This is a genomic window from Viridibacillus arenosi, assembly GCF_001955655.1.
In the GTDB taxonomy this organism is placed as follows: Bacteria; Bacillota; Bacilli; order Bacillales_A; family Planococcaceae; genus Viridibacillus; species Viridibacillus arenosi.
This window is the reverse complement of the sequence record NZ_MSPW01000013.1, coordinates 57,672-115,342: the sequence shown is the minus strand read 5'-3', so window position 1 is coordinate 115,342 and position 57,671 is coordinate 57,672. Positions and strand designations below refer to the sequence as shown.

Sequence of the window (57,671 nt, the reverse complement as noted above, 5' to 3'; positions counted from 1 at the left end):
ATGTTGCTGAAGGTGGAGTAGCTGTTGCATTAGCAGAAAAAACATTCGGTACAAAATTCGGAGCAGAAATCATCTTAGAAGGTTCGGCAGTGACTGCTTTATTTAGTGAATCGCAATCACGTTTCTTAGTATCAGTTAAAGCTGAAAATGCACAAGCATTTGAAGTAGCTGTTAAAGATGCTCATAAAATTGGTGTTGTTTCAGCAGATGCCACATTGAGTGTTCGCGGTGAAGACGGTTCTACATTAATCGAAGGTCCAGTAGCAGAATTCCAAGATGCTTGGAAAGGGGCAATACCATGTTTGGTGAACTCAGAGGCTTAAATGAAGAATGTGGCGTGTTTGGGATTTGGGGTAATGAAAACCCAGCGCAGCTTAGTTATTACGGTTTACATGCATTACAACATCGTGGTCAAGAAGGTGCAGGGATTGTTGTCAAAGATGGCAAGCAATTTCGCGCTGTAAAAGGTGAAGGCCTTGTAAATGATGTATTTAGTGAAGGTAAATTAGAAGGCTTAAAAGGACAAGCAGCAATAGCTCATGCACGTTATACGACAGCAGGAGGCGGCGGAATTGAAAATGTTCAGCCGCTGCTGTTCCGCTCATCAACAGGCAGTTTATCAATCGCGCATAATGGTAATTTAGTTAATGCAAATCACTTAAAGCAACATTTAGAACGTCAAGGTAGTATTTTTAACTCAACTTCTGATACAGAAGTACTTGCTCATTTAATTAAAAAAAGTACGTATCCGACATTTCTTTCAAAAGTGAAAAATGCGCTTACTTTGTTAAAAGGTGCATTTTCAATCTTAATGTTATCTGAAGAAGGTTTAATCGTGGCTCGAGACCAGAACGGTTTACGTCCCTTAGCACTTGGTAAATTAGGTGACAGTTGGGTTGTTGCTTCTGAAACTTGTGCGTTCGATTTAATTGGCGCAGAATTCGTTCGTTCAGTCGAACCAGGAGAATTAATTGTTATTAATGATAGTGGTGTGAAAAGCGACCGTTTTGTAGAACCAGCTAAACGTGCAATGTGTGCAATGGAATATGTATATTTAGCAAGACCAGATTCAGAAATTGGTGGCATAAACGTGCATATGGCACGTAAACGTATGGGTAAAACACTTGCTAAAGAATGTGCTCATATTGAGGCAGATGTTGTAACAGGTGTTCCAGATTCAAGTATTTCCGCCGCGATTGGTTTTGCAGAAGAAAGTGGGATTCCTTACGAATTAGGCCTTATTAAAAACCGTTATGTTGGTCGTACTTTCATCCAACCGACACAAGAGTTACGTGAACGTGGTGTGAAAATGAAATTATCTCCAGTACGTCAAGTAGTTCAAGGAAAACGTGTTGTAATGGTAGATGATTCAATTGTTCGTGGTACAACCTCAAGACGTATAGTGAAAATGTTGAAGGAAGCTGGAGCAGCAGAAGTACATGTTGTCATCAGTTCTCCGCCAATGACAGATCCATGCTACTACGGTATTGATACATCTTCATCAGAAGAACTTATAGCTTCTAGTCATAGTGTTGAAGAAATTCGTGATGCAATTGGTGCTGATACGGTAACATTTTTATCTGTTGAAGGCATGGTAGAATCTATTGCTCGTCAACACGAAGGTCCGGAACGTGGTCTATGCTTAGCATGTTTTACCGGAAAATATCCAACTGAGATTTTCCCGGATACTATCTTGCCACATGAAAAAGAACTTATACGTTAAGGAGACGATCTACATGTCAAAAGCATATGAACAAGCAGGCGTTAATATTGAAGCAGGCTATGAAGCAGTCCAAAGAATGAAATCACATGTTGAACGTACAGCAAGAAAAGGCATCATGGGTTCATTTGGTGGCTTTGGCGGCATGTTCGATTTATCTGAATTAAACTTGAAGGAACCAGTTCTTATTTCTGGTACTGATGGTGTTGGGACAAAATTAAAACTAGCGTTTATGACTGATAAACACGATACAATCGGAGTAGACTGCGTAGCAATGTGTGTAAACGATATCGTTGCACAAGGTGCAGAGCCATTATACTTTTTAGATTACGTAGCAGTTGGTAAAGCTGAGCCTGCTAAAATCGAGCAAATTGTTAAAGGTGTTGCTGATGGTTGTGTCCAAGCTGGTGCTGCGTTAATCGGTGGCGAAACAGCTGAAATGCCTGGTCTGTATGAAGAGGACGAATATGATTTAGCGGGCTTTGCGGTTGGTGCTGCTGAAAAAGCAAACATCGTAACAGGCGAGAAAATTTCAGAAGGTGACGTACTTGTAGGCCTAGCTTCTAGTGGTATTCACTCAAATGGTTATTCACTTGTCCGTAAAGTCGTTTTTGCTGATAATGGCTTTACACCTGAAACAATTGTTGAAGGCTATGAGAACCTTGGCCCGATTGGTGAAGCTTTATTAGTACCAACAAAAATTTATGCAAAACCTGTTTTAGCAATGCTAAAAGAGTGTGAAGTGCATGGTATGGCACACGTTACAGGTGGTGGTTTCTACGAAAACCTACCTCGTATGATGCCGGAAGGACTAGCAACAGAAATTGATTTAGGCACTTGGCCAGTATTACCTGTCTTTGGATTCTTAAAAGAGAAAGGTAATCTACAAGAGCGTGATTTATATAATGTTTTCAATATGGGGATTGGATACGTACTTTCAGTACCAGCTTCTGAAGCAGCTCGAATTATAGAAATTGCTGAACAGCATGGTGAAAAAGCGTATGAAATTGGTCGCGTTGTGAAAGGTGAAGGGGTTCTTTTCAAAGGTAATCATGATGGGAGCCTAACTCATGAGTAATATCGTTTCCATCGCAGTTTTCGCATCAGGTAGCGGTTCTAACTTTCAAGCTATTCAAGAAGCAATTGAACGTGGTGAACTAAATGCGAAAATTGAGCTCGTTGTCACTGATAAGCCCGGTGCTTACGTTGTAGAACGTGCTAAAGCAAAGAGTATCCCTGTATTAGCTCTAAGTCCTAAGGATTTTGGTTCTAAGGAAGCTTATGAACAAGCTATTTTAGCTAAGCTACAAGAGTGTGAAGTGAAATGGATCGTTCTTGCGGGATATATGCGTTTAATCGGTGAAACATTATTAAATTCCTATACTTCTAAAATTGTTAATATTCACCCATCTCTATTACCTTCGTTTCCAGGGAAAGATGCCATTGGACAAGCAATGGAACATCGTGTGAAAGTAACGGGTGTAACAGTTCATTTTGTAGATGCGGGAATGGATACAGGTCCAATTATTGCGCAACGTGCTGTAGCAGTCACTGACGGTGATCGCGAGGCAACAGAACAAGCAATTCATGCAATTGAGCATGACCTTTATAAAGAAGCATTACAGGCAACTTTAAAATAAATAATTAATTGGAGCCAGAGCTTCGTGCTTTGGTTCTGATCATGTACTACATAAGAATTACAACTTGCTTTCAAATCTAAGGAGGAAATAATCGTGACGAAACGTGCGTTAATCAGTGTCTCTGATAAATCAGGTGTTTTAGAATTTGCTAAGGAATTAGAGGCATTAGGCTATGAAATTTTATCAACAGGCGGTACAAAAAAACATTTACAAGAAAATGGTGTAGCAGTAACTGCTGTTGACCAAGTAACAAACTTCCCAGAAATTTTAGGTGGACGTGTTAAAACATTGAACCCGCTTATTCATGGTGGATTACTTGCAAAACATGATGATCCTGAACACCAAGCGCAAATGGCCGAACATGGTATTCAACCGATCGAAATCGTTTGTGTAAATCTATATCCATTCGTTGAAACAATTTCAAAGCCTAATGTAACAATCGTTGATGCTATTGAAAATATTGATATTGGTGGTCCAACAATGCTTCGTTCAGCCGCTAAAAATCAAAAATATGTAACAGTTATCGTCGATTCAAATGATTATGCAATTGTATTAGCAGAGCTAAAAGCAGAAGGTCAAACAACACTTGAAACACGTCGTCGTTTAGGTGCAAAAGTATTCCGTCATACAGCGGCTTACGATTCTTATATTTCTAACTACTTGACAGAATACACTGGTGAAGAGTTCCCAGAACAAATGACTTTAACATACGAATTAAAACAACCACTTCGTTACGGTGAAAATCCACATCAAAAAGCAGCTTTCTATCAAAAGCACTTAGGCTCAGATTTCTCAATCGCATCAGCTGAACAATTACACGGTAAAGAACTTTCTTATAATAATATTCAAGATGCAAATGCTGCACTTCAAATTATCAAAGAATTTGACGCACCAGCTGCAGTAGCAGTAAAGCATATGAATCCTTGTGGCGTTGGTACAGCTGAAACAATATCTGAAGCATTCGCTAAAGCATATGAAGCAGATTCAACTTCAATCTTCGGCGGTATCATTGCGTTGAACCGTGAAGTAGATTTAGCAACAGCAGAACAACTTGCTGGAATCTTCCTAGAAATTATCATCGCTCCTGCATTCACTGCTGAAGCACTTGAAAAATTATCTGCGAAGAAAAATATTCGCTTACTAACAATTTCATTTGCACAAGAAAAACGTGATGCATTCAACATAGTATCTGTTGAGGGTGGCTTACTTGTTCAAGAGCCAGATCGTTTCGGCTTAAAAGACGGAGAAGTAAAAGTAGTAACAGACCGCGAACCAACTGAAGAAGAATGGGCAGCAATGAAACTTGGCTGGTCAGTAGTAAAACACGTTAAATCGAATGCCATCGTTGTTACAGATGACAAAATGACATTAGGTGTTGGTGCTGGTCAAATGAACCGTGTAGGCTCAGCAAAAATTGCATTAGAGCAAGCTGGTGAAAAAGCAAAAGGTGCAGCACTTGCATCAGATGCATTCTTCCCAATGAATGATACTGTAGAAACTGCTGCTAAAGCAGGCATCACAGCAATCATCCAAACAGGCGGCTCAATCAAAGACCAAGACTCAATCGACAAAGCAAACGAATACGGCATCACAATGGTATTCACAGGAGTAAGACACTTTAAACACTAAGTGTGGAAGGCGCTCGCTCATCGGCGACAAGCACTGGAAGGCTCGAATCAAAGGCGCATTTGCCTTTGACCGAGAGACTGAAGTGACCTCGAGCCGATAGCGCCTGGAACCGGATATGCTAGATAATGAAGGCAACCTAAAAGCGCGACGTCGTGTCGCAACGGTTGCATGACAGCATCCTGCTTGCCCAAGGCGCTCGTCCAGCTGCGAGGTCGTTGGAGGGTGGAAGCCAAAGTCGCTCTTAGACTTTGAGCGCCTGAAGCTGGATATGCTAAATAAGGAACACACCGATTAAACATCGGCGTGTTCCATTAATTTATAAGTAGGAGGAAACCTCAATGAAAGTACTAGTTATTGGTAGTGGCGGTCGCGAGCATGCAATTGCTAAACAATTTGCAAATGCAGCATCCGTTAAGAAAGTATTTGTAGCTCCAGGTAACGATGGTATGAAAAATGATGCAGAGTGTGTTGCAATTGACGTTTTCAACTTTGCGGAACTTATAGCATTTGCTAAAGAGCAGTCAATCGACTTAACATTTGTCGGACCTGAACAGCCTTTAGTAGCTGGTATCGTGGATGCTTTTCAAGAGGAAGGTTTGCGCATTTTTGGCCCAACTAAGGAAGCAGCTAAAATAGAAGGTAGTAAATCATTTGCAAAAGAACTAATGCAAAAATATAATATCCCAACAGCCGCTTCTGCAACATTTACTGAAGCAGAAGCGGCAATTGCATACGTGCAAAAAATGGGAGCACCAATTGTTGTAAAAGCAGATGGTCTAGCTGCCGGAAAAGGTGTAATCGTTGCATTAACTGAGGAGGAAGCGATTGAAGGTATCAAAGACATGATTGGTAATCAACGCTTTGGCGATTCTTCTTCTCGCGTAGTGATTGAAGATTTCCTTGATGGGGAAGAGTTCTCTTACATGTCATTTGTACATAATGGTCAAATTTATCCAATGGTTATTGCACAAGATCATAAACGTGCATATGACGGTGATAAAGGTCCAAATACAGGTGGAATGGGTGCTTACTCTCCAGTACCTCAAATTTCTGATGCGGTTGTTAAACGTGCATATGATGAAGTAGTCGTACCAACCGTTCAAGCGATGACAACTGAAGGTGCACCATTCACAGGGATTTTATATGCAGGACTTATTTTAACTGCTGAAGGTCCAAAGGTAATTGAATTTAATGCACGCTTTGGTGATCCTGAGACACAAGTTGTATTACCACGTATGGCTTCTGACTTTGGAGAATTCATGATGGCGTTAATGAATGAAGAACCTTATAAATTGGAATGGTCGAACGATGCAATGCTAGGTGTAGTAATTGCATCTGAAGGATATCCAGGCGATGTAAAAAAAGGTGCGAAATTACCGTCACTTGAAAAATTATCGGCAAACTTTGATGTATTTCATGCCGGAACAAAGTTAGTAGGAGAAGACTTTGTAGGTAATGGTGGACGTGTACTACTAGTTACTACAAAGGCTACATCTTTAAAAGACGCACAACAAAAAGTATACGAAGGTTTATCTAAAGAATCGTGGACAGGCTTTTTCCACCGTTCAGATATAGGTTGGCGTACAATGAAGTAAAACGAAAAGCTGCCCGATTGTAAGGTCGGACAGCTTTTTGTCTAGTATGGGGAATTATGAATTAGTTGAGTTAGATTGACTGTTATTATTGTTCTTTTTTTGATCATTAGACTGATTTTTTGAGTTGCTGTTTTGAGAGTTATTCTTTTCATTATTATTATTGGAGTTACTATTCGAATTACTATTGGAATTAGTATTCGTATCAGCATTCGAATTTCCACCAGCAAAATCTTTCATCAATTGATCAATATTCGGAATAATACTCGCAGCTTGGCCACCAAAAGCACTTGTCATAGAACTATCCACCACGGATTTCATAGTGGAGTTCATCATTGCTTTTGTTGGGCAATACTTTAAAATACCTTCCGCTGTTTTCATAGCACCGATAATAATCATCAATCGACCACCAGTACAATTAGAATCGCGCGAAATTCTACCGATACCAAATGCTGTCATAGTTATACCACATGTTAACCGCATAAAAGCATTCTTCGTACTTAAGTTTTCTGATTGTGTCAATTTAGTCAACCTCCTATACAAATTTTCCCACAAAATACTACTAAAAACTTTGCTTTCCTAAAGTGCTGTGATACGATAATTCAATAATGACAAAACAGTATTAAATCCTATTTTTGACATAAATTAAATAATCACATTAATGAGCATATAAATAATAAAGAAAAGCGAAAGGAGATGGATGTAATGCCAGAGCCTTCATGGAAAATCAGTCAAATCCGTCAACAAATAGCCATCATTGATGGTAAAGAAGCACCTAATTTAGTAATTAAAAACGCGCGTTATTTACATGGCATATATAAACAATGGATCCAGGGGAATATTTGGATTGATAAAGATCGTATTATATACGCAGGGTCTAAAATGCCTCCAAACACAGCGACAACAGAGATTGTTGATGCTGAGGGACAGACGATTGTTCCAGGTTACATTGAACCACATGTTCATCCATTTCAGCTTTATAATCCCCAATCCTTTGCGGATTATGCAGCGCAACGTGGAACGACGACGTTTCTATCCGACAACTTAATGCTATTTTTAGCAATTAAAAACAAGAAAGCGTTTTCAATTTTAGAACAATTAAAGCAGCTACCGTTCTCATTTTACTGGTGGGCGCGATTTGATTCGCAAACGGAGCTTGAAAATGAACATGATTTATTTACGACAAAAGCAATTAATGATTGGCTTGAACGAACAGATGTCATGCTAGGTGGGGAGTTAACAGGCTGGCCAAGATTACTTGCAGGCGATGACCAAATGCTGTATTGGCTAAAACTCGCAAAAGCACATGGCAAAAAAATTGAAGCACATTTACCGGGTGCATCTGAAAGAACATTGGCTCGTATGAAACTATTTGGTGCTGATGGGGACCATGAATCAATGACTTTAAAAGAAGTGGAAAATCGCATTTTACATGGATATGCAGTGACTTTACGTCATTCATCCATCCGTCCAGATTTACCAATACTTTTGAAAGATATTGTTGAGAAGAAATTGAATATTTTTGATCACTTAATGATGACAACAGATGGTGCTACACCTTCATTCCATAGAGATGGTGTGATGGACAAATGCATTCAAGTAGCCCTTGATGCGGGTGTGGCACCGATTGATGCCTATCAAATGGCATCTTACAATGTTGCGCGCTACTATAATATGAGTAATTTACACGGACTTATTGCAACAGGACGGTATGCTACTCTGAACTTTTTAGAAAATGAATTTAATCCAGTACCAGTCAGTGTATTATCAAAAGGTGTTTGGTTAAAACGAGACAATAAAAAGGAATTCACTCTACCAACTATCGATTGGACGGCAATGGGCACTCTCGACTTGAAATTTGACTTATCTGATGATGACTTCCAATTTTCGATGCCATTTGGAATTCAATTGGTAAATGATGTTATTACAAAACCATATAGCGTATCAGTTCATACGAATGAAGGTAAACTTCACACGGACCACGATGAATGCTATTTAATGCTAGTGGATAAAAATGGAAAATGGCGTGTAAATACTTTGATAAAAGGTTTCGCGACACATCTCCAAGGATTTGCATCCTCTTATTCAAGTACTGGCGATATAATTTTAATAGGAAAAGATACAAAAGATATGTTAATAGCCTTTAATGAAATGAAAAAAATGAAGGGCGGTATCGTAATTGTTGAAAATGGACGAGTTTTAGAAAGCTTACCACTTTCAATTGGAGGAGGATTATCCGCTGAGCCTGTTGAAGTATTAATAGAGCAAGAATTAGCTCTAAAGAAGGCATTACAAGAGCGAGGCTATCATCTTGGTGATGCTATTTATACTTTGCTATTTTTACAATCTACACATTTACCTTATATTCGGATTACTCAACGCGGTATTTTCGATGTGATGAAGAAAACCGTTCTATTCCCGTCCGTTATGAGATAGGAGGAAGTCTTTTGAAAAAGAAGTTGATGGTGGGATTACTAGTACTAGGCGTTTTATTGGTTGGATGTTCTAAAGAGAAAGAAGAAAAAGAAGTAAAGAAGGAACCAGAAAAAACAGAAGTACAAGCGGAAGTAGAAGTTGAGAAAAAGACTTATTTCACACCGTTTACTGGATTAGAAGTAGAGCAAAAACCAAAGATGCGTCCTGTGATGGTGACGATTAATAATCATCCGCAAGCACGTCCTCAATCTGGTCTAACATCGGCTGACCTAGTTTATGAGATGGTAGCTGAAGGGAATATTACACGTTTGCTTGCAGTATTCCAAAGTGAGTTGCCTGAGAATATGGGGCCGATAAGAAGTGCAAGAGATTATTTTGTGGATCTAGCAAAAGGTTTAGATGCATTTTATATTGCACATGGATATAGTCCAGAGGCGAGAAGGATGCTAAGTGCTGGTGTAGTAGATAATATTAATGGGATGCAATATGATGGTTCATTATTTAAACGTTCAACTGATCGAGTAGCACCACACAACTCCTATATTTCAGAAAAAAATGTAAAGTTAGGATTTGAAAAGGTAGGGGCTGCATTAAAAATGCACAAAAAAGTACCTTTCTCTTTTTATGAGTCTGCTGAAGATGTTAAAATAGAAAAGTATATTGCAAAAGTAGATATTCATTTTGGTGTTGATGAACAATTCCATAACACATATACTTTTAATGAAGACAGTAAATTATATGAACGTCAATCTGGCGGCGTTGTTACAAAGGATTTATTAAACGATGAATCTGTACAAGTTGCCAATGTATTATTCTTTGAAGTGAATCAAAGTACTGTTGATCAAAAGGGACGTCAAGCGCTAGATTTAACTTCAGGTGGAAATGGTTATGTCTTTCAAGCTGGGCAAAAGTTAGATATCGAATGGCGAAATGTAGATGGTGTATTAGCGCCATATGCAGATGATCAGCCTGTCAAATTAGTGCCTGGTAAGTCATGGATTCATCTCGTACCTTCCAATCCTGGATTAGCAAAAGCGGTCACATATGAACCTTAATGAGGAAAGGGGGAATGAAGCATGCAAATTGAAAAAATTAAAGGTCATCAAACAGAACAACTATTTAAAGCGGTTTTGGAGTTAAATGACATAGAAGAATGCTATAAATTCTTTGATGATTTATGTACAATAAGTGAAATCCAATCTCTAGCACAACGTTTTGAAGTAGCGCATTTATTACGCTTGAAAAAAACGTATGAAACAATCAAAAAGGAAACAGGTGCTTCTACAGCAACAATTTCTCGTGTACGTCGTTGTTTCGATTACGGAAATGATACATACGATGAAATGCTTGGTCGCCTTTATCCAGATGAAAAACCTTTTCTAGCTCCTAAAGACTGAGAAGTTGTTTAGCAAATATAATGAAACCGACTGAGCAGATGTCTGTTCAGTTTTTTTCTTGTGAAATAAATTCCAGATAAATTCTTTCTAGCCTTTACGAATATTCAATGGAGAGCACGTTTGACTAATGTATACTGGTAATTAGAGAAAAACTTGGTTGCTCTTTGATTAAATCAAATAGATATTAATATTACAGATAGGTGGGTTAAAATGGAGTTTCAAAATTGGCGTCATGTATTTAAAGTTGATCCGGCAAAACCAATGACAGATGAAGTGCTAGAGCAGATATGCGAATCAGGCACAGATGCAATAATTGTTGGTGGTACAGATAATGTGACAATCGATAATGTATTAGATTTATTGGTAAGAATACGTCGTTTTACAGTGCCAGTTGTTTTAGAAATTTCTAATTTAGAATCTGTTACACCAGGCTTTGATTATTACTTTATACCAACAGTATTAAATAGTAGTAACACCACATGGGTAAAAGATTTACATCATCAAGCGATTAAAGAATACGGCGATATCATGATGTGGGATGAGCTTTTTGCAGAAGGCTATTGCATATTAAATGCAGATTGTAAAGCTGCAAAAGTGACGGAGGCAAATACTGAGTTAGATGCAGAAGACGTAGTTGCTTATGCAAGAATGGCTGAAAATCTGTTCAATTTACCTATTTTTTATCTAGAATATAGTGGCATTTACGGGAATCCTAATATAGTAAAAGATGTTCAAGCAGTTCTAGAAAATACACGATTATTTTACGGTGGAGGGATTTCCAACGCTGAACAAGCAAAGGAAATGGCTCAATCAGCTAATACCGTCGTAATTGGCAATATTATTTATGAAGATTTAAAAGCGGCGCTTAGTACAGTAAAAGCCGTGAAAGAATTATAAAACTATAGTATAATCAAGAACAAATGTTTGTATTGTAAAAAGGTGGTGCGTTATGGAACAACTAACGAATAATTTATTAAAAGGAATGAACCCTGAACAGGCAGAAGCTGTGAAAACAACAGAAGGTCCATTGCTAATAATGGCCGGAGCTGGATCAGGGAAAACGCGAGTACTAACTCATCGTATTGCGTATTTAGTAATTGAAAAAAAGGTGTATCCTTCGAAAATATTAGCCATCACATTCACGAATAAAGCAGCTCGTGAAATGAGAGAACGTATCGATGGTTTACTAGGCAACGGCACGGGTGCTCAAATGTGGGTATCTACATTCCACTCAATGTGTGTTCGAATTTTGCGCCGTGATATCGATCGTATTGGCTACAACAAAAACTTCTCCATTCTAGATACAACGGATCAATTAACGGTAATTAAAAACGTTTTGAAAGAGTTAAACATAGATCCTAAACGTCATGATCCACGCTCTATGTTAAATGCGATTAGTTCTGCGAAAAACGAATGTATCGATGTTGAAACATATAAAGCGCAAGTGAGCTCAACAAACCCATATGAAAAAACTGTGGCAGATGTATATGAAAGTTATCAAAGACGCTTGCGAAAAAACCAATCGTTAGATTTTGATGATTTAATTATGATTACTATTCGTCTATTCCAACAGGTACCTGAAGTACTAGAATATTACCAAAATCGATTCCAATATATTCACGTGGATGAATATCAAGATACGAACCATTCTCAATATCAATTAGTTCAAATGCTAGCGAAGAAATTCCAAAACATTTGTGTTGTTGGTGACTCTGACCAATCCATTTATCGTTGGCGCGGAGCAGATATTCAAAATATTTTATCTTTTGAAAAGGACTACCCTAAAGCAAAAGCAATCATGTTAGAGCAGAATTACCGCTCATCTGCACGCATCCTTCAAGCGGCTAATGACGTCATAAAAAATAACTCAAGCCGCTATCCAAAAGAACTTCGTACGGAAAATGCTGAAGGTGAGAAAATTGCTATTTCTCGTTCTTATGACGAAAAACAAGAAGCACAATTTGTCGTGCAAACAATTCAAGAAATAATGTTAAAAGAGAATCGTTCACTCGATGATTTTGCAATTCTTTACCGCACAAATGCACAATCACGTGCAATGGAAGAAGTACTTGTGAAGTCGAACATGGCTTATACAATTGTTGGTGGTACGAAGTTCTATGATCGAAAAGAGATAAAGGATTTACTAGCATACTTACGTTTAATTGCTAATAATGATGATGATTTATCTTTAGCGCGAATTATTAACGAACCAAAGCGTAGTATTGGTGCGACTTCTTTTGATCGTATGGCACAATTTGCATTCGAACAAGATCGTTCTATTTTTGATGCATTAAGAGAAGTTGATTTTATGGGCTTGCCTGCAAGAGCAGCTAACGCAGCAGCAAAATTCCATGCTATGATTTCGGACTTTACGAGAATGCAGGAATTTTTGTCTGTGACAGAACTAGTTGAGCAAGTACTCGAAAAGTCAGGCTATCGTGAGATGCTCAAAACGGAAAAAACGATTGAAGCAGAAAGCCGCTTAGAGAATATCGATGAATTCTTAACAGTTACAAAAGCATTTGAAGCTCAAAGTGATGATAAAACGCTTGTTGCCTTTTTAACTGATTTAGCACTTATAGCAGACATTGATTCACTTGATAAAGAGGATGAGTCTAAAGGTAGCATCGTATTAATGACAATGCACTCTGCAAAAGGTTTAGAATTCCCAGTCGTGTTCATTATCGGAATGGAAGAAAATATTTTCCCACACTCACGTTCATTGCAAGATGAAGATGAAATGGAAGAGGAGCGTCGACTTGCTTATGTAGGTATCACACGTGCTGAGCAGAAACTATTCTTAACTTGTGCACAATCGCGTACTATTTTCGGACGTAGCAGCTATAACAATCCATCGCGATTCTTACAGGAAATTGATAATGGAATTATTGAAGATGTTTCTGCTAACAATAGCAATAGTAGTGCAAGTGCTGGACGTTCACCACGTCAGTCTGGATTTGTTACATCAACAGCACAGACAACTCGTACAGTAGTGACAAAACCTGCTTATACACAATCTGGTGGAGAAAAGCTTGGCTGGGCTTCTGGCGACAAAGCATCTCATAAAAAATGGGGTGTAGGTACAGTTGTTAGTGTCCGTGGTGAAGGAGAAAATGTTGAGTTAGATATTGCATTCCCAAGCCCAACAGGTATTAAACGATTATTAGCAAAATTTGCGCCTATCGAAAAAGTATAGGAGCAGTTGCGGAGGAGAATGAATGGACAAAATACAACTGGAAAAGCGTGTAGCTGAACTCAATGATCTTCTTCATGAATATGGACATGCCTATTATGTGCTGGATAAACCGGTTGTTCCAGATGCAATTTACGATCAATTATTAAATGAACTAATTGCAATTGAACAAGAAAATCCGGATTTAATCTATCCGGACTCACCTACACAACGAGTAGGAGGGGAAATATTACAAGGTTTCCGCAAGGTTACACATGACTATCCAATGCTTAGTCTTTCGAATGCTTTTAACGAAGCAGACTTGAATGACTTCGATCGTAGAGCTCGCACTATTATCGGTGACAATTTTAATTATATTTGTGAATTGAAAATCGATGGTTTAGCGATTTCGCTTCGGTACGAAAATGGCGTTTTTGTTGTAGGGTCAACACGTGGTGATGGTCAAATTGGTGAGGATATTACAGAAAACTTAAAAACGGTTCGTTCTATTCCGTTGCGTTTAAAAGAATCCGTTTCCATTGAAGCACGTGGAGAATGTTATATGCCAAAACGCTCTTTCACAAATTTAAATAAAGCACGTGCTGAAAAGGGCGAAGAATTATTTGCAAACCCTCGTAATGCAGCTGCTGGATCACTTCGTCAACTAGATCCTAAAATTGCAGCGAGTCGTAATTTATCGACCTTCATTTATGCTATTGGAGGTAGCGGTGAGGCTTACAATTTAGACAGTCATAGTGAAGCATTAGATTACATGGATACATTAGGATTCCATACAAATCATGAACGCAGAGCATGCAAGGATATTAAAGAAGTAATGGCTTATATCGAAGAGTGGACTGAAAAACGTCCAGAATTACCTTACGAAATTGATGGAATCGTTATTAAAGTAAACCGTTATGACCAGCAAGAGGAGTTAGGTTACACAGCGAAAAGTCCACGTTGGTCTATCGCATATAAATTCCCAGCTGAAGAGGTAGTCACTAAAGTTTTAGACGTAGATTTGACTATTGGTCGTACAGGTGTTGTTACCCCTACAGCTATACTAGAACCAGTTCTTGTAGCAGGGACAACTGTTGGGCGTGCAACATTGCATAATGAGGATATTATTCGCGAAAAGGATATCCGAATCGGAGATCAAGTTATTATCCGTAAAGCCGGTGATATCATCCCTGAGGTTGTATCCGTATTGTTTGATCAACGTAGTGAAGATTCGGTTCCTTATGAAATGCCAACACATTGCCCAGCTTGTGATAGTGAGCTTATACGTTTAGAAGGTGAAGTAGCACTTCGCTGTGTAAACCCACAATGTTTCGCTCAAATTTCAGAAGGTATGGCTCATTTTGTCTCACGAAATGCCATGAATATCGATGGTTGCGGTGAAAAAGTTGTAGAGCAATTATTAAAATCTGATCTCGTAAAAGATGTATCAGACCTATATAAATTAAAAGTAGAAGATTTAGTTCAATTAGAGCGTATGGGCGAAAAATCAGCAAATAATCTAGTGACAGCTATTGAAAACTCGAAAGAAAATTCAATGGAGCGCTTATTATTTGGCTTAGGTATTCGGCACGTTGGTGCAAAAGCAGCGCGCGTATTATCTGAAGAATTTGGTTCTATGCAGAATTTAATGAAAGCAACAACAAACGAACTTGTGAATGTAAATGATATTGGTGAGAAAATGGCCGAATCATTGCTTTCTTATTTTGAGAATGAAGAAGTTCAAGCATTGATACAAAGGCTTTCTGATGCAGGTGTGAACATGGACTTTAAAGGTAAAAAAGTAAATGTTACTGACATAGAGAGTATATTTTCAGGAAAAACAGTTGTTTTAACCGGTAAATTAGAACAATTGACACGACAAGATGCAAAAGAGAAAATAGAACAGTTAGGCGGTACAGTTACTGGAAGTGTAAGTAAAAAAACAGACCTAGTAATCGCCGGAGAAGAAGCAGGCTCCAAACTAGCAAAAGCCGAACAACTTGGCATTGAAGTTTGGGATGAAAACCGCCTTCTTCAAGAATTAACTGTGTAAAGGAGATCAAGATCATGAAACGACTTCGCTGGATACCGGCGATGATTGTTGTCACCATGCTTGCAGGTTGCGTTCCATCATTAAAGAATGACACGGAAGTAGTACAAAGCGATGCTAAAGACAAGGAAGAAGCAACGATCATTCCTAATATGCAAATTGATGACCAATACTATCGTACTCTTTTACCTTATAAAGCAAGTGCAAGTAGAGGTTTGATTGTTTCAAACATTTATTCAAAATATGATATTACTGAAGCAGAAAGTGGACTATTACGCTTATCTCAAAACGCATTTGACCCAGGAAAGTACTTTTTCCAAGAGGGGCAGTATATTGATAAGGAAACTGCCTCTTCATGGCTTGCGCGTAGTTCCCAAACAGATGATGGTTTAAACCCTGCTACTAACAAGAGTATGTCGCCAACAGAACGTGCTAAAAAGGCTCCTATCTATTTGGCGCATATCGTAGAACAAAACTATCTTGAAAAAGCAGGGAAAAATAAAGTGAAGCTTGCTGGTGTTTCAATCGGTTTGGCTCTTAACTCTATTTACTATTATCAAAAAGAAGATTATGGTGCAACATATGAAGAACAAATACCTGAACAGGCATTAACAAAACAGGGTGAAAAAATTGCTGCTCAAATCATCCAACGATTACGTCAAAAAGAGGGACTAGAAAATGTGCCAATGGTTGTTGGACTATTTAAACAGCAAAGTCGTAGCTCCATTGTTCCAGGTACATATATCTCTTACGGTATTGTAGATGAGGGATCTAATAAAATCTCAGAGTGGAAATCGATTAAAGAGGAATATGTGTTGTTCCCAACAAATGATAGTGAAGAAAATTACCGTGAAATGAATCAATATTTTAAATTCTTTAAACAAGATATTGAAAAGTACTTCTCTAACTATACAAATGTTATTGGAACAGGCTTCTATCAAGATAATAAAATTAAAAAGTTAAACATAGATATTCCAATTAAATTTTACGGTACTTCTGAAATTGTTGGTTTCACACAATTCATGGCTGGTGCAGTAATTGATCAATTCCCTAAAGGATTAAAGGTCGAAGTTAATGTAACTTCTGTCAACGGACCAGAGGCATTAGTAGTAAAAGAAGCTAATTCAAGTGAGCCATATGTTCATATATATAATGATTAGTTTTTAATAGAAAGAGTGCGACAAATCTGTCGCACTCTTTTACTTTAGTAGAAAGTATGAAAATCATACTTATTTGTGTCGATAAATTGTATAATCTGAAGGTAGTCAATTATCTCTATTCATTTTGCTATAATGAATTATGAGGATAGTAAGGTTGATAATAAAGGAAAGAAAAGCCTTTATTTTCAAGCGTTTGGCGTCACTTTAGCGAAAAGTATCGCCTTGCATAAATATTACTAAAAATGATATTATTATCGGTATGGTTATTGAATTCGGAGGTGTGAAGAATGGCGAATATTACAAAAGAAGAAGTTAAGCACGTTGCTAACTTAGCTCGTCTAGCTATTACAGAAGCTGAAGCTGAAAAGTTTGCACAACAATTAGGTGCGATTACTAAATTTGCAGAGCAACTTAATGAATTAGATACTACTAATGTTGAACCAACAACACATGTCTTACCACTTGTAAACGTTTTACGTGAAGACGTTGCAGTGAAAGGTTTAGATCGTGAAGTTATGATGTTAAACGTAAAAGAACATGTAGACGGTTTAGTTAAAGTACCACCAATCATTACAGAATAATAGTCAGTAAGGAGGGCCACATATGACATTGTTTACAAAATCAGCACAAGAGTTACAAGAACTTTTAAAAACAAAAGAAATCTCAATCGCTGACTTAACAGAAGAAGCTTACAAACGTGTAGCTGCACTAGATGGTGAAGTAGGCGCGTTTTTAGCATTAAATGAAGAAAAAGCAACAGCACAAGCAAAAGAAATGGATGTAGTTCCTTTGGAAGAAAGAGGACCACTATTCGGTCTACCTATCGGTGTTAAAGACAATATCGTTACTGAAGGCTTAGAAACAACTTGTGCAAGTAAAATTCTAGAAGGCTTCAACCCAATCTATGACGCAACGGTTGTCAATAAATTACGTGAAGCTGGAATGGTAACAATCGGTAAATTGAACATGGATGAATTTGCAATGGGTTCTTCAAATGAAAACTCAGGCATCAAACCAGTTCGTAACCCATGGAGTCTTGACCGCGTACCTGGTGGATCTTCAGGTGGTTCAGCAGCAGCTGTAGCAGCAGGAGAAGTACCATTTTCATTAGGTTCTGATACAGGTGGTTCAATTCGTCAACCAGCTTCATTCTGTGGTGTTGTTGGGATGAAACCAACTTATGGTCGTGTATCTCGTTACGGTTTAGTAGCATTCGCTTCTTCACTTGATCAAATCGGTCCAATTACTCGTAATGTACGAGACAATGCATTATTACTTGAAGCAATCTCAGGTGTGGATGCTAACGATTCAACTTCAGCAAACGTTGAAGTACCAAGCTTTGTAGAAGCTCTTACTGGTGATGTGAAAGGTCTTCGTATCGCTGTACCTAAAGAATATTTAGGTGAAGGTGTTGGAGAAGCGGCACGTCAATCAGTTCTTGATGCACTTAAAGTATTAGAAGCTCAAGGCGCAACTTGGGAAGAAGTATCACTTCCTCACTCAAAATATGCATTAGCAGCATATTACATCCTTTCTTCTTCTGAAGCATCTTCAAACTTATCACGTTTTGACGGTATCCGTTTCGGTTTCCGCGCTGAAAACGTTACAAACCTAGAAGAACTTTACAAAGAAACTCGTGCTCAAGGTTTCGGAGATGAAGTAAAACGTCGTATCATGCTTGGAACGTATTCATTAAGTGCAGGTACTTATGATGCTTACTACAAAAAAGCACAACAAGCTCGTACATTAATCAAAGAAGATTTCGATAAAGTTTTCGAAGAATTTGATGTAATTCTAGGGCCTACAACTCCAACTCCAGCATTCAAAATTGGAGAAAATGTTGAAGATCCTATGACAATGTACGCTAACGATATTTTAACGATTCCTATTAACTTAGCAGGTGTACCAGCTATCTCAATTCCATGTGGATTTGAAGATGGTCTACCACTTGGTTTACAAATTATTGGTAAATACTTCGACGAAGCTACAATTTACCGTGTGGCAGATGCTTTCGAAAAAGCAACTGAATTCCACAAAGAAACTCCTCAAATTTGGGAGGTAAAATAACATGAACTTTGAAACAGTCATTGGTTTAGAAGTACACGTAGAGTTAAAAACAAACTCTAAAATCTTTTCTGGTTCACCAAACCACTTTGGTGCTGAACCAAATACAAACACAACAGTAATTGACCTAGGTTACCCAGGTGTTTTACCAGTTGTAAACAAAAACGTTGTAGATTACGCAATTCGTGCATCTCTAGCACTTAATATGGAAATCGAACAACATACTAAATTCGACCGTAAAAACTATTTCTACCCTGATAATCCGAAAGCTTACCAAATTTCACAATTTGATAAACCAATCGGTAAAAACGGATGGGTTGATATTGAAGTAAACGGTGAGAAAAAACGTATTGGTATTACTCGTCTTCATATGGAAGAAGATGCGGGTAAACTTACTCATGGTAAAAACAGCTCTCTAGTTGACTTTAACCGTCAAGGTACACCACTTGTGGAAATCGTATCTGAACCAGATATCCGTACTCCAGAAGAGGCATACGCTTACCTTGAGCAAATCAAATCAATCATCCAATATACAGGTGTATCTGACTGTAAAATGGAAGAAGGCTCACTTCGTTGTGATGCCAATATCTCAATCCGTCCATACGGCCGAGATGAATTCGGTACAAAAACTGAATTGAAAAACTTAAATTCATTCAACTTCGTTCGCCGTGGTCTTGAGTTTGAAGAAAAACGCCAAGCAGCTGTATTAAATGCCGGCGGTGTCATCGAGCAAGAAACTCGTCGTTTCGATGAAAAAACAGGTAAAACAATCCTTATGCGTGTAAAAGAAGGCGCGGACGATTACCGTTACTTCCCAGAGCCAGACTTAGTTGATATCGTAATCGACGATGCATGGTTACAACGCGTAAAAGATGAAATCCCTGAATTACCAGCAGCTCGTAAAGTTCGATATGTTGAAGAACTAGGCTTAACAGCATATGATGCAGGCGTTTTAACATTGCAAAAAGACATCGCAGATTTCTTTGAAGCAACAGTAGCGGCTGGAGCAGACGCTAAACTTGCTTCTAACTGGTTAATGGGTGAAGTATCTGCTTACTTAAATGCAGAACAAAAAGAATTAAAAGATACTGCTTTAACACCAGAAGGACTAGCAGGTATGGTTATATTAATCTCTGCAGGTACAATTTCTTCTAAAATCGCTAAAAAAGTTTTCAAAGAGCTAGTTGAAAACGGTGGCGATGCAGAAAAAATCGTTAAAGATAAAGGTCTTGTTCAACTTTCTGATCCAACAGCTTTACTTAAAATTGTTACAGAAACTTTGGACAACAACCAACAATCAATTGAAGACTTCAAAAACGGTAAAGATCGTGCAATTGGCTTCTTAGTAGGTCAAATCATGAAAGCAACTAAAGGACAAGCTAACCCACCAATGGTTAACAAAATCCTTCTTGAAGAAATCAACAAACGCTAATTTAAAACTTTCAAAGACTGCTTGGGCATCCGTGCCTCAAGCAGTCTTTTTTTGCTATAGTAGAGAAAAAGTAAGGGGGCATTCATATGGAAACACTTAGTCGTTCTGAAAGCATCATTTATGCTTTTGATAAAAATCACGAGCCTATTAAAATGATTTCATCAGGTACAACAATTCGTATCGAAACTTTCGATTGCTTTCAAAATCAAGTGACATCTGAGGCGGATAAGATAGAACAATTAGCATGGGATCAAACGAATCCTGCAACTGGGCCTATTTATATTGAAGAAGCGATGCCTGGGGACATTTTAAAAGTCAAAATTGATAAAATTGAAATCGGCTCACAAGGTGTGATGATGACCTTGCCAAATGAAGGTACATTAGGACATCGTTTGACTGAATCGACGATCAAAATTTTGCCGATAAAAGATGACCATGTGTTCTTAAACGACATTAAATTACCTATTAATAAGATGATTGGCGTTATCGGTGTTGCACCTAAAGAAGAAGCAATTAATTGTGGCACACCTGGCCCACATGGGGGGGATATGGATAATAAAATGATTACAGAGGGCGCAATTTTATATCTCCCTGTTTTCGTTGAAGGTGCATTATTTGGTCTTGGTGATTTCCATGCTGCAATGGGTGATGGGGAAATTGGTGTTACGGGTGTTGAAGTAGAAGGAGCAGCGACAGTTACATTAGAGGTGTTAAAAGGAGAGACAATAGAACAACCTTTACTAGAAAATGAAGAAGTGTTTACACAAATTGCTTCTGCCAAAACATTAGATGAAGCAAGCAGACTTGCAACGGAGTTAATGGCTAATAGAATTGTACAAAAAACAGGACGATCACTAGCCGAAGTTACCATGTTATTAAGTGCGGCTGGTCAAATTGAAATTTGCCAGATAGTCGATCCACTCATGACAGTGCGCTTCGTTTTATCAAAATCAATACTAACTCAATATAATACAAAGTTAATTTAAAACGAGTAGTAGCGGAGTAACAACATCTTATTTGAGATATGCATGTTTAGAACTTTGCCAAAAATTCATAAAACATTTACACTATTTTCAAGGAGGTTTTACATATGAAAACTGAACAACAATATTTTGACGAAGCAATTTCAATTCAAGATTATATGGATAGTATGACAACGCATAAGGATAACAGCTTTAAAGTTTATAATAATTACCAACTGCCTGAGGATGAAGAGTTTATTTCATTACTTGCATCTAAAAAACCACATATTCTAACGATAACTGAAGACTGGTGTGGTGATGCGATGATGAACAATCCAATCATCCGTAAAATTGCAGAGGCAGCTAATTTAGAAATGCGTTGTGTTTACCGTGATCAAAATTTAGAGTTAATGGATCAATATTTAACAAATGGTGGTCGCTCTATTCCTGTTTATATTATTTTAAGTGAAGCAGGAGAAGTGATTGGAAAATGGGGACCTCGTGCACCACAATTACAAGAATATGTGTTAGCAAACAAAGCCAAACTACCTTCACAGGATGATCCAACATTTACAGAGAAACAAAAGGAATTATTCGCAGGTATTACTGAAGAGAATGCTTCAAATGAAGAGTTTTGGGGCTGGGTGTATGATGATTTCCGTAAAGTTATAACAGACACTTTAAAATAAAACCGTCATTTGCACAATAAGGATGATTCTGTATAATGGGATTGAAAGCTTTTCATATTTGGATGGCATCAAATTGGAATTTTGATATCACATTACAAAAAATAAAGGGCTGCCTAACGTATTTAATATAAACGTTGAGACAGCCTATTTTGAGCCTTAAGTACTTTTGGGAACATTCCACAGAATTTTTCCGTTAACATAATTAGAAAATTGTAGAGCAAAGAAGGTAATGATATGAAACGAGCACGAATCATTTATAATCCCACATCGGGTAGAGAAATTTTCAAAAAGCATCTACCTGAAGTATTAGAAAAATTAGAAGTCGCCGGCTATGAAGCCTCTTGTCATGCTACTACCTGTGCAGGCGATGCAACTACTGCTGCAAAGGCAGCGGTTGAGCGTAAATTTGATGTGATCATTGCTGTAGGTGGAGATGGGACATTAAACGAAGTTGTCGCCGGGGTTAGTGAGTTTGAAGAGAGACCTAAAATTGGGTTAATACCGATGGGGACAACAAATGACTTTGCACGTGCGGTACATATTCCACGAGATATAAAGCAAGCTGTAGATATTATTATTAAAGGTGATACTATTCCAGTGGATGTAGGATTAGTGAATGATCGTCATTTTATCAATATTGCTGGCGGCGGTCGTATTACTGAACTGACTTACGAAGTACCTAGTAAGCTAAAAACAATTATTGGACAACTGGCTTATTATTTAAAAGGAATAGAGATGCTACCGTCTATAAAAGCTTCTAAAATGCGTATTGAATACGATGGAGAAGTATTTGAAGATGAAGCAATGATGTTCTTAATCGGTTTAACAAACTCAGTAGGCGGATTTGAAAAATTATCACCAAACTCAAGTATTAATGATGGCTACTTCTCCATGTTTATTTTGAAAAAATGTAATATCGCTGATTTTATCAAACTTGTTTCACTTGCAGTTCGTGGGGAACATTTTAAAGACCCACATGTTATCCATGCAAAGGCTAGTCATGTGAAAGTGACTTCGGATGAAGTAGTACAGTTAAATTTAGATGGTGAATACGGTGGAGATATTCCTGCTGAATTTAGAAATTTAAAAAGACATATTGAAGTCTTTGTACCAATTGATGATATTAGAGAACAAGATAGACCATAATATAATGAATGTTTTAAGACTAGAAGCCATGCTGCTTTCTAGTCTTTTCTTTTATTTAAAACGTGAAATGCAAATTCTTTGCTCAAGATAAATATCAATTCACATTTTGAACATTCTTTTATCATATTTTGAACATGAATACGTGATAAATCTGTCACGTTCGGAAGTTAGAATACCGGTTGCTATGGGTATAATAATAAGTAAGGGAGAGTGCGCTATGTATAAAACACATGAGAAGAAACTAATCTGGTTAAGCTTTATCGTAGCAGGTATTATGCTGCTGTCACTCGTCGGACGTATTTTCGGAAGCTGAGGAGGAACAATCATGGAAAATGAAAGTGCTGTATTTTTTAGCCGTGTCTTAACGGAGCTTACATTATCTTTCCATATCATTTACGCTACGATTGGCGTAGGTGTCCCATTGATGATTATGATTGCACAATGGGTAGGGATTAAGAAGAATGATGAGCATTATATTTTACTGGCAAGGCGTTGGGCGCGTGGATTCGTTATTACCGTTGCAGTTGGTGTAGTAACAGGTACCGCTATCGGTTTGCAGTTATCGCTACTATGGCCTAACTTCATGCAGCTAGCAGGTAATGTTATTGCATTACCACTCTTTATGGAGACATTTGCGTTTTTCTTTGAAGCAATCTTCTTAGGTATTTATTTATACACTTGGGACCGTTTTGAAAATCAAAAGAAACATTTACTATTATTAATTCCTGTTGCAATTGGTGCATCGATGTCAGCAGTCTTTATAACAATTGTGAATGCATTTATGAACGCACCACAAGGCTTTGATGTCGTAGATGGTCAGCTCGTTAATATACAACCAATTTTAGCGATGTTAAACCCAGCAATGCCAACTAAAGTAGCACATGTTGTCGTAACAGCCTACATGACAGCAGCTTTTGTTTTAGCAGCTATTGCAGCATTTAAAATGCTTAAAGGTTCAACGCACGTTTATCACAAAAAAGCATTGTTCTTATTAATGAAAGTTGGTTTAGTATTTGCTGTTGCATCAGCAATCATTGGAGATTTCTCTGCAAAATACTTAGTAGAATATCAACCAGAAAAATTAGCAGCAGCAGAGTGGCATTTTGAAACTGAGAAAAATGCTCCACTTGTTCTATTTGGTGTAACCGATGGTGAAGAAGTGAAGTATGCCATTAAAGTGCCTTATGCTTTAAGCTTTTTAGCACATTCAAATCCTACAGCTGAGGTTATTGGGTTAAATGAATTTCCAGAAGATGAAACACCACCACTTTACATTCACTACTTGTTCGATACGATGGTCATGATCGGTATGTTCATGGTATTAGTGTCAGCAGCGTATGTATTAGGTAAAATTCGTGGCTGGTCATTTGTAAGTACTAAATGGTTCCGCTGGGTCATTGTTGCAGGTGGGCCGTTATCTATTATTGCCATTGAAGCTGGCTGGTGGCTTGCAGAAGTTGGTCGCCAACCATGGATTTTAAGAAAGTATATGAAGGTAGCAGAAGCTGCAACAACAAGTGATCATGTGGACATTATGTTGATATTATTCTGTGGCTTATATATTGTTTTAGGTGTTGGTAGCGTCGTTGTACTTCGTCGTATGTTCCGTCACAATCCAATTGAACAAGAAATTGAAGATCGCAAAGCTGAAAAAGGCGGTGACTTCTCATGACATTAGAAATTCTAGGGATTTCCGTATTGTGGCTGTTTTTATTAGGCTATTTAATAATCGGTTCGATTGACTTTGGTGCAGGATTTTTCAATGCTTATGGTGTATTAACAGGGCGACAACATATTTTAACGAATATTATTCAACGTTATTTGTCACCAGTCTGGGAAGTAACGAATGTATTCTTAGTATTCTTTTTCGTAGGAGTTGTTGGTTTCTTCCCGAAAACAGCTTTTTATTACGGAACAACATTACTCGTACCAGCAAGTATTGCGATTATTCTCCTTGCCATTCGTGGTAGTTATTACGCTTTTGAATCGTATGGGTCACGGGGACATAAAGGTTATTCGTTTATGTACGGAGCGGCAGGATTGTTAATCCCAGCTTCATTATCAGTAGTGTTAACGATTTCTGAAGGGGGCTTTGTATCGATGGTGAATGATAATCCAGTGCTAGATTATCATGCATTATTCACAAGCCCATTAACTTGGAGTATAGTCGTGTTGGCAATAGCGGCTGTTCTATATATATCAGCGGTATTTTTAACTTGGTATGCAGATAAAGCTGGAGATCGAAAAGCTACAAAGCTTCTAAGAAAATACGCGCTCATTTGGGCAGGTCCATTAGCAATTTCTGTTATTGGGATTATGTTTGAGTTAAGTAAACATAACGTCGAACATTTTAATCGCATGATTGATATTGGCTGGATGTTCGGCCTGTCAGCAATCATGTTTGTCATTACAGTATGGTTTATTTGGAAGAAACAGCATTATAGCTGGGCACTAGGCTTACTTATTGGTCAATTTGCTTTAGCATTTTTTGCATACGGTATCTCACATTACCCATATTTACTTTACCCATACTTGACTATATATGATAGCTTTACGAATCCAGCAATGGCAACCGCTTTAGTAGTTGCTTTCGTGCTAGGATTATTACTGTTAATCCCATCAATATATTTACTCATGAAGTTATTCTTATTCAACAAAGATTATATTCGAGGGAAAAAAGACCATCATGCATAAGGGAGGATTTTCAGAATGGTTAATTTTCTAATTTTCTATGCACCATTTATTGTTTTAGCAGCATCCATTGCCGTAGCCTTCTTTGTAGCATTAAAAGATGGGCCAGTTACGAAAGGTGAATAATTAACTTTTTAAATCCAAGTGTCGATTTTGGCATTTGGATTTTTTCTGCATCTAGCTTCGTGTACCACACCATCGAGGTCGCTTCGAACACTCATATGAAGTCAAAAAGCAACTTCATATGAGTGTCCTCCACCGCTTGACGGCACTCTGCGCTTTTGTTCCTTCTAAGAGGTCATGGTACAATAGAAGAACTGAAATGGAGGAAGTACGAAAATGACAGCACCAGTAAAGAAAAATGACCGTTTGACGGTTTATATAGAAGACTTAACACATGACGGAGCAGGCGTTGCGAAAATCGATGGTTACCCACTTTTTATACAAGGTGGGCTGCCTGATGAAACTGCTGAAGTCCATGTATTAAAAACATTAAAAAACTACGGCTTCGCAAAAATTATCAACATTACAGAACCTTCACCTGATCGCGTCGCAGCACCATGCCCTGTATTTGCACAATGTGGGGGTTGTCAGCTACAGCACTTATCATACGAAGGTCAATTGAAATGGAAAGAAAAAATGGTCCGTAATGTTATGATACGTATCGGTAAGATTGACGCACCAGTGTTATCTGTTAAAGGTATGGACAATCCATGGAATTATCGCAATAAAGCTCAGATTCCATTTGGCTTAAACGGCGAAGCACCGATTGCAGGTTTTTACAAAACAAAATCACATGATATCGTTGATACAGATCGTTGCCTAATCCAAACAGCAGAAGCAGACGCCATTTTAGAAGGCTTAAAACCACGCCTTTGGAAGTTAGGTATCAAACCATATGATGAGCACACAGGACAAGGTATGCTACGCCATGTAGTAGTACGCAAAGGCCGTGCAACAAATGAAGTAATGGTAGTACTTGTAACGAAAAAGCGCAAATTCCCGCAAGCTGAAGCAGCAGTGGAACTGATCAAGCAACTCGTACCAAATGTAACATCAATTATGCAAAATATTAATGGTGAAAAAACAAACGTTATCTTCGGTAATGAAACGTTGAAACTTTGGGGCAATGACACCATTGAAGATACAATTGGCGACGTACGCTTCGAAATTTCAGCGCGTTCATTCTATCAAGTAAACCCAGAGCAAACAGAAGTGCTTTATAAGCAAGCTTTAGATTACGCAGACCTAAAAGGGGACGAAACAGTGATCGATGCTTACTGTGGCATTGGTTCAATTTCATTATTCCTAGCACAAAAAGCGAAATCTGTAATGGGTGTGGAAATTGTACCGCAAGCAATTGAAGATGCGAAACGTAACGCTGAACTGAATGGCTTTACAAATACGTATTTCGAGGCAGGTCCAGCAGAAGAAGTCATTCCACGCTGGTACAAAGAAGGCAAAACAGCAGACGTTTTAGTAGTCGATCCACCACGCAAAGGTTGCGACGAAGCATTGTTAAATACAATTTTAGAGCAACGTCCAAAACGTGTTGTGTATGTATCTTGTAACCCAGCTACATTGGCAAGAGATTTAAGGATCTTAGAAGATGGTGGCTATAAAACACAGGAAGTGCAACCTGTGGATATGTTCCCACATACGGCTCATTGCGAAGCTGTTGCGTGGTTGGAATTAGTATAGTAAAGCAAAAATAGACTCTTGCTACATGAAATAAAGTTGTGCAAACCATGTGGATAAAGAATGGATAGAAAGGGGGTATCCCTATCTCTCCATCCTTTATCCACTTTTTTGTAAGTGAAGTGCAGATTGAGAAGAAGATGAGAAATATCATATATGAGACGTGATAAAATCCAAGATTCAAACTTTATATTGGATTTATTGAATAAAAAACCTCTAACCAAATTCAAATCATAAAACTATTCTGAAAAACAGGGTTTACCGTTACATGAAAATCATATACATAGAGTAAAAGCTAATAGGAGTAGAAATCATTGGAAAAACAAAATAGCAGATACAGATGGGTTGTATTTGTTGCTGTATTATTTACTTATTTGTTAATGGCAAGCCAACGAACTGCTCCAGGATTGATTACAGACCAATTAATGAGGGATTTTAATGTAACTGCATCAACGATTGGCTTATTGACGAGTATACAATTTTTTGTGTATACGAGTTTGCAAATTCCAATGGGGATTTTGGCTGATCGTTATGGTCCAAACTTTTTTCTAATTATCGGGGCCTTACTTACAGGTTTAGGTACAATCATTTATAGTCTTGGTACACATGAATTGGTCTTGTTTTTTTCTAGAATATTAACTGGGATAGGGGATGCGACCATATGGGTTAATATGGTGCTAATTTTGGCCCAATGGTTTCATACAAAGGAATTTGTTCGATTAATTGGCCTGGCGGGCATGACAGGAAGTCTGGGTTTCTTGTTGGCGACAGTCCCTTTCTCCGAATGGATAATTTTACTTGGTTGGAGGGCGGCATTTTTCTCAGCAGGACTACTATTATGTTTATGTGGCTTTCTCCTTTATTTTGTACTTGTAAAAAAACCTAAAAGAATTTTTTGGGATGAACCGGTAGTAGTAACAGTAGAAGTACAACGCGAAAAAACAGTAGTTTTATTACGAAGAATTTTTTCAAATCGTCAAGCATGGGCTCTATTCTTTTGTCATTTTGGAGTAGTCGGAGGTTATGTAGGGTTTATCAGTTCTTGGGCAGTACCATATGGAATGAATATGTATGAAATGACACGCTCAGATGCAAGCCAGCTGATTATGATTGGTCTCATCGGGGCACTTATTGGAGCTCCTCTAACTAGTTGGATTTCAAGCCGGTTAGAAACAATAAAACGGCCATATATTGTCGTTCATATCACTGTTTTATTGGGATGGTTTTCTTTCCTTTTATTTAATGGACATCCGTCATTTTTCTTGTTAATTATACTTTTCTTTATCATTGGTTTTGGATATGGGTCAAGTGCATTAACCTTTGCAGCTGTACGCCAATCTTTCCCTATAAAAGAATCTGGCATTGTTTCTGGAGTTGCGAATACGGGTGGCTTTCTAAGTGCTGTCTTGCTACCAATCATTTTTGGATTTATATTGGATTATTTTCAAGCTACTTCAGGTAATCAAGTTGATGGATACTACTATGGTTTCATCACGCCAGTGATATTCTCCATAATTGGCTTGATTGGAGTGATTTCATATAAGGAAAAGCGTCAGGTAACAGGAGATAAAACGAATATCCGCCTGTCTTAACCTAGCATAATATAAAATGCATGATTCTAAGTTGACCAATCCCTTTTGCATAAACTCACCAAAACCTCTTTGTTACGCCATACACGCCGTACATTGTGAAGCTGTGGAAAGCTAGTAATAAAAGATACAGGTAACCAAATTGCACTTTAATGTAGCACATTATTTTTCTATAATATGACATGGTAAAACAAATTATAGTTTGATAGAATAAGTAACAAGATAATTATCCTTTAATATAGCCCAGAGAGGCTAAAAAGGGCTACTTGATATTTTATACGTTATTATATCTTTGCTTTTTCATGCCCTTTTGTCCTCTCTGACGGAAGGGTATTTTATTTTGCTTTAATGTTGTGAGTAGACATAACTTTAGTACCTCTTTTAAAGTAAGTCCTGTGAGGCTTAAAAGGAAAATGGAAAAGTTTCATTTAATAGATTGATACATCCATTCCTCTTGAAATAAAAGAGATTATTTGCATTAAGAAAATATTGGAGGATCGTAAAATGGATTATCGAAAAAAAACGGTGGTAGCATCGGTAGCTGGTTTAACATTAGAGGGTATGGACATCATGTTTATTTCTTTTGCGATGACAATGATTATTTCGGAATTTAACATTGATTTAGCAACTGGTGGACTTATTTCTTCTATAACAAATATAGGTATGTTATTAGGTGGAATTATTTTTGGAATTCTAGCAGATAAGTATGGTCGAGTAAAAGTTTTTACCTATACTGTTTTGCTGTTTGCAATAGGCACAGCATTCACAGGATTAGCAACAAATATTGAGCAAGTATATATATATAGATTTATTGCAGGATTAGGTGCTGGTGGTGAATATGGAATCGGTATGGCGCTTGTTGCAGAAGCCTGGCCGAAGAATAAACAAGGGAGAGCATCTTCTTATGTAAGTGTAGGTGCTCAATACGGTGTCATTATCGCGGCGTTGCTTAGTGCAATTATTCTTCCTACTTTAGGGTGGAGAGCATTATTTTTCGTTGGTGTGGTGCCTGTTATTTTTGCCGTTATTGTACGTAAGAATCTAGACGAATCACCTGAGTGGCTAGCTGCTCAGAAGAATAAGAAAATCGGTAATAAAGATGAAAAGAGTAAGTTATTTCAATTGTTTGAAACCCCTCGAACTACAATGACGACAATCTCTTTAATCATAATGGCAACTGTTCAAATTGCTGGTTATAATGGCTTGATGATTTGGCTTCCATCTATGCTACAAAAATCACAAGGCTTATCTATTTCAAGCTCTGCACTTTGGACAATCAGTACAGCAGTAGGAATGATTATTGGTATGTTAACCTTCGGAAGATTCATGGATCGATTTGGAGCAAAGCGTACCTTTGGAATCTTTCTTCTTGCCTCTGCATGTGCTGTGTTTTTATACTCATATGCAACTGGAAGTGTGGGCGTATTATTAGGTGGTGCAATCGTTGGATTCTTCTCAAATGGAATGTTTGCCGGATATGGTGCATTAATTAGTAGCTTTTATCCCGTTCAGATTCGAAGTACGGCTACAAACACAATCTTTAACTTCGGTAGAGCTATTGGAGGATTTTCACCAATCCTTGTAGGATATATTCTACAGAGTTATGACATGACAGTTGCGATGGTCTATTTAGCTGTTCTATATTGCATTTCCTTTATTGTCATGCTTACTTTGAAAAAAAGTACATGGAAGCCTATGCAATCAATTGAAAAATACTAAATATTACTGATAAGAAAATGTTAATTTAACGATCAATTGAAATGAAATGTATTCCCGTTTTGATTGATGGATTATTAATCTTATGACTTTAGTCAGCTTGTCTTGAGTAAGTCTATATACAAAAACACATACAGTGCGATGCTAAAGAAGACCATGGATTTGAAAATATTCTATGGTCTTTTTTAAATTATTGTTCAATTATTAAAATCACTAAAGAGTAGTATAGATTAGTTAGTAAGCGAGAAAATAAAGATGTGTGAGTACTAAGTTATATTCCGTTTTATGGAAGTTTAAAAGAGAATGCGACATAACTTGAAAAAAACGTTAGTTCTTGTGAAAATGGAGATTGTAAGAGTGTTTACACATATTTGGAGAGTTATCGCCATTTGAATAATGTAGGTGATGTAAATATATAGATGTCGACTCCTAAAGCTAATTGATAGAAATAGAATTTTTTTAAGGTACTACTAACAACGTTGTGTATATACGTGTTAAGATTCTTAAAGGACAATCAAACTGCTGAAGCGACGAAGAAAATAAGCAATAGTATGAGGTGCATTATAAATGGATAACAATGATATTTTAATTAGAACAAGATACGCTCTAGATATAAAAAATAGAGATATGGTAGAGATATTTAAACTTGGTGGTATGGAAGTAACAAGAGAAGAAGTACCAAAAATATTGACAAAATCAAAAGATGAATTTGATGATGAAGCTAGCGTAGAAGAAAATGACGATCAGATAAAATGTGATTATAAAATGTTAGAGTCATTTTTAAATGGTTTCATTACTTTCAAAAGAGGAAAACAAGATACAAAACAAGGACAACCAAAAGCTCCTGAAACTACTAAGGACCATGTGAATAATATGCTTCTTAAGAAATTGAAAGTAGCACTACAACTAACAACGGAAGATATGTTGGATATCCTTGATGATGGCGGTATAGCCGTTTCAAAAGGTGAATTAGGCGCTATTTTAAGAAAGCCAGGGCATAGAAATTATAAAGATTGTGGCGATAATTTCGCACGTAAATTCTTAAAAGGTTTGGCTGTAAGATATAGAGCGTAAGGGAATAGTATACTTAATTTTCACAAAAGCCTCTTTCTTTGGAAAGGGGTTTTTCAAATGTATGGTTATTTATGTTTAGATAAATTTATTTCTTATGTAGTAAGTTCTCGCATGCGACACATTGCGAAGTGGTCGCGAGGTTGGAGATGGTATAGAAAAAATCTATACCATCTGCTTTTTTGTGTGTAAAATAATATTCAGGATCAATTTTGGTTAAAATAAATATTGCAGATTTTCACAATAGTTTTTCATAAATTATAAATGTCCAAATGTACTTGTGTTTGATAATAAGTTATTAAACATGATATAAGTGTAAAAGAAGTGGAACATTAGGCTTTATATTTTTTGACCGAGAGTTTGAAGTTGTATCCATAGTGAGAGGATTTGAGTTTGAAATGATAGATAATTTTTGGCGTGATTTACCACGACCATTTTTTGTACTTGCACCAATGGAAGATGTGACAGATGTTGTTTTTCGTCACGTTGTAAGTGAAGCCGGTCGACCGGATGTATTTTTCACAGAGTTTACAAACTCGGATAGCTATTGTCATCCAGAGGGCATGAAAAGTGTGCGTGGCCGTTTGACTTTTACAGAAGATGAACAGCCAATGGTGGCACATATTTGGGGGGATAATCCCGAATATTTCCGTCAAATGAGTATTGGCATGGCAGAGCTAGGATTTAAAGGCATCGATATTAATATGGGCTGCCCTGTACCGAATGTGGCATCGAGAGGGAAAGGTAGTGGTCTTATTCTGCGTCCAGATGTTGCGGCAGAACTTATTCAAGCAGCAAAAGAGGGCGGACTGCCTGTCAGCGTGAAAACACGAATTGGCTATAACGATATAAATGAGTGGGAGGAGTGGCTAACGCATATTTTAAAACAGGATATTGCGAACCTTTCTATTCATTTACGTACAAGAAAGGAAATGAGCCAAGTAGATGCGCATTGGGAGCTAATTCCGGAAATCAAAAAATTACGTGACCGTATCGCACCAAATACGCTACTAACAATCAATGGAGACATTCCTGACCGTCAAACTGGGCAGCAGCTTGCTGAACAATATGGTATTGATGGCGTTATGATCGGGCGAGGTATTTTTAAAAATCCTTTTGCTTTTGAAAAAGAGCCAAAAGAGCATAGCAGTAAAGAGTATCTTGATCTTTTAAGACTGCAGCTTGATCTTCAAGATCAATATGCGGAAGTACTACCACGATCAATGACAGGGCTTCATCGCTTTTTTAAAATTTATGTCAAAGGATTCCCTGGAGCTGCTGAATTAAGAAATCAATTGATGAACACGAAATCAACAGATGAAGTGCGTGCATTGCTTGATAACTTTGGAAAAGAATGTTGACGGGACAGTGAAATGATGAAACTCTTAAAAAGTTAGAGAAAAAATGAATCACATCAACTCATGTGTACTTATTTTATTTAGTTTCAAGTTCCTTTGCGGCCGCACCTTTTATTTTGATAAAGTCTGTTTTCTGAAAGAAAAAGGTCTTAAGAATGGAATAAACCTACCAGCACCCTTGTGTTGCCACATACACTCTGTACATTCTGAAGCAGTATGTGGTAGAAGTTACTATAATCATTTAAGAACGAATTCCAATTAGAAGAATTCGATTAGACTGTGATTATTTAAATTAAAGTTTTTAAATCCAAAGTAAAAAGGTAGAGCATAATAACTCTACCTTCTTACTTTGGATTTTTATTTCCCGGAATTTCCTTTTACTTGGTTTTCAGCCATTTGAACTAATCGTTTAGTAATTTCTCCACCAACTGAACCGTTTGCACGAGAAGAAGCCTCTCCTCCAAGTTGTACACCAAACTCTTGAGCAATTTCATATTTCATTTGATCAATCGCTTGTTGAACACCAGGTACTTCAAGTTTATTTGAACTTCGGTTATTTGAAGCCATAACTTTCACCTCCTTGTGATATTAGAATGGACAAAGATTTGTTTTTAATACATTTAGTTAAGAGGTGAAAAGTTCATCCTACAAATATTTTTAGGCTGCAATAGCGACAGAAAAGCCTCATTGGATTGTCTTAAAAAAAATTTTTTAATGTAGCTTTTAATGAAAGGGATTGTAAATAGTATTTTTGAAATAAAAATATAGTAATTACAAAAAGGTTATTCTGTGAAACAAACGGAGAAATAATAATGCAGGCAGAATAAGTGTGGGGAATTTAGTAGCTTAGAGTGTAGAATATCCAATTGAATTACAGATTAAAACTGATCTACATTTTAATTTATACTAATTTCAAATGCTTACTGTTTATGAATGAGGTTTATGAGGAAGTGAATCAGTAGTTATAAAGAAACGTATCCAAAATACTTTAGGATATATGGATACGTTCTTTTGTCTATCTTTTATTAACAAACCTTATTGATTCAGTTGTTTAATGAATTCCCTCATAAATCCGGGTAGATCAGGCCAAGCATGTCCGGAAATGAGGTTTCCTTGAACATGGAGAGGATCTTCAATATAAGTTGCACCCGCAGCTTCTACATCTGGTTTACATGCGATATAAGCCGTTAATTCGCGACCTATTAAGTATTGAGAAACAGTTGTTAAAATGAGACTAGCGTGGCAAATTGCTGCAACAGGTTTATTTGCCTCAAAGAAATGAGCAACGATTTTTGGAACATTTTCATTTAATCGAATGTATTCAGGAGCTCTACCTCCAGGGATAATCAATCCATCATACTCTTCAGGCTGTACATCCTCAAACGCCAAATGAGATTCAATTAAGTATCCTTTACTCTCTGTATAAGTATCCCAACCAATAAAATCATGAACGACCGTCTGTAAGTTTTTCTTCGATGGAGCAGCTATTTGCACATCATAGCCCTCTTCAAGACAACGATAATAAGGATAATAAATCTCCAAAGCCTCAACGGCATCTCCAGCTAACAATAATACTTTCTTTGACATTACTCATTTCCTCCTCTCAAAAATGGTCTTTCGCCTTCACTTGTATATTCTGAATATATTATCAATTCCCTCTATTACGATAGATTTTTTTAAAAAATCTAATTGTGCCAGTCACGGATACTATTTAAGTTATTAGTATTAAATTGGAAATATTGTTGATATTAAAAAATATAGCGGAATACTGGCGCCAAAAATTAAATTTGATATAATAAAGTATAGTATTTATTAGGAGGAAATGGATTGTCAGTAGAAATTGGTAGCAAGGTACAAGGTAAGGTTACAGGAATCACAAATTTTGGTGCGTTTGTTGAGTTGCCAGATAAGGTCACAGGACTTGTGCACATTAGTGAAGTTGCAGAAGCTTACGTAAAAGATATTAATGACCATCTGAAAGTTGGGGATCAAGTAGAAGTTAAGGTCCTAAGCGAAAAAGAAGGAAAAATTGCCTTATCCATTAAAAAAGCGATTGATAAACCTGTTGAAAATACGTCTTCATATACGAAGCGTCCATATCGCCAGAAAGATAGTCGTCCACGAGGCAATTTCCAACCGAAGGAAACCTTTGAAGATAAGATGGCTAAATTCTTAAAATCAAGTGAAGATAACTTATCTACTCTAAAACGCAGCACCGAGTCTAAACGTGGTGGAAGAGGCGGACGAAGAGGATAATTATAGATAGCAGAAGAAACGCACATCTTTTAAGATGTGCGTTTCTTTAATTTTATGGACCATAGTCACAGACACTACTTTAGTCATTAGAATTAAATAAAGTATATGATCGATATCAAATCTACGAATTAATAAATATTTAATAAGATAAAACTTGAATTGAACAGGTAAATAGTTCTGATTATTGACATTCTATGGATATACATGTAGATTGTTAACTAGTAATTAAATATGTAACTTTCTTATTTAGAGAGATGGAGGGACTGGCCCTTTGATATCTCAGCAACAGACTTTTTTTGCACTGTGCTAATTCCAGAAGCGTAACGCTTGAAGATAAGAAGAGTAAATAGCCATGAAGCCAATCTCTTCTTTCTTTTAAGAAGAGGTTTTTTTGTACCTCGAAAAGCTCAATAAAAAATACAAATTTAACTTCAGAGGGGTTGTCTAATTTGACTAATACAGTAACTAAAGCACCATTTCGAGCAGACCATGTAGGGAGCTTTCTTCGCCCACAAGTACTTAAAGATGCAAGAGCACAATATCAACAAGGTCAGATCACTAAAGAAGAATTACGATTAGTTGAGGATATAGAAATTGCTAAGCTTGTTGAAAAACAAAAAGAAGTTGGTCTATCTGCTGTAACAGATGGTGAATTTAGAAGAAGATGGTGGCATTTAGACTTTATCAGAGCGATTGAAGGGATTCGTGTTTATGAAATAGACCTTTCGGGTGCTTTTAATGGAGCGATGAAAAAAGCGGAGGCATACATGGTCGATTCGAAATTAAAGTTCCCTAAAGAACATCCATTTTTAGAAGACTTTAAGTATTTGAAAAGTATTGCCGGTGAGCATGTTGCTAAAATTACAATCCCAGGACCTAATATGATTTTTTACTCGGGTGTAGTTGGAAGCGAACCGTATTTAAGCAATCCTACATATGCTTCACTCGATGAGGTAGCTAAAGATATTAGTAAAGTATATCAAGATGCGATTCAAGCTTTTTATGAAGCAGGGTGCCGCTACTTACAATTAGATGATACAAGCTGGGGAGCTTTGTTCAGTGATGTTTTCCGAGATAAGATAAAAGAGCAGGGATTTGATCCAGATGAATTAGTAAAAAAGTTTGCTGATATTACTGTTGAAGCAGTAGCAAATAAACCGGAAGATATGACGGTTACGATCCATATTTGTCGAGGGAATTTTAAATCATCATGGTTATATCAAGGTGCGTATGAGCCGATCGCAAAAGAACTATTCTCACGTGTGAATGTGGATGCCTTTTTCTTAGAATTTGATAATGAACGATCAGGAGATTTTAATCCATTACGATTCATTAAAGATCAACATGTCGTTTTGGGATTGATTACTTCCAAGACTTCTGAACTCGAAGATGAAGATGAAATTAAAGGAAGAATCGAAGAAGCAACGAAATATGTGAATATCGATCAACTTTGTTTAAGTCCACAATGTGGTTTTGCCTCTACTGAAGAAGGCAATCTATTAACTGAAGAACAGCAATGGGAAAAATTACGTCATGTTGTACGTATCGCTAAAGACGTTTGGAATAAATAGATTTTAAAATAAGGACTATCTACAAAAGTCAGCTATCAGACTATTGTGGGTAGTCCTATTTACCATTATGGATGTATAAAAACCGGAGTTCCTATTGGAATAATACTTGCTAACTCTTCTACATCCTCATTATGCATACGAATACAGCCGTGAGATACGGCCTTACCGATTGAGCTTGGATCATTTGTGCCGTGAATTCCATACGTATCTTTTGATAAGCTCATCCACATTGTTCCAAATGGGCCTCCTGGGTTAGGTGCTTTATTAATGATAATAAAATTTCCTACAGGTGTATTGGTTAACATTTTTCCAACCGCAATAGGATATTGCTTTTGTAAAATACCATCTTTATATAATCTAAGCCAACGATTGTTGAGTGAAACATCAATTTGATATGGAATTGTATTAGGATCAGGAAAACCTGGAATAACAATAGGTTGGCCAATATAAAGTACATTTGGATTGATAGATGGGTTCGCGCTTATAATTGCGGATAGCGGTGTGCGATAATCTCTAGAAAGTTGAAACAGTGTTTCACCTGGTTTAACCGTATGAATCAGTGTAATCACCTCCGAAGTTGTTACAGTACATTATATGTTTGTTATATAGGGAGTTTCATAATGACATATTGACATTCACAATTTTTTTAGAAGGAATGGCAGAAAAGGTAAAACTGCTGACAACTATAAAATTGGTCTTTAGTAGGATTAATGACACTTTAACCAGTTGAATGCATGCTCCATGAGCTACTTCAAGATTTCCTCAAAGAAGAATCCTCAACAATGACTCATTATTGGGTATCATTATTTCTCTAATTTCATACTATGTTATAAATCAGGCTAAGAATGGAGGGAAGGCTATAGACATTTTAAGTAAGTTTAAAGTTTATCGTGAAGAAGAAAACAGACTGAAATGGGAAGGCTCGTTTGCGGATTACTTAAACATTGTAAAGGAAAGGCCGGAAGTTGCTCAAACAGCCCATTCACGTGTGTACAATATGATTAAAAGCTCTGGATTAGAAGAAAGAGATGGGCAAAAATTATTTAACTTTTTTGGACAAGAAATTTTCGGGCTCGAATCGGCAATTGAAAGATTGGTAGAGGAATACTTTCATCCTGCAGCAAGAAGATTAGATGTTCGCAAGCGGATTTTATTATTAATGGGACCCGTGAGTGGAGGGAAATCTACAATTGTGACATTGCTAAAACGAGGGCTTGAGCAATATTCACGAACAGATGAAGGAGCGGTATACGCAATAAAAGGATGTCCGATGCATGAAGACCCACTCCACCTTATTCCTCACCATTTGCGTAAAGATTTTTATGAAGAGTATGGTTTGCGCATAGAGGGTAATTTATCTCCTTTAAACACGATGAGACTCGAAAAAGAATATGATGGCCTTATTGAAAATGTCATGATTGAACGGATTACATTTTCAGAAGATAAACGTGTGGGGATTGGGACATTTACACCTTCTGATCCAAAATCACAGGACATTGCTGATTTAACTGGTAGTATTGATTTTTCAACGATTGCGGAATTTGGTTCTGAATCAGATCCACGTGCTTACCGTTTTGACGGAGAACTTAACAAAGCAAACCGTGGCATGATGGAGTTTCAGGAAATGCTTAAATTAGATGAAAAGTTTTTGTGGAACTTATTGTCATTAACACAAGAAGGCAATTTTAAAGCAGGCAGATTTGCATTAATAAGTGCTGACGAGTTAATTGTTGCTCATACGAACGAAACTGAATACCGATCTTTTATTTCAAATAAAAAGAACGAGGCACTTCACTCAAGAATTATTGTGATGCCTATTCCTTATAATTTAAAAGTAAGTCAGGAAGAGCGAATTTACGAGAAAATGATTAATGAAAGTGATATGGCGCATGTTCATATTGCCCCTCATGCATTAAAAGTAGCTGCAATCTTTTCTGTTTTAACTAGGTTAGAAACACCTAAAAAGCAAAGTATTGATCTTGTGAAAAAGATGCGTATGTACGATGGGGAAAGTGTAGAAGGATATAACTCAATTGATGTAGAGGAATTGAAAAAAGAATATCCAAATGAGGGCATGAATGGTATCGATCCTCGTTATATAATAAATCGAATTTCATCTGCCATTATTCGAAAAGAAGTGCCATCTATTAATGCATTAGATGTTTTACGCTCGCTTAAAGATGGGCTTGACCAACATGCCTCGATTTCCCAAGAAGATAGGGAAAAATTTATAAATTATATTGCAGTTGCAAGAAGAGAATACGATGATATTGCTAAGAATGAAGTTCAAAAAGCATTTGTTTATTCGTATGAAGAATCTGCAAAAACGCTAATGAACAATTACCTCGATAATGTTGAAGCATACTGTAATAAAAATAAAATTCGAGATTTCCTTACAGGAGAAGAAATGAATCCAGATGAAAAACTAATGCGATCCATAGAAGAACAAATAGGAATTTCGGAGAATGCGAAGAGGGGATTCCGAGAAGAAATTTTGATTCGTATTTCGGCTTATGCAAGAAATGGAAAGAGATTCGAATATCATTCTCATGAAAGATTACGTGAAGCAATTCAAAAGAAACTGTTTGCTGATTTAAAAGATGTTGTGAAAATTACAACGTCCTCAAAAATGCCTGACGAATCTCAGCTTAAAAAGATTAACGAAGTTGTTGCAAGGCTTATAGATGAACATGGATATAATTCAACTTCAGCAAATGAATTATTGCAATATGTAGGCAGCTTACTGAATCGTTAAAGTTAAGAAAAGCGTCTAGTTACCCCGAAAAGAGCTGGACGGATGCCCTTTAGCGATTTGAAGGGAGCATGGCGCATTCTTCTAGACAGCTATTACAAAACGTATATTATCTTTTCTTTTTAAATAAGGGGTGTCCAGATAAACTTTAGGGCACTCTTTTTTTTTTACAAAAAGAAGTTAAACAATTCTAAAAACTAACATATTATAAGAAAAGTGCCTTTCAATTTTAAGGGGTTTCATATAAGAAGTAAAACTTACAGGGAGCCGTACTTAATAATGCAATATCAAGAAATAACGGTCTTTTGATTATGATGTAAAGTCGGTTGCTAATAGTCTTAGGCGAATTTGATTTTATAGATGGGTGAGGATAAAAATGAGCGAAAACCAGGATAAGCGCTTTGTCATCTCTCAGGAAAATTGGTCCCTCCATCGCAAAGGGTACCAAGATCAACAACGCCACATGGAAAAAGTAAAAGATGCAATTAAAAATAATTTACCAGATTTAATAAGCGAAGAAAGTATTGTTATGTCAAATGGTCGTGAGGTTATTAAAATTCCTATACGATCTCTAGATGAATATAAAATTCGTTATAACTACGATAAGTCAAAACATGTTGGTCAAGGACAAGGTGATAGTCAGGTAGGCGATGTAGTAGCAAGAGCTCCAAGTCAAGGGGATAAAGGTAAAGGTGCAGGAAACGGTAAAGAAGCAGGTGACAAACCTGGAGAAGATTACTATGAGGCAGAAGTAAGTCTTGAAGAAATAGAGAGCGCCTTATTTAAAGAGTTAGAGTTACCTAATTTGAAAGAAAAAGAAATGGCAGATATCACAACCGAAAAAATTGAATTTAACGATATTCGGAAAAAAGGTCTTATGGGTAATATCGATAAGAAGCGTACAATCTTAAATGCGATTAAACGTAATGCCATAAAAGGAAAAGCAGAGATTACACCAATCCATAATGACGACTTACGTTTTAAAACATGGGATGAAGTGACAAACCCTGAATCAAAGGCAGTAGTCCTAGCGATGATGGATACAAGTGCCTCGATGGGCAATTTTGAAAAGTATTGTGCAAGGAGTTTTTTCTTTTGGATGACAAGATTTTTACGTTCCAAATACGAAACAGTTGAAATTGAATTTATTGCTCATCATACAGAAGCAAAAGTAGTATCAGAGGAAGATTTCTTTTCAAAAGGAGAAAGTGGAGGAACACTTTGTTCATCCGCCTATATAAAAGCTTTAGAACTGATTAAACAGAAATATAATCCAACAAGATATAATATTTATCCTGTTCATTTTTCAGATGGAGAAAATATGTCGACTGATAATGAAAAGTGTATGAAATTAGTTCAGGATCTAATGAAAGTATCCAGTATGTTCGGGTACGGAGAAGTAAATCAACATAATCGTTTTTCGACATTAATGTATAACTATAAAAAAATTGAAGATCAGAAATTTCGCCACTATATATTGAGACATAAAAGTGACGTTTATGAAGCATTAAAAAGCTTTTTCCAAAAAGTTGAGTCTTAAGCGAGAGACGGATGGTGCCAAGCACTCATTTCCTAATAATAGACACGGGGGGATTTAGATAAATGGAAAAAGAGCTTCACCAAGCGATTGATGAAATTACGGAAATTGCGACTGGGTTTGGTCTAGACTTTTACCCGATGCGTTATGAAATATGCCCTGCAGATATTATTTATACATTTGGAGCATACGGTATGCCTACTCGTTTTTCCCATTGGAGTTTCGGTAAACAATTTCACAAAATGAAGCTGCAGTACGATTTAGGTTTAAGTCAAATTTATGAGCTTGTCATTAACTCCAACCCTTGTTATGCATTCTTACTAGATACAAATAAGTTAACACAAAATAAGCTGATCATTGCGCACGTTTTAGCGCACTGTGACTTTTTCAAGAATAACGTTCGCTTCTCTAATACAAGACGAGATATGGTTGAGAGTATGACAGCTACGGCTGAACGAATAGCCAACTATGAAATGCTCTACGGAAAAGAGGAAGTTGAAGAGTTTTTAGATGCTGTATTAGCTATTCAAGAGCATATTGATCCATCTATACAACGACCCAAGTTGTTAACGTATGAGAACGATATAGATGAAGATGAGGATGTTGCCCGTAAAACGCCTTATGATGATCTTTGGAGAATAGACGAAAAAGAAAAAGAAGAGAAGATCATACGACAAAAAAAGAAACAGTTTCCGCCATATCCAGAAAAAGATCTACTATTATTCATTGAGCAATATAGTCGTGAATTAGAGGAATGGCAAAGAGATATATTAACGATGATGCGTGAGGAAATGCTCTATTTCTGGCCCCAATTAGAAACTAAAATTATGAATGAGGGCTGGGCTTCCTTCTGGCACCAACGTATTATGAGAGAGCTAAATTTAACAACGGATGAATCGATAGAATATGCGAAGTTAAACGCAGGTGTTGTTCAACCTTCAAAGACGACGATTAATCCATATTATCTAGGACTGAAAATTTTCGAAGATATTGAGAAACGATATGATTCCCCAACGGATGAGATGCGGAAATTAGGTGTGAAGCGGCACTCCGGTCGAGAGAAAATGTTTGAAGTACGAGAAGTTGAATCAGATATTTCCTTTATCCGAAACTATTTAACCAAAGACTTAGTGAAGCATGAAGATCTTTATTTATTTGAAAAAAAGGGCAATGAATATAAAATTACAGATAAGGATTATGAAAATGTACGTGATCAACTCGTATCAATGCGTGTGAATGGCGGGTTCCCATATATTCTTGTGAAAGATGGGGATTACTTACGAAATGGTGAATTATATTTAGTCCACGGATTTGAAGGAATGGAACTTGATACTCGCTATTTAGAAAATGTTCTAAGGTATATTTATCAGCTGTGGGGGCGCCCTGTTCATGTAGAAACGCATAGTGAAGAAAAAAAAGTTCTATATTCATATGATGGTAAAAAGAATTCACGGAGATTTTTATAAAACAAGATATGCAACGATTGAGCCCTTGAATTGCTCCATTTAAGGGCTTTATTAGTTGCATAAGTAAATATAGAAAGCTAGGCATACAAATAGTGAATTAATTAAAGAACATGCGGAATAACTCGAACAACTTTTTACCCAGTTTCATATGTATATAGAGGAAGGGGCGAATTAGATGGTTTCAACTGAAACAATTAATATTGAAGGTTCTATATTTAAGGCAGTTACTGTAAGTTTGCCTAAAACAACGTTATTAACGGTTTCGAATGATGTAGGTTATATTATGTGTGGTGCGTTAGACGTCGGACTTTTGAATACAAAATTAGCTGATCGTAAAATAGTTGCAGGTCGAGCAGTTGGTGTGAAGACAATTGAACAATTGTTGAATGCACCTCTTGAGTCCGTTACCCTTGAAGCAGAGCAATTTGGCATTGTTAAAGGAATGATTGGATCAGATGCATTGTTAAAAATGACTTAAAAGCTCCTAACACTAAGCAATGAATAGTAGCAATGATGTAAAGTTAAGGTAGAAATCATAATAATAATTGATCTAATGGGTCAGTCTTCATTACGTAAAGTAATAGGAGGCTGACCCATTTATTTTTATATGAAAAATTTTTGTAACAAGCTTTTCTTATAATACGGAAGTTAATGGAGATAATAAGAAAACTAAAAGGATTGAGAGGATGTGTCACTATGGACTTTTTTCATGCACAAGAAACGCTTACGGCAATTCAATGGTTTCTCCGAGCAATTGTTGCTTTTCTTTTTTTACTCATTGCAGCGAAAGTTATGGGGCAACGTTCTATCTCTCAATTGAGATTACTCGATTTTGCAATGGCAATATCTGTAGGTAATATCATCGCCCATCCCTTGTCTGATGAAGGGTTAGGGATGAAGGGCTCCATTATTACCATGTCAACTTTAGTTGTTTTATATTCAGTAGCTGTATATTTGAGCCTTAAATGGGTCCCGTTTCGACATATAATAGACTCCTCACCATTTCCACTTATTATGAATGGACAAATTGTTTCTAAAAATTTGTCGAAGGCTAGGATTTCCGTAGATTTACTTTTATCTGAATTAAGAAAAGAGAAAATAGAAGATATTCAAATGGTTGCTCTAGCTTTATGGGAGCCAGACGGAACTATTTCAAGCTTTTTATACCCTCAATACCAAACAATAACGCGAGCAGATATGAAGTTAGCACCTGAAGCTTTTTCTTTACCTACTGTACTTATTAAAGAGGGCAAAATTGATTACTTTGAATTGAAGAACTCAAATATTAATGAGGGTTGGCTTAAAGACAGAGTCATTTCCATGTATAAAGTGGATGTTAAAGATGTATTATTAGCAACATTAGACCAAAACAATAATTTGCAAGTATATCTGTATAACTAAAGAAGGTCTATCAAGTAATTTTCTTTGTGTTTAAAATAGATAGGATTTCATACGAAATTTAGTGAAAGTCCTATCTATTAAGATAAACATTGGAACTAAATTTGGAACAGTTACTATTAAAAGAAAATAAATTTCAAAATAATGTATATTAATTGGTATAAATGATGCTCCTCGTTAAATAGAATATAAGGATTGCTATTTAAGGAGGGTTATTGTGAAATCTATTATAAAAAAAGTAGTAGTAGTTTTAGCAAGCTTTGCATTGCTATTTTCACTAGTTAGTAGTTTAAAAGTAGACGCGAAAACTAAATCTATTGCAGCTAAATTGCACTCGCTTAGCCAAAATGAACGAACGTCCAAAATTGAAAAGACTGCGAATTATAGTGACGACACAATTATTATTAAATATTCAAGTTCACTAAGCGCTAGTGATCATCGCAAGGCTGGCGGAACAGTTGTAAACCAAATCAAAGGACTTAACTATGTAGCTGTTAAAGTTAGTAATAAAAATAAACTACAGCAAACTATTAAAAACTATCAAAAAAACAGTAAGGTAGTTTCTGTTGGTCTTAGTCCAAAGTACCAGCATGCGGGCTCAGTTGACCCGAAAATAAATGAACAATATATGCATAGCATACTAAAAACAGCAGATGCTCAAAAGTTGGCAGGGAATAATCAAGTAAAGGTAGCGGTTATTGATACGGGTATTGACCGAAATCATCCAGAGCTAAAAGGATCCATTCTTTCAAGTACAAACATTATAAATCCAATGAATCCGGCAACTACTGATATACATGGGACTCACGTGGCTGGTATTATTGCTGCTAAAAAAGATAACGGTATCGGTGGATATGGCATAAATCCGAATGTGAAGATTCTTTCATATGATATCTTTGACGGAGATATGTGGACATTTGACTATACAATTGCAAATGCTATTTTAAAAGCTGTAGACCAAGGCGCAGACGTCATTAACATGAGTTTGCAGGGCTCTATGCCATCTACTGTTTTAGAAGAGGCTGTGACAAAGGCAATTAGTAGTGGTGTTGTTATCGTTGCAGCAGCGGGAAATCAGGGATCTGATATGCCCATTTATCCTGCTAAGTATGAAGGAGTAATTAGTGTAGGCTCTATTAATAGCGAAAAAAAATTAAGTGAATTTTCATCTTACGGTACATCCACTGATGTGGTAGCACCTGGAGAAAATATTTATGCACCTTTTTATGATGCACAAAAAGGATCAACTTTTGCCAAACTAAGTGGAACATCTATGGCTTCGCCTGTAGTTGCTGGAGCAGCAGCATTGCTGCTATCCAAATATCCAAATTTAAAGCCGGCTGAAATAGAATATATCTTAGAGAAAACAGCGACAGATATAGGGGAGAAAGGGTTCGATCATAAATATGGAAATGGACTCATCAACCCAGTTGCCGCGATGAAATTTGATGTAAAAAAGATCCCTTCTTTAGTGAAAGAGAAGTGGGGTGAAAAAGAGATATTAAAAAATGCAGAGGTCATTTCAATCCCTGCACAAGTAAAGCACTCTTTTACAAAACCTTCAGAACAAAAGTGGGTTAAAATCCCTGTAGAAAAGGGCGAATATATCCAAGCTTCACTGGAGGGCTCATCTCAATATGATTATAAAATGAGTATAAATTTTTATGGTAAAGACCAAAAACAATTGTTAGATGTCAATGATGTAACGGAAGGAAAAAAAGAAGGAAAACTAATCCAAGTTCCATTTAGTGGAACAGTATCTATTGGTGTAAAAGATGTGAATGGCAATTTTGATGATTCAGGTCAGAAGCATTCAACATTTACGTTAAAAGTAGATAAAGTATCTGAACTTCCAAAAGACGAGTCAGCATTAGAGCATCCAATAAAAATTGAAAAATGGCCATTTAGCAAAGATAAACTATATATAACGGGTGAAAATGGCGATGAAGACTATTTCTACTTTACATCAAAAGAAGCACAATTTATGAACTTTGAAGTTACAGGTATTCCAGGAGTAGATATAAGTGCTGCTGTGTATGAAAAAGAACAGCTATTCCCTGCAACATCTGAAGAATTAAGCACAGAAGATATGCCAGCTTTATATACAAGTAATACACACGGTATAGGAGAAGGAGAAACGCTATTATTCCAAACTGAACCTGAAAAAGAATATTATTTAAAAGTAACAAATAAAGGAACTTTCGGTTACGTTACTTTAGAACAATTACTATTAGGTTTAGTAGGAGGACTGGAAGAAAAAGAACCTGCGGGGTCTATTCTCTCATATAGCGTGAGCTTAGTCGGAAAGAGTATTCCAGAAGATGAAGATAACTATAGTTCTATGGATGATTCCACAATGATGAATGTACTAACAGAAGATGACTCAGAACGAATTAACCTATTAGAATCGGTAGCAATACCATATGAATTAGGTGGAACAATTCAAGGGTATCTACAAAATACAATGGACCAAGACTGGTATAAATTAAACACTTCAAGTGCGGGCATTTATCAATTTCAATTACCAACACCAAAAGAGAATATTCCAAATCTAGGATTGTATGAAGTAATAAAAGATAAAGATGAAAATGGTAAGGCATATCAACTTTTATCTCTTGTCTCAACTAATGAGGACTGGTCTTCTTATGATGATTGGGTCAAAGGGAAATTTTTCGCTAGTTTAAAAGCAAATAAAACGTATTACTTATCCATCAATCCAAACTATAATACAAATCAAATCCCGTATGATGGATATCAAGTGACTTCAAAACTTGTTGTTAAAGATGCTGGTGATAGCTATGAAGAAAATGATAAACCAGAACAGGCAAAGAATATACCTGCTACTGGTGTGACGGCCAACTTCTCTACAGCGAATGATGTTGATTCGTACTATTTCACTGCAAAAGAAAATTCAGTATACGGTGTGAAATTCTCCCGTACACCTCTTACTTCAAAGCTAAAAGCGAAGTATCCTAAAGAGTTGTTGAGTCCGTATTTAGGATATATGGAAATTACAAGGGATGTTAATAAAAATCATAAAATAGATGATAGAGATACTGAATACAGAACATACCTTTTGAAAAATACTGAAGATGGAACGACAACAGGATCTTTTGAAGCGAAAAAAGGTCAATCGTATTTTGTCACCGTATTTGGTTCGGTTGACTCAAGTACAGCACTTTCTCTATGGCCATATCAACTAAAAGTAAACTCTGTGAATAAAAAAGATGAAGATGCAGGATCTAAAGTGAAAAATAACAAACCTTCTAAACCTATCAAGCTACAGAAGAAAAGTAGCAAATTGTATTCAACGACAGGGTACTTTAATACAGGATATGAAAATGGTGATGAAGATTGGTATATTTACCAACCAACTAAATCAGAGCAAGTAACGTTGACACTCAGTGCCAGCCAAGAATTAGATGGTGTTTTTGAAGTCTATCGTAATGGAAAAAGAGTATCAAAATCTGATATTTATGGGCAAGGGGATAATGAGATTTTATCCTTAAAAATGACCAAAGGAACTTATTATGTGAAGGTTCGAGATGGTAAAGGACGTGCTTCAATTGACCCGTATACTTTGTCATTAAAAGTGAAGTAAGAAAAGGTTGGGGTGATTCTAAAGGTCGTTACCAAGCGACTTTTAGGAGTCACCTTTTTTATGTTATTGCTACAATATAACTCATTATAGAATAGAAAAAGTATGCATTCACTCCATCTTAGTTGTTGAAAAACTGTTCTTTATCATTGATTTTGATTAAAATAATTATAGTCCCTTAATATATACAGAACTGGAATGGTGAACAAGTCTTGAAAACATTTAAAAAAGTCTATGTAGAAATTACAAGCGTCTGTAATCTGGCGTGTAGCTTCTGCCCGCCTACGAGTCGTAAGGCAAATATAATCAAACTAGATGCATTTAACAATATACTTGATCAGATCAGACCGCATACGAAATATATTTACCTACATGTGAAAGGAGAACCTCTTTTACATAACAAAATCGACCAATTACTTGATGCAGCACATGCTAAAGGGTTTAAAGTAAATATCACGACAAATGGTACATTGATTAAAAAGAATCGAGAGAAATTATTAGGAAAGCCCGCGCTACGTCAAATCAATTTTTCATTACATAGTTTTGACGGCCATGAGGGGTCAGAGAATCGTGAAAAATACTTAGGAGATATTCTTGAATTTGTACGTGATGCGGCAGAACATAACATCATTATTTCGTACCGATTATGGAATTTACAAAAAGATCAGGTTACCGATTTAGAGAAGAGAAGAAACCGTGAAACGTTAGATATATTGGAGCAGGAATACAATTTAGACTTTAGAATTGAAGAAAAAGTACAGCCAGGAAAAGGCGTTAAAATTACAGATCGTGTTTATTTAAACCAAGATCATGAATTTCAATGGCCGAGCTTGCAAGCCCCTGAGGATGAAGGAAAAGGATTTTGTCATGCACTGCGCAGTCAAGCAGCGATTCTTGTTGACGGTACCGTAGTCCCATGTTGCCTAGATGGAGAAGGTGTCATCAATTTAGGAAATATTAATAACAAATCATTCTCTGAAATTGTAGAGAGTGAAAGAGCCAATAACCTCTTTGATGGATTTACTAGAAGAGAAGCGGTTGAAGAATTATGCAGGAAGTGCGGCTTTAGACAGAAATTTGGGATGTAAAAGCAATTAGTTCCAATAGATTTTAAGTTTATATGGTGTCAGCTACAGGCAATATTAAAAAGCATCTCTTGTAAGATGCTTTTTTGTTTTGGTATTAGAATGAGTTAAAAGGGAGCTCAAGTGAGTCAAATGAAAGCCCGATTAGATTAATTAAAAGAGCGAGTAAGTTAAAAGTAATCACAAGTAAGTCCATTATGATAATAAAATAGAATTTTTCCCGTTCGGTTAATATACTGCCACTATGCATCCAATCTAATTAGACTGTAAATCCACCTTAATTTAAGAGAAAATATTGACAATTCCTAATGTTGTGTGATTTGCTATAATAATATAAAAAAATAAACGGAATATAGTAGAAGTAGTTTAGAAGGAGAATTGATGATGGTGCAAATTTATTCAGATAGAGTATTACAAGCAGATAGTTCTTTTATAAAAGATATTTTAAGTTTGACTGAGGTAGAAGATATTATTTCATTTGCAGGAGGTCTACCAAATCCTATTTCATTCCCAATGAAAGAGTTCCAAGAATCGATTAATCGAGTTTTACAAAATTCTGGTGACAAGGTATTCCAGTATTCAGGGACACAGGGTTATTTGCCATTACGCCAATGGGTTGCGGACCGTTATAAAAAACGATTTGGTATGGATGTTACAGCAGATGATATTTTAATTACAACTGGCTCTCAACAAGGACTAGATTTAATGGGGAAAGCTTTAGTTAATAAGGGGGATAAAGTAGCTGTAGAAAGCCCTTGTTATCTTGCTGCTATTCAAACATTTGCACTTTTTGAGCCTGAGTTTTTGCCAATTAGCCTTGAAGATGACGGCTTAAATTTAGAAGAGCTTGAAGCAACTTTAAAAAATAATGATGTGAAATTATTGTATACAGTCCCTAATTTCCAAAATCCTACAGGCTTAACTTACTCGAAAGAGAAACGTGAGGCAATTTTTGAAATCATTAAGAAGACGAATACAGTATTAATTGAAGATGATCCGTATGGTGAACTTCGCTTTGAAGGAGAATCATTGCCTTACATTGCAGGTGGTAAATCGGAAAATAGTGTACTATTTGGTTCTTTCTCTAAAACGTTATCACCGGGAATGCGTATTGGTTATTTATGTACAAAAAGTAAAGAGCTAATGGGGCATTTAATAGGAGCTAAACAATCATCTGACTTACATACGAATGTACTTGCACAATATGCTATTTATGATTATTTAACAAATAATGATTACGAAGCGCATATAAGCAAAATTACAGCACTATATAAGCAGCAGTGTGACGCTATGATAGCGGCGATGGAAAAATATTTACCTGCTCATGTTACGTTCACAAAACCAGAGGGCGGTATGTTTTTATGGGCAGATTTGGGAGAAGGGATTTCTTCAGTAGAAGTCTTTAAACGAGCAACTGAGAAGAAAGTGGCTTTCGTTCCTGGCGATCCGTTCTATACGAATATTAAAGGAGCAGGAACTTTGCGCCTTAATTATACGAATTCTGATCCAGAAACAATTGTAGAAGGTATCAAAAGACTGGCTTCCGTTTTATAAAGAAGACAAGAATTTTAATAAGGCAATTAGTATTAGCCAAATAGAAGAAGGTAGAACCTCAGGAGATAAATCTGGTTCTACCTTCTTTTTTTGGTTCAAATAAAGAAAGATAGAAAAGTATGGTAAAATTCATTGACAATTTGTGACGAAATTGTGTACAATGAATTAAGACACATTTTCGTCACAATTATAATTAAGATGTTAGCAAATTGGGGGATGCACAATGAACTTTTCAGATGTGATTTTAATTGCTATTGCATGTATGAGTATTCCACTCGTCGTTGCTATTTTTACGGACATTTTTTATGCACAGAAGAAACAACGTCAATTTTCGTTACGACGTATGTCTCTATGGTACATTTTGTTTTTTGGCATTTCTTTCATACCATCCATTTTTTTAGTTATACCGAACTCATAATTTATTTCAAAGCCTTCCGATTGGAAGGCTTTTTTTATGTAACTGAATGATGGCGAGGTAAGTGATTTAGTTGGATAACGTGGAAGTTAATTCGATAATCAGTATAGAACTGAAGAAGTGAATACAAAAAAAGGGTGTTTAGCTTCACAAGAATAAACTTCCTTTTTAATATAAATTATGAATTAACTTTCAATAGCCGATTTTATAAATCCATTGTTTGTTTTGACAACTGTGAAATATACTTCAGCACCAGAATCTTCGTTTTCTTCGATTAGCAAGGTAAGAATCCAATAGCTCCATTTACCATCATAATTAAACCATTCTATATGAACTTCATAAATAATGTTTGAATTGATTTCTGAAACGATTGGTATAGGACTTTGACCATCCTTAAGATTTTCTTTTTGTAGTGTATTAACTTTCTTTTCTAGCGTATCGATATCGCTTCCACAACTCGATAGTAATGCTGCCCCTAATACTATAGGAATCAATTTTCTTTTCATTATTAAAATCTCTGTTCATTGCATACATAGTTGTTCTTCTGTAAACAAGGATTTATTTATGTTTTCACCTTGTAGTAAAAATTCACTTAACATATAGGGACCTCGGATAATCTTATCAATCTAACTACACTCGCGGAAAAATATTACATAATATTTCCATATTTTATTTGAAATTACCGGTTTAATTTGTGATACTAAAGATAGAACAGATTGAACGAAGGTTTAGGTTGTGTATTTTTTATTTGAACTACGCAGAAAAGGGGTTTTAAAATGAAGAAATATGTAATGTGGCTTTGCGTGCTAATGTTTTTAGTAGCTTGTTCTAAGGAAGAAAGTCCAGAGGTTAAGAAAGGTGTGAATGATGATATGTTAGGACAATGGCAAGGGAATATTGAGCTTCCGCAATCACAATTAGAAATTATTTTATCGCTTACAGAAAAAAGTGGCACTTTATCAGTACCGGCTCAAGGGTTAAAGGACTATCCATTTAAAGAAGTCTCATATGATGGCAATAAAGTTTCGATTACAATCGATTTACAAGGTTCGAATGTCGTAATAGAAGGTAAGTTACAAGATAATTTAATAACAGGAACATTTAAGCAGAATGGTAATGTACTATCATTTAAATTAACTCCCTATGAAGAAGAGAAGGCAAATTATGAATCCATTAAGATCCCAGTTAATGAAGGGAATCTAAAGGTAGCTTTACAACATCCTGAAAAGGGAGGTTCATATCCGCTGGCGATTATAATAGCAGGGTCTGGTCCGACCGACAAAGATGGAAATACTATAGGTGCTGGCAAAAATAATAGCTTGAAAATGCTAGCTGAAGACTTAGCTAAACAAGGGATTGCATCTATTCGTTATGATAAAAGAGGAATTGGCGATAATGCGCCATTAATAACAAAAGAAGAAGATTTATCAATAGAACAATATGTAGAAGACGTTAATCAAGTTATTAAATACGCAATATCAGAAAATAAATTTAAAAGCATTCATATTATTGGTCATAGTGAAGGGTCTTTAATTGGCATGTTAGCAGCACAGAATAGCGACATTGCTTCGTTTACTTCACTAGCAGGAGCAGGGCGTCCAGCAGATGAGATATTACTTGAGCAATTAGAAGGCAAATTAACACCGGATCTTACGAAAGAAACTACTGGAATCTTAGCATCATTAAAAGAAGGTAAATCTGTTGCAACCATAACAACAGAATTACAAACATTATTTAGACCGTCTGTACAGCCATATCTTATGTCTTGGCTAAAGTATGATCCAGCTAAGAGCATTCAAAAAGTAACAGCACCTGTCTTAATCATTCAAGGAGCACACGATATTCAAGTTCCAGTAAGTGATGCAAAAATATTAAAGGCGAATAAAGAAGAAGCTAAACTAATGATTGTAAACAAGATGAATCATATTCTAAAAGATGCACCAGAGGAGATAAAGGGAAATTTGGCTACTTATTCAGATCCAACACTTCCGCTATCTACAGAATTAGTTGAGGCGATTACAGAATTTATACAGAAGTAGATGTACAGCTTTATAGAAATAAAGTATGGAATGGCATTTGTAGAGATTTAAACTACAGAATTGTATTATTACGATAGTAAAACATAATATAAAAAGACTGAACGCTGCGAACGTTCAGTCTAGTGGCTAGTAACCGCAGATGAAGCGGTTGGTCCGAGGTCAATAATAACCGTCAAACCTTATGTGGAGGGGACGGTTATTTCTTTTTTAATAGAAAAAAGAGTACCGACAACAAAACTGAAAGGAATGCTATCCATCCAACTGAGAGTTGAATCAATAAGCTTATTATTTCGTAAGTTGTCAATAGTATCACCCCCAATCCCTTGGAAGTGACCAACCGCCCAACCTGCACAACTAGTTATCATTATTTTACCAGATTAGGAATTCGTATTCTATTATTTCCCCTGAATATATATATAATGGTATAATTTAGGTGTATAGGTGTGGTAAATGAACATTATTATTGTGATATAAGGTTTCCTTGAAATAGAAATGAAATTACAAGTGGATTTAAATGATGTGAATAAATTTAATATTTAATACTCTTTATACGTACTGCGAGTTAATCCAATCAGGTCAATTTGTTGCAAATTGTGTAGTGAATGAAGATAGGCTTTAAATGTACGGAGTAAAAATACTATTTCTTTAATTGGAGGAATATAAAATGAAAAAAGTGTTATTAACAGCATCTATTCTATTGATAACAGCGCTCCCGGCAACAGCAAATGCACAGAGCGTTCAAGCTAAGCCAATTTATAATGGCCAAGAGCTTGCTCAGAATAAAGTGAAAACTTCTCCAGGTACAATCGGTCAAATTACAAATTACTTAAACGATAAGACTGGCAAATTCATTACTGTAACAGGACATGGGCTTGCTAAAACAGATCAAAGTGAAATAATTCTATCCATTACCAAAAGTACTAAAATTATTGATTCCAAAGGTAAAAAAGTGTCGTTGAAAAAAATTATCGAAGACAAGAAGACTGTTAAGGCATTCTATGATCCTAAAATTACGAAGAGCCTTCCTGCGCATGGTGAAGCACTAAAGCTAGTTGTTCAAAAACAGGACTTTACAGGAATTAATGGCACAATATCAGAAGTGAATGAAAGTGGAATTGTCGTAGAAGGTACAGATATCTACACAACGCATAAGGATAAGATTGTTTTGCATTTCGCTGATAAAGCACAGATATTAGACCAAAATGGAAATGCGATAAAGGTAAGTGCTATCAAACCAGGCATGACGGTCAAAGCTTTCTATGGACCTGCTGTTACGATGAGTATTCCAGCTCAATCGACAACGAATTATGTCGTTGTTAATTTGGCAACAAAAGAGGTGGTTCAAGAAGAGGCTGTAGGTACAAACGGTATTATTACAAATGTAGCAGATAAAAAGTTCACCGTGATTGGAAATTCGATGAAAAAAGGCGGAGTGGATTATGTTATTCTATCGGTAGATGAGAACACTCAAATAGTTGATCAAGCAGGAAAATCATTATCGTTAGAATCTTTAAAGTCTGATGTTCGCGTTGAGGCATACTACGGTGAAATGATGACCATGATATATCCAGCTCAAACACATGCAGAGAAAATTATTGTGAAAGAAACAGAACACAATAAAGTTGAAGGTACAATTGTTTCATTGAATAGTACGAAGAAAGATCAGTTGTATATCAATGTCAGCTCTGACCAAAATGCAAACAATGATGTAATTCTGAACATCTTGAAGGACACAAAAGTAGTCTCATTACTAGGATTGGGAACGGAATTACGAGCAGGTATGAAAATTACGGCATACCATTCCCCAATGATGACGAAATCATTGCCCGGCATCACGAATGCTGAGATTGTGATTGTAACTTTTGATGACAAAGTAGTAACTCCTTAATAATTGAGTATGTCGATTATATAAAATAAGGGAATACAATCCATTTATTGAAAATTCCCTACTAGAATTGTATAATAGGGGTAGAAAAGCATACCATAATAAGACCGAACGCTGCGAACGTTCAGTCTAGTGACTAGGCACCTCAGAAAAGTTGTTGGTCCGAGGTCAAGAATAACCGTCAAACCTTTTGTGGAGGGGACGGTTATTTTTATTTTTTTTGAAAAAAATAAAATAAAATCTAATTTATCTAATTGAAAGTAGATTATATAAATTGATAACAATAGTGAACTTACATATTAAATCGAGCATCTCTCAGATGCTCGATTTTTCTTATGAAAAAGGTGGACTAATTACCTCGAGAAAAGAATAATTTGTGAACATTTCAATGAATCATTGATTAATTGGTAGTTTTTTCTATATGTTAATCATGGGTTGTATAGCCTATATTTTTAAAAATAAGTAGTATTAATATACTGCTTATTTAACTCGTGGAAATAGTGAAAACTTAACATCATGTACAAAAGAAGGTTTTATTAGTCGAAATGTCGTTGTAGATTATGAAAAAAATAAAGTACTAAGGGGATATGTATGTTTGGTAAAACGAAAGGTCATTATCAATATTTTTCAACTACACCTGGTTCAGATATTACTTCCAATGAACGTTTTCAGGAAAAATTGAATTTTTTAGGATTATCACAAGTGGGTCGGGGATCTGTCGCGGAGTTAAAGGAGATTTATGAGAAAAACCACGAAATGATTTTAGACAAGTTTTACGATCGTTTAATGCAAATTGATGAATTTAAAGAAGTAATCGATCAACATTCATCTGTAGTTAAACTGAAAAAGTTAATTCATAAGCATTTTATGAGTATTTTCCAAGATGAGTTAGATTTAAATTATATTTTCCGTAGAAGGAAAATTGCTTATACCCATGCCAAAATAGGTGTACTACCAAACTGGATGATTTCAGCATACACGCTTATCAACCAATTTATAATTCCTTTAATCGTTGAAGCTTTTCCTAAAGACCGTAAGAAAATGATGGATGTGTTACTTGCTTACGATAGTATTGTTACGATTGATCAACAGCTAATTGTTGAAACTTATATAGAAATTCAAGCAGGATCAATTATAAATGGATTGGGTGAAATTATTAAATATAATGTGCAACTAGATCAGATTAAAAATCTAATTCAATTCCAAGAAAGACAAGAGCAAGACGTTTTGTCTGTGAAATCATCTATGGAACAACTAGATGAAAGTGTCGATGAAATTGCCGCATCTGTGGGGGAAGTCTCACAGCATACACAATCTTCATTGAAAGAATTACATAATGGTATAGATGCCTTGCAAAATGTAACGCAATTATTGAAATCTACTGATGGGGGGCATCATCAAGTACAGGATAATGTAACAGAGTTAGTTGAGCGTGTGAAAAGTGTTTCGCAATTAATGGAATTCATAAAGGGGATCGCAGAACAAACAAATCTGTTAGCGTTAAATGCTTCAATTGAAGCGGCACGTGCTGGCGAAGCCGGTAAAGGTTTTGCTGTTGTTGCGGAAGAGGTTCGTAAACTAGCGGATAATACGAAATCCTCGGTACAATCCATTCATAATGATATTAAGAAGCTCTTAGAAATCACAAATAATATTGATGCGCTTACGAAGAAGTCAGCAGAGGATTTGCATCGAGGTGTAAATGAAACTGCGAATATCTCAAGTGCTTTAGCAGATCTTAACATTGCTTTACAACAGCAGGGTATGCATTTTAAAGAAATCGCTAGTACTACGCATCAACAAGCAGCAGCTGCAAATGAAATTACAATCCGTAATAAAAACATTGCCGAAAATTCAAGTCGTAGTAAAGATATTTCCTATAAAACAGGTGAAGAAATTTATGAATTAAGTAAAATGATTAATCATTATCGTACAGAAACTATTTCGAAAAACTTTATAATTAGTCAAGAAGATATTATAGAATTAACTATTACAGATCATTTATTATGGCGTTGGAGAATTTATAATTTAATGCTCGGTTTTGAACAGATGAGTGAACATGATATTTCTTCTCACAAAGATTCTCGTCTTGGAGTCTGGTACTACGGAAAAGGAAGAGAATTGTTAGGTACAGAGCCTGCTTATAAAGAGTTAGAAAAGCCTCATGCGCTAGTACATGAAGTTGCCAAAAAAGCTGTACATGCGTATAACGCTGGTAATCAAGCTCTTGCTGAAGAGTACTTAGTGGAGCTTGCAGATATATCACAAATCGTCATTGGTAAACTAACAATTTTAAAACAAATAATAGTGAATAGTAAAAAACAATATACTCATTAATAAGTATGTAGGCTGATTAAATTATTCTCTATTGAAGAGTTAATTTAATTGGCTTTTTTACTTTCTAACTTACTCAGTAAAATTAATCTAGGGGATATTTTCCTGTTAGTAAAACTAATCGGATACTACATTAGAGAAATATAGAGGGAGAGATAGCAAATTATTATGGCATATAATTACATTAAGTCATGGTGAATGGACTTAATTAATTGAATAATAATGAGATAAATAACTTATAAAAAATTTGAACATTTTATAGATGAAAGTATACAGTTTTTATAAGATCGAATCTTACATATCCTTGTCAGCACTGAATTAACAAAGAGATAAAAGACTTTTGAATTTAACGTTTATTGCACACAAGAAAAAGAATATTATGCTATAGTTAAGTTAATTGATATTGTTTAAATATGGTATTTGTATAAGGCGATACCCCTGTCTAAAGGTGAGCAAATTAATATTAAACTATTTCGATATAAGATTGTAATTGAATTTTAATATTTTCTTGCAACTAAATCCTATATAATTTGTCCTGTTAAATAGAAAGTATGAAATGAGTGAAAAGG

General features: G+C 36.2%; 46 protein-coding genes and 1 riboswitch (1 of these 47 only partly in view). Of the genes, 41 read left to right on the top strand and 5 right to left on the bottom strand.

Annotated features, from left to right (window positions below; translation table 11 throughout):
• The 6 genes from purL to purD form a co-directional block, all read left to right on the top strand.
• On the top strand, positions 1-323 hold the 3' portion of the coding sequence (purL, locus tag BK137_RS18995) for a phosphoribosylformylglycinamidine synthase subunit PurL (protein WP_038178697.1). 1,909 nt of this gene lie to the left of the window's left edge; 323 of the gene's 2,232 nt are visible here — the last part of the coding sequence; the start codon falls outside the window, past its left edge; the stop codon is at positions 321-323.
• Entirely contained in the window at positions 299-1,723 is a 1,425-nt protein-coding gene (purF, locus tag BK137_RS18990) for an amidophosphoribosyltransferase (protein ID WP_038178696.1), read from the top strand. Before purL ends, purF begins: the two co-directional genes overlap by 25 nt.
• A 13-nt stretch (positions 1,724-1,736) precedes the next feature.
• A complete protein-coding gene (gene purM, locus BK137_RS18985; protein ID WP_038178695.1) occupies positions 1,737-2,798 on the top strand; it encodes a phosphoribosylformylglycinamidine cyclo-ligase in 1,062 nt (353 codons plus the stop codon).
• Positions 2,791-3,360: a phosphoribosylglycinamide formyltransferase gene (purN, locus tag BK137_RS18980; protein ID WP_038178694.1), complete on the top strand. Its 570-nt coding sequence runs from the start codon at positions 2,791-2,793 to the stop codon at positions 3,358-3,360. Before purM ends, purN begins: the two co-directional genes overlap by 8 nt.
• A 93-nt stretch (positions 3,361-3,453) precedes the next feature.
• Positions 3,454-4,989: a bifunctional phosphoribosylaminoimidazolecarboxamide formyltransferase/IMP cyclohydrolase gene (gene purH, locus BK137_RS18975; protein ID WP_038178693.1), complete on the top strand. Its 1,536-nt coding sequence runs from the start codon at positions 3,454-3,456 to the stop codon at positions 4,987-4,989.
• Positions 4,990-5,327: 338 nt separating this feature from the next.
• Positions 5,328-6,584 carry a phosphoribosylamine--glycine ligase gene (purD, locus tag BK137_RS18970; RefSeq protein ID WP_038178692.1) on the top strand — a complete coding sequence of 419 codons (1,257 nt, stop codon included), beginning with the start codon at positions 5,328-5,330 and terminating at the stop codon, positions 6,582-6,584.
• Between the two features lie 54 nt (positions 6,585-6,638).
• On the opposite strand, the gene BK137_RS18965 is transcribed toward purD, so the two are convergent.
• Positions 6,639-7,103, bottom strand: coding sequence for a YgaP-like transmembrane domain (locus BK137_RS18965; protein ID WP_051448536.1), 465 nt, complete (start codon positions 7,101-7,103; stop codon positions 6,639-6,641).
• 183 nt (positions 7,104-7,286) lie between these two features.
• On the opposite strand from BK137_RS18965, the gene BK137_RS18960 reads away from it, so the two are divergent.
• The 21 genes from BK137_RS18960 to BK137_RS18865 all read left to right on the top strand — a co-directional run bounded on the left by BK137_RS18960 (position 7,287) and on the right by BK137_RS18865 (position 33,215).
• A complete protein-coding gene (locus BK137_RS18960) occupies positions 7,287-9,017 on the top strand; it encodes an adenine deaminase C-terminal domain-containing protein (RefSeq protein WP_038178691.1) in 1,731 nt (576 codons plus the stop codon).
• Positions 9,018-9,028: 11 nt separating this feature from the next.
• Entirely contained in the window at positions 9,029-10,072 is a 1,044-nt protein-coding gene (locus tag BK137_RS18955) for a DUF3048 domain-containing protein (protein ID WP_235175660.1), read from the top strand.
• Between the two features lie 21 nt (positions 10,073-10,093).
• Positions 10,094-10,414, top strand: a complete 321-nt coding sequence (locus BK137_RS18950) for a YerC/YecD family TrpR-related protein (protein ID WP_038178690.1) — start codon at positions 10,094-10,096, stop codon at positions 10,412-10,414.
• A 210-nt stretch (positions 10,415-10,624) separates the two neighbouring features.
• Complete coding sequence (gene pcrB, locus BK137_RS18945) at positions 10,625-11,311, top strand: heptaprenylglyceryl phosphate synthase (protein WP_038178684.1); 687 nt, start codon at positions 10,625-10,627, stop codon at positions 11,309-11,311.
• 52 nt (positions 11,312-11,363) lie between these two features.
• Entirely contained in the window at positions 11,364-13,610 is a 2,247-nt protein-coding gene (pcrA, locus tag BK137_RS18940) for a DNA helicase PcrA (RefSeq protein WP_038178683.1), read from the top strand.
• Between the two features lie 22 nt (positions 13,611-13,632).
• A complete protein-coding gene (ligA, locus tag BK137_RS18935; protein ID WP_038178681.1) occupies positions 13,633-15,639 on the top strand; it encodes an NAD-dependent DNA ligase LigA in 2,007 nt (668 codons plus the stop codon).
• Positions 15,640-15,653: 14 nt separating this feature from the next.
• The gene (locus tag BK137_RS18930) at positions 15,654-16,796 is read left to right on the top strand and encodes a CamS family sex pheromone protein (protein ID WP_038178679.1); all 1,143 of its coding nucleotides are present in this window, start codon (positions 15,654-15,656) and stop codon (positions 16,794-16,796) included.
• Positions 16,797-17,083: 287 nt separating this feature from the next.
• Positions 17,084-17,377: an Asp-tRNA(Asn)/Glu-tRNA(Gln) amidotransferase subunit GatC gene (gatC, locus tag BK137_RS18925; RefSeq protein WP_038178678.1), complete on the top strand. Its 294-nt coding sequence runs from the start codon at positions 17,084-17,086 to the stop codon at positions 17,375-17,377.
• A 22-nt stretch (positions 17,378-17,399) separates the two neighbouring features.
• Positions 17,400-18,863 (top strand): Asp-tRNA(Asn)/Glu-tRNA(Gln) amidotransferase subunit GatA, encoded by a 1,464-nt coding sequence (gene gatA, locus BK137_RS18920; protein WP_038178676.1) that lies wholly within the window; start codon positions 17,400-17,402, stop codon positions 18,861-18,863.
• 1 nt (position 18,864) lies between these two features.
• Positions 18,865-20,292, top strand: a complete 1,428-nt coding sequence (gene gatB / locus BK137_RS18915) for an Asp-tRNA(Asn)/Glu-tRNA(Gln) amidotransferase subunit GatB (RefSeq protein WP_038178673.1) — start codon at positions 18,865-18,867, stop codon at positions 20,290-20,292.
• An 86-nt stretch (positions 20,293-20,378) separates the two neighbouring features.
• The gene (locus BK137_RS18910; protein ID WP_038178671.1) at positions 20,379-21,278 is read left to right on the top strand and encodes an acetamidase/formamidase family protein; all 900 of its coding nucleotides are present in this window, start codon (positions 20,379-20,381) and stop codon (positions 21,276-21,278) included.
• Between the two features lie 104 nt (positions 21,279-21,382).
• Positions 21,383-21,943 carry a thioredoxin family protein gene (locus BK137_RS18905; protein WP_038178669.1) on the top strand — a complete coding sequence of 187 codons (561 nt, stop codon included), beginning with the start codon at positions 21,383-21,385 and terminating at the stop codon, positions 21,941-21,943.
• Positions 21,944-22,177: 234 nt separating this feature from the next.
• Positions 22,178-23,089, top strand: coding sequence for a diacylglycerol kinase (locus tag BK137_RS18900; protein WP_038178667.1), 912 nt, complete (start codon positions 22,178-22,180; stop codon positions 23,087-23,089).
• A gap of 325 nt (positions 23,090-23,414) precedes the next feature.
• Entirely contained in the window at positions 23,415-24,761 is a 1,347-nt protein-coding gene (locus BK137_RS18895; protein WP_038178665.1) for a cytochrome ubiquinol oxidase subunit I, read from the top strand.
• Positions 24,758-25,783 carry a cytochrome d ubiquinol oxidase subunit II gene (locus BK137_RS18890; protein ID WP_038178663.1) on the top strand — a complete coding sequence of 342 codons (1,026 nt, stop codon included), beginning with the start codon at positions 24,758-24,760 and terminating at the stop codon, positions 25,781-25,783. The genes BK137_RS18895 and BK137_RS18890 overlap by 4 nt, the downstream gene beginning before the upstream one ends.
• 15 nt (positions 25,784-25,798) lie before the next feature.
• The gene (gene cydS, locus BK137_RS23010) at positions 25,799-25,906 is read left to right on the top strand and encodes a cytochrome bd oxidase small subunit CydS family protein (RefSeq protein WP_390011768.1); all 108 of its coding nucleotides are present in this window, start codon (positions 25,799-25,801) and stop codon (positions 25,904-25,906) included.
• Between the two features lie 213 nt (positions 25,907-26,119).
• On the top strand, positions 26,120-27,481 hold the full coding sequence (rlmD, locus tag BK137_RS18885; RefSeq protein ID WP_038178661.1) for a 23S rRNA (uracil(1939)-C(5))-methyltransferase RlmD: 1,362 nt from the start codon (positions 26,120-26,122) through the stop codon (positions 27,479-27,481).
• 311 nt (positions 27,482-27,792) lie between these two features.
• A complete protein-coding gene (locus BK137_RS18880) occupies positions 27,793-29,070 on the top strand; it encodes an MFS transporter (RefSeq protein WP_038178659.1) in 1,278 nt (425 codons plus the stop codon).
• A 501-nt stretch (positions 29,071-29,571) separates the two neighbouring features.
• The gene (locus BK137_RS18875) at positions 29,572-30,786 is read left to right on the top strand and encodes an MFS transporter (RefSeq protein ID WP_038178657.1); all 1,215 of its coding nucleotides are present in this window, start codon (positions 29,572-29,574) and stop codon (positions 30,784-30,786) included.
• Positions 30,787-31,350: 564 nt separating this feature from the next.
• Positions 31,351-31,857, top strand: a complete 507-nt coding sequence (locus BK137_RS18870) for a YehS family protein (RefSeq protein WP_038178656.1) — start codon at positions 31,351-31,353, stop codon at positions 31,855-31,857.
• Between the two features lie 374 nt (positions 31,858-32,231).
• Positions 32,232-33,215: a tRNA dihydrouridine synthase gene (locus BK137_RS18865; protein ID WP_179078292.1), complete on the top strand. Its 984-nt coding sequence runs from the start codon at positions 32,232-32,234 to the stop codon at positions 33,213-33,215.
• Between the two features lie 354 nt (positions 33,216-33,569).
• Here BK137_RS18865 and BK137_RS18860 read toward each other — a convergent pair whose 3' ends face one another.
• Positions 33,570-33,779 carry an alpha/beta-type small acid-soluble spore protein gene (locus BK137_RS18860; RefSeq protein WP_038178652.1) on the bottom strand — a complete coding sequence of 70 codons (210 nt, stop codon included), beginning with the start codon at positions 33,777-33,779 and terminating at the stop codon, positions 33,570-33,572.
• 468 nt (positions 33,780-34,247) lie between these two features.
• Entirely contained in the window at positions 34,248-34,799 is a 552-nt protein-coding gene (locus BK137_RS18855; RefSeq protein ID WP_038178649.1) for a DJ-1/PfpI family protein, read from the bottom strand.
• Positions 34,800-35,039: 240 nt separating this feature from the next.
• On the opposite strand from BK137_RS18855, the gene BK137_RS18850 reads away from it, so the two are divergent.
• Positions 35,040-35,468 (top strand): S1 domain-containing RNA-binding protein, encoded by a 429-nt coding sequence (locus tag BK137_RS18850; RefSeq protein WP_038178647.1) that lies wholly within the window; start codon positions 35,040-35,042, stop codon positions 35,466-35,468.
• Positions 35,469-35,707: 239 nt separating this feature from the next.
• Positions 35,708-35,808: riboswitch (SAM riboswitch) on the top strand.
• Between the two features lie 109 nt (positions 35,809-35,917).
• Positions 35,918-37,039 carry a 5-methyltetrahydropteroyltriglutamate--homocysteine S-methyltransferase gene (locus BK137_RS18845; protein ID WP_038178645.1) on the top strand — a complete coding sequence of 374 codons (1,122 nt, stop codon included), beginning with the start codon at positions 35,918-35,920 and terminating at the stop codon, positions 37,037-37,039.
• A gap of 65 nt (positions 37,040-37,104) precedes the next feature.
• Here BK137_RS18845 and BK137_RS18840 read toward each other — a convergent pair whose 3' ends face one another.
• Positions 37,105-37,599: a L,D-transpeptidase family protein gene (locus BK137_RS18840; RefSeq protein ID WP_038178728.1), complete on the bottom strand. Its 495-nt coding sequence runs from the start codon at positions 37,597-37,599 to the stop codon at positions 37,105-37,107.
• A 299-nt stretch (positions 37,600-37,898) separates the two neighbouring features.
• Between BK137_RS18840 and BK137_RS18835 the strand changes: the two genes are divergently transcribed.
• The 9 genes from BK137_RS18835 to BK137_RS18795 all read left to right on the top strand — a co-directional run bounded on the left by BK137_RS18835 (position 37,899) and on the right by BK137_RS18795 (position 50,847).
• Entirely contained in the window at positions 37,899-39,794 is a 1,896-nt protein-coding gene (locus tag BK137_RS18835) for a PrkA family serine protein kinase (protein WP_038178726.1), read from the top strand.
• 373 nt (positions 39,795-40,167) lie between these two features.
• Positions 40,168-41,331 carry a sporulation protein YhbH gene (yhbH, locus tag BK137_RS18830; protein ID WP_038178643.1) on the top strand — a complete coding sequence of 388 codons (1,164 nt, stop codon included), beginning with the start codon at positions 40,168-40,170 and terminating at the stop codon, positions 41,329-41,331.
• A 62-nt stretch (positions 41,332-41,393) separates the two neighbouring features.
• Entirely contained in the window at positions 41,394-42,794 is a 1,401-nt protein-coding gene (locus BK137_RS18825; protein WP_038178641.1) for a SpoVR family protein, read from the top strand.
• A 175-nt stretch (positions 42,795-42,969) separates the two neighbouring features.
• Positions 42,970-43,272 carry a YunC family protein gene (locus tag BK137_RS18820; RefSeq protein WP_038178639.1) on the top strand — a complete coding sequence of 101 codons (303 nt, stop codon included), beginning with the start codon at positions 42,970-42,972 and terminating at the stop codon, positions 43,270-43,272.
• Between the two features lie 218 nt (positions 43,273-43,490).
• Positions 43,491-44,195, top strand: coding sequence for a DUF421 domain-containing protein (locus tag BK137_RS18815; protein WP_038178637.1), 705 nt, complete (start codon positions 43,491-43,493; stop codon positions 44,193-44,195).
• A 214-nt stretch (positions 44,196-44,409) separates the two neighbouring features.
• Positions 44,410-47,793, top strand: a complete 3,384-nt coding sequence (locus tag BK137_RS18810; RefSeq protein ID WP_038178635.1) for a S8 family peptidase — start codon at positions 44,410-44,412, stop codon at positions 47,791-47,793.
• A gap of 209 nt (positions 47,794-48,002) precedes the next feature.
• Complete coding sequence (locus BK137_RS18805; RefSeq protein ID WP_038178633.1) at positions 48,003-48,878, top strand: radical SAM/SPASM domain-containing protein; 876 nt, start codon at positions 48,003-48,005, stop codon at positions 48,876-48,878.
• A 378-nt stretch (positions 48,879-49,256) separates the two neighbouring features.
• Positions 49,257-50,429 carry an aminotransferase-like domain-containing protein gene (locus BK137_RS18800; RefSeq protein ID WP_235175659.1) on the top strand — a complete coding sequence of 391 codons (1,173 nt, stop codon included), beginning with the start codon at positions 49,257-49,259 and terminating at the stop codon, positions 50,427-50,429.
• Between the two features lie 223 nt (positions 50,430-50,652).
• Positions 50,653-50,847, top strand: a complete 195-nt coding sequence (locus BK137_RS18795; protein WP_038178623.1) for a hypothetical protein — start codon at positions 50,653-50,655, stop codon at positions 50,845-50,847.
• Between the two features lie 182 nt (positions 50,848-51,029).
• On the opposite strand, the gene BK137_RS18790 is transcribed toward BK137_RS18795, so the two are convergent.
• On the bottom strand, positions 51,030-51,350 hold the full coding sequence (locus BK137_RS18790) for a hypothetical protein (RefSeq protein WP_038178621.1): 321 nt from the start codon (positions 51,348-51,350) through the stop codon (positions 51,030-51,032).
• 270 nt (positions 51,351-51,620) lie between these two features.
• Between BK137_RS18790 and BK137_RS18785 the strand changes: the two genes are divergently transcribed.
• The 3 genes from BK137_RS18785 to BK137_RS18775 all read left to right on the top strand — a co-directional run bounded on the left by BK137_RS18785 (position 51,621) and on the right by BK137_RS18775 (position 57,105).
• Positions 51,621-52,883 (top strand): alpha/beta hydrolase, encoded by a 1,263-nt coding sequence (locus BK137_RS18785; protein ID WP_038178619.1) that lies wholly within the window; start codon positions 51,621-51,623, stop codon positions 52,881-52,883.
• A gap of 664 nt (positions 52,884-53,547) precedes the next feature.
• Entirely contained in the window at positions 53,548-54,771 is a 1,224-nt protein-coding gene (locus BK137_RS18780; protein WP_038178617.1) for a hypothetical protein, read from the top strand.
• A 588-nt stretch (positions 54,772-55,359) separates the two neighbouring features.
• Complete coding sequence (locus BK137_RS18775) at positions 55,360-57,105, top strand: methyl-accepting chemotaxis protein (RefSeq protein ID WP_038178614.1); 1,746 nt, start codon at positions 55,360-55,362, stop codon at positions 57,103-57,105.
• The last annotated feature ends 566 nt before the right edge of the window (positions 57,106-57,671 follow it).

Bases quoted from the DNA above. Each gene is read 5' to 3' on its own strand.
- purF (WP_038178696.1), top strand. From the start codon at position 299: ATGTTTGGTGAACTCAGAGGCTTAAATGAAGAATGTGGCGTGTTTGGG.
- purM (WP_038178695.1), top strand. From the start codon at position 1,737: ATGTCAAAAGCATATGAACAAGCAGGCGTTAATATTGAAGCAGGCTAT.
- purN (WP_038178694.1), top strand. From the start codon at position 2,791: ATGAGTAATATCGTTTCCATCGCAGTTTTCGCATCAGGTAGCGGTTCT.
- purD (WP_038178692.1), top strand. From the start codon at position 5,328: ATGAAAGTACTAGTTATTGGTAGTGGCGGTCGCGAGCATGCAATTGCT.
- BK137_RS18960 (WP_038178691.1), top strand. From the start codon at position 7,287: ATGCCAGAGCCTTCATGGAAAATCAGTCAAATCCGTCAACAAATAGCC.
- BK137_RS18950 (WP_038178690.1), top strand. From the start codon at position 10,094: ATGCAAATTGAAAAAATTAAAGGTCATCAAACAGAACAACTATTTAAA.
- pcrB (WP_038178684.1), top strand. From the start codon at position 10,625: ATGGAGTTTCAAAATTGGCGTCATGTATTTAAAGTTGATCCGGCAAAA.
- pcrA (WP_038178683.1), top strand. From the start codon at position 11,364: ATGGAACAACTAACGAATAATTTATTAAAAGGAATGAACCCTGAACAG.
- ligA (WP_038178681.1), top strand. From the start codon at position 13,633: ATGGACAAAATACAACTGGAAAAGCGTGTAGCTGAACTCAATGATCTT.
- BK137_RS18930 (WP_038178679.1), top strand. From the start codon at position 15,654: ATGAAACGACTTCGCTGGATACCGGCGATGATTGTTGTCACCATGCTT.
- gatC (WP_038178678.1), top strand. From the start codon at position 17,084: ATGGCGAATATTACAAAAGAAGAAGTTAAGCACGTTGCTAACTTAGCT.
- gatA (WP_038178676.1), top strand. From the start codon at position 17,400: ATGACATTGTTTACAAAATCAGCACAAGAGTTACAAGAACTTTTAAAA.
- gatB (WP_038178673.1), top strand. From the start codon at position 18,865: ATGAACTTTGAAACAGTCATTGGTTTAGAAGTACACGTAGAGTTAAAA.
- BK137_RS18910 (WP_038178671.1), top strand. From the start codon at position 20,379: ATGGAAACACTTAGTCGTTCTGAAAGCATCATTTATGCTTTTGATAAA.
- BK137_RS18905 (WP_038178669.1), top strand. From the start codon at position 21,383: ATGAAAACTGAACAACAATATTTTGACGAAGCAATTTCAATTCAAGAT.
- BK137_RS18900 (WP_038178667.1), top strand. From the start codon at position 22,178: ATGAAACGAGCACGAATCATTTATAATCCCACATCGGGTAGAGAAATT.
- BK137_RS18895 (WP_038178665.1), top strand. From the start codon at position 23,415: ATGGAAAATGAAAGTGCTGTATTTTTTAGCCGTGTCTTAACGGAGCTT.
- BK137_RS18890 (WP_038178663.1), top strand. From the start codon at position 24,758: ATGACATTAGAAATTCTAGGGATTTCCGTATTGTGGCTGTTTTTATTA.
- cydS (WP_390011768.1), top strand. From the start codon at position 25,799: ATGGTTAATTTTCTAATTTTCTATGCACCATTTATTGTTTTAGCAGCA.
- rlmD (WP_038178661.1), top strand. From the start codon at position 26,120: ATGACAGCACCAGTAAAGAAAAATGACCGTTTGACGGTTTATATAGAA.
- BK137_RS18875 (WP_038178657.1), top strand. From the start codon at position 29,572: ATGGATTATCGAAAAAAAACGGTGGTAGCATCGGTAGCTGGTTTAACA.
- BK137_RS18870 (WP_038178656.1), top strand. From the start codon at position 31,351: ATGGATAACAATGATATTTTAATTAGAACAAGATACGCTCTAGATATA.
- BK137_RS18860 (WP_038178652.1), bottom strand. From the start codon at position 33,779: ATGGCTTCAAATAACCGAAGTTCAAATAAACTTGAAGTACCTGGTGTT.
- BK137_RS18855 (WP_038178649.1), bottom strand. From the start codon at position 34,799: ATGTCAAAGAAAGTATTATTGTTAGCTGGAGATGCCGTTGAGGCTTTG.
- yhbH (WP_038178643.1), top strand. From the start codon at position 40,168: ATGAGCGAAAACCAGGATAAGCGCTTTGTCATCTCTCAGGAAAATTGG.
- BK137_RS18825 (WP_038178641.1), top strand. From the start codon at position 41,394: ATGGAAAAAGAGCTTCACCAAGCGATTGATGAAATTACGGAAATTGCG.
- BK137_RS18820 (WP_038178639.1), top strand. From the start codon at position 42,970: ATGGTTTCAACTGAAACAATTAATATTGAAGGTTCTATATTTAAGGCA.
- BK137_RS18815 (WP_038178637.1), top strand. From the start codon at position 43,491: ATGGACTTTTTTCATGCACAAGAAACGCTTACGGCAATTCAATGGTTT.
- BK137_RS18800 (WP_235175659.1), top strand. From the start codon at position 49,257: ATGATGGTGCAAATTTATTCAGATAGAGTATTACAAGCAGATAGTTCT.
- BK137_RS18795 (WP_038178623.1), top strand. From the start codon at position 50,653: ATGAACTTTTCAGATGTGATTTTAATTGCTATTGCATGTATGAGTATT.
- BK137_RS18790 (WP_038178621.1), bottom strand. From the start codon at position 51,350: ATGAAAAGAAAATTGATTCCTATAGTATTAGGGGCAGCATTACTATCG.
- BK137_RS18785 (WP_038178619.1), top strand. From the start codon at position 51,621: ATGAAGAAATATGTAATGTGGCTTTGCGTGCTAATGTTTTTAGTAGCT.
- BK137_RS18780 (WP_038178617.1), top strand. From the start codon at position 53,548: ATGAAAAAAGTGTTATTAACAGCATCTATTCTATTGATAACAGCGCTC.
- BK137_RS18775 (WP_038178614.1), top strand. From the start codon at position 55,360: ATGTTTGGTAAAACGAAAGGTCATTATCAATATTTTTCAACTACACCT.